The organism is Rhizobium sp. 05L419, assembly GCF_056397845.1.
The window spans coordinates 57,672-114,596 of record NZ_JBFTOF010000010.1; the positions used below are offsets into that span (position 1 = coordinate 57,672).

The 56,925-nt window shown below is 59.8% G+C and carries 51 protein-coding genes and 8 pseudogenes (2 of these 59 running past the window's edge); 24 read left to right on the plus strand and 35 right to left on the minus strand.

The features are described from left to right. The 4 genes in view from AC1DMK_RS14945 to AC1DMK_RS14960 are tightly spaced (at most 10 nt apart) and all read right to left on the minus strand, a layout consistent with a single transcriptional unit that may run on beyond the window. Positions 1–1,438 carry the 5' portion of a hypothetical protein gene (locus tag AC1DMK_RS14945; protein WP_477859979.1) on the minus strand. Its footprint begins 932 nt before the window's first position, so only the first 1,438 of its 2,370 coding nucleotides appear in the window; the start codon lies at positions 1,436–1,438; its stop codon lies off the left edge, out of view. A 10-nt stretch (positions 1,439–1,448) separates the two neighbouring features. Then, positions 1,449–2,213 (minus strand): ABC transporter permease, encoded by a 765-nt coding sequence (locus AC1DMK_RS14950; protein ID WP_037068430.1) that lies wholly within the window; start codon positions 2,211–2,213, stop codon positions 1,449–1,451. Position 2,214: 1 nt separating this feature from the next. Then, positions 2,215–3,213 (minus strand): ABC transporter substrate-binding protein, encoded by a 999-nt coding sequence (locus AC1DMK_RS14955; protein ID WP_477859981.1) that lies wholly within the window; start codon positions 3,211–3,213, stop codon positions 2,215–2,217. Between the two features lie 4 nt (positions 3,214–3,217). Then, positions 3,218–4,057, minus strand: coding sequence for an ABC transporter ATP-binding protein (locus AC1DMK_RS14960; RefSeq protein WP_477859983.1), 840 nt, complete (start codon positions 4,055–4,057; stop codon positions 3,218–3,220). A 96-nt stretch (positions 4,058–4,153) separates the two neighbouring features. Between AC1DMK_RS14960 and AC1DMK_RS14965 the strand changes: the two genes are divergently transcribed. From AC1DMK_RS14965 to AC1DMK_RS14975, 3 genes and pseudogenes are all read left to right on the plus strand, one after another. Beyond that, positions 4,154–4,918: a GntR family transcriptional regulator gene (locus tag AC1DMK_RS14965; RefSeq protein ID WP_477859985.1), complete on the plus strand. Its 765-nt coding sequence runs from the start codon at positions 4,154–4,156 to the stop codon at positions 4,916–4,918. Between the two features lie 8 nt (positions 4,919–4,926). Next, positions 4,927–5,127, plus strand: a pseudogene (locus tag AC1DMK_RS14970) (ketopantoate reductase family protein); the annotation flags it as partial. Between the two features lie 20 nt (positions 5,128–5,147). Then, positions 5,148–5,375, plus strand: a pseudogene (locus tag AC1DMK_RS14975) (LLM class flavin-dependent oxidoreductase); the annotation flags it as partial. Between the two features lie 601 nt (positions 5,376–5,976). On the opposite strand, the gene betI reads toward AC1DMK_RS14975, so the two are convergent. Then, positions 5,977–6,555, minus strand: coding sequence for a choline-binding transcriptional repressor BetI (gene betI, locus AC1DMK_RS14980; protein ID WP_477859986.1), 579 nt, complete (start codon positions 6,553–6,555; stop codon positions 5,977–5,979). 108 nt (positions 6,556–6,663) lie between these two features. Between betI and choX the strand changes: the two genes are divergently transcribed. From choX to AC1DMK_RS15030, 10 genes and pseudogenes are all read left to right on the plus strand, one after another. Next, complete coding sequence (gene choX / locus AC1DMK_RS14985; protein ID WP_477859988.1) at positions 6,664–7,602, plus strand: choline ABC transporter substrate-binding protein; 939 nt, start codon at positions 6,664–6,666, stop codon at positions 7,600–7,602. Then, positions 7,599–8,435 carry an alpha/beta fold hydrolase gene (locus AC1DMK_RS14990; RefSeq protein ID WP_477859989.1) on the plus strand — a complete coding sequence of 279 codons (837 nt, stop codon included), beginning with the start codon at positions 7,599–7,601 and terminating at the stop codon, positions 8,433–8,435. The genes choX and AC1DMK_RS14990 overlap by 4 nt, the downstream gene beginning before the upstream one ends. 44 nt (positions 8,436–8,479) lie before the next feature. Then, positions 8,480–8,707: pseudogene (locus AC1DMK_RS14995) on the plus strand (radical SAM protein); the annotation flags it as partial. Positions 8,708–8,922: 215 nt separating this feature from the next. Further along, entirely contained in the window at positions 8,923–9,300 is a 378-nt protein-coding gene (locus AC1DMK_RS15000; RefSeq protein ID WP_477859991.1) for a helix-turn-helix domain-containing protein, read from the plus strand. After that, on the plus strand, positions 9,300–9,446 hold the full coding sequence (locus AC1DMK_RS15005) for a hypothetical protein (RefSeq protein ID WP_477859993.1): 147 nt from the start codon (positions 9,300–9,302) through the stop codon (positions 9,444–9,446). Before AC1DMK_RS15000 ends, AC1DMK_RS15005 begins: the two co-directional genes overlap by 1 nt. A 250-nt stretch (positions 9,447–9,696) precedes the next feature. Then, on the plus strand, positions 9,697–10,533 hold the full coding sequence (locus tag AC1DMK_RS15010) for a type II toxin-antitoxin system HipA family toxin (RefSeq protein ID WP_477859995.1): 837 nt from the start codon (positions 9,697–9,699) through the stop codon (positions 10,531–10,533). 483 nt (positions 10,534–11,016) lie between these two features. Continuing rightward, positions 11,017–11,715, plus strand: coding sequence for a GntR family transcriptional regulator (locus tag AC1DMK_RS15015; RefSeq protein WP_477859997.1), 699 nt, complete (start codon positions 11,017–11,019; stop codon positions 11,713–11,715). A gap of 415 nt (positions 11,716–12,130) precedes the next feature. Beyond that, positions 12,131–13,327 (plus strand): amidohydrolase family protein, encoded by a 1,197-nt coding sequence (locus AC1DMK_RS15020; protein WP_477859999.1) that lies wholly within the window; start codon positions 12,131–12,133, stop codon positions 13,325–13,327. Further along, positions 13,327–14,901 (plus strand): gamma-glutamyltransferase family protein, encoded by a 1,575-nt coding sequence (locus AC1DMK_RS15025; RefSeq protein WP_477860000.1) that lies wholly within the window; start codon positions 13,327–13,329, stop codon positions 14,899–14,901. The genes AC1DMK_RS15020 and AC1DMK_RS15025 overlap by 1 nt, the downstream gene beginning before the upstream one ends. After that, positions 14,898–16,145 (plus strand): amidohydrolase family protein, encoded by a 1,248-nt coding sequence (locus AC1DMK_RS15030; RefSeq protein WP_477860002.1) that lies wholly within the window; start codon positions 14,898–14,900, stop codon positions 16,143–16,145. Before AC1DMK_RS15025 ends, AC1DMK_RS15030 begins: the two co-directional genes overlap by 4 nt. Before the next feature lie 14 nt (positions 16,146–16,159). Here AC1DMK_RS15030 and AC1DMK_RS15035 read toward each other — a convergent pair whose 3' ends face one another. The 4 genes and pseudogenes from AC1DMK_RS15035 to AC1DMK_RS15050 all read right to left on the minus strand — a co-directional run bounded on the left by AC1DMK_RS15035 (position 16,160) and on the right by AC1DMK_RS15050 (position 18,742). Continuing rightward, positions 16,160–16,993 carry an FkbM family methyltransferase gene (locus tag AC1DMK_RS15035; RefSeq protein ID WP_477860004.1) on the minus strand — a complete coding sequence of 278 codons (834 nt, stop codon included), beginning with the start codon at positions 16,991–16,993 and terminating at the stop codon, positions 16,160–16,162. Positions 16,994–17,143: 150 nt separating this feature from the next. Continuing rightward, the gene (locus AC1DMK_RS15040) at positions 17,144–17,539 is read right to left on the minus strand and encodes a hypothetical protein (RefSeq protein ID WP_477860006.1); all 396 of its coding nucleotides are present in this window, start codon (positions 17,537–17,539) and stop codon (positions 17,144–17,146) included. Positions 17,540–17,933: 394 nt separating this feature from the next. Continuing rightward, a complete protein-coding gene (locus AC1DMK_RS15045; protein ID WP_477860008.1) occupies positions 17,934–18,377 on the minus strand; it encodes a carboxymuconolactone decarboxylase family protein in 444 nt (147 codons plus the stop codon). Beyond that, positions 18,313–18,742, minus strand: a pseudogene (locus AC1DMK_RS15050) (MerR family transcriptional regulator). Before AC1DMK_RS15050 ends, AC1DMK_RS15045 begins: the two are co-directional and overlap by 65 nt. Positions 18,743–19,419: 677 nt before the next feature. Between AC1DMK_RS15050 and AC1DMK_RS15055 the strand changes: the two are divergent. Together AC1DMK_RS15055 and AC1DMK_RS15060 are read left to right on the plus strand one after the other, a co-directional pair. Continuing rightward, positions 19,420–20,943 (plus strand): sensor histidine kinase, encoded by a 1,524-nt coding sequence (locus AC1DMK_RS15055; protein WP_477860010.1) that lies wholly within the window; start codon positions 19,420–19,422, stop codon positions 20,941–20,943. A gap of 108 nt (positions 20,944–21,051) precedes the next feature. Then, positions 21,052–21,297 (plus strand): hypothetical protein, encoded by a 246-nt coding sequence (locus tag AC1DMK_RS15060; protein ID WP_477860012.1) that lies wholly within the window; start codon positions 21,052–21,054, stop codon positions 21,295–21,297. 219 nt (positions 21,298–21,516) lie between these two features. Here the strand turns inward: AC1DMK_RS15060 and AC1DMK_RS15065 are convergent, their stop codons facing one another. Then, the gene (locus AC1DMK_RS15065; RefSeq protein WP_477860014.1) at positions 21,517–21,753 is read right to left on the minus strand and encodes a hypothetical protein; all 237 of its coding nucleotides are present in this window, start codon (positions 21,751–21,753) and stop codon (positions 21,517–21,519) included. 519 nt (positions 21,754–22,272) lie between these two features. Here AC1DMK_RS15065 and AC1DMK_RS15070 point away from each other — a divergent pair. The 3 genes from AC1DMK_RS15070 (at position 22,273) to eglC (ending at position 26,891) form a co-directional block, all read left to right on the plus strand. Continuing rightward, positions 22,273–23,970, plus strand: a complete 1,698-nt coding sequence (locus tag AC1DMK_RS15070; RefSeq protein WP_477860015.1) for a type I secretion system permease/ATPase — start codon at positions 22,273–22,275, stop codon at positions 23,968–23,970. Next, a complete protein-coding gene (locus AC1DMK_RS15075; protein ID WP_477860017.1) occupies positions 23,967–25,274 on the plus strand; it encodes an HlyD family type I secretion periplasmic adaptor subunit in 1,308 nt (435 codons plus the stop codon). Before AC1DMK_RS15070 ends, AC1DMK_RS15075 begins: the two co-directional genes overlap by 4 nt. 183 nt (positions 25,275–25,457) lie before the next feature. Next, positions 25,458–26,891: an endo-1,3-1,4-beta-glycanase EglC gene (eglC, locus tag AC1DMK_RS15080; RefSeq protein WP_477860019.1), complete on the plus strand. Its 1,434-nt coding sequence runs from the start codon at positions 25,458–25,460 to the stop codon at positions 26,889–26,891. Positions 26,892–27,240: 349 nt separating this feature from the next. Here the strand turns inward: eglC and AC1DMK_RS15085 are convergent, their stop codons facing one another. The 10 genes from AC1DMK_RS15085 to AC1DMK_RS15130 form a co-directional block, all read right to left on the minus strand. Further along, the gene (locus tag AC1DMK_RS15085) at positions 27,241–27,624 is read right to left on the minus strand and encodes a type II toxin-antitoxin system VapC family toxin (protein WP_477860021.1); all 384 of its coding nucleotides are present in this window, start codon (positions 27,622–27,624) and stop codon (positions 27,241–27,243) included. Next, positions 27,621–27,821, minus strand: coding sequence for a type II toxin-antitoxin system VapB family antitoxin (locus AC1DMK_RS15090; RefSeq protein ID WP_477860023.1), 201 nt, complete (start codon positions 27,819–27,821; stop codon positions 27,621–27,623). Before AC1DMK_RS15090 ends, AC1DMK_RS15085 begins: the two co-directional genes overlap by 4 nt. 242 nt (positions 27,822–28,063) lie before the next feature. Then, positions 28,064–28,864: an ABC transporter permease gene (locus AC1DMK_RS15095; protein ID WP_477860024.1), complete on the minus strand. Its 801-nt coding sequence runs from the start codon at positions 28,862–28,864 to the stop codon at positions 28,064–28,066. Continuing rightward, a complete protein-coding gene (locus tag AC1DMK_RS15100) occupies positions 28,861–29,715 on the minus strand; it encodes an ABC transporter permease (protein WP_037065186.1) in 855 nt (284 codons plus the stop codon). Before AC1DMK_RS15100 ends, AC1DMK_RS15095 begins: the two co-directional genes overlap by 4 nt. Beyond that, positions 29,712–30,797: an ABC transporter ATP-binding protein gene (locus tag AC1DMK_RS15105; protein ID WP_477860026.1), complete on the minus strand. Its 1,086-nt coding sequence runs from the start codon at positions 30,795–30,797 to the stop codon at positions 29,712–29,714. The genes AC1DMK_RS15100 and AC1DMK_RS15105 overlap by 4 nt, the downstream gene beginning before the upstream one ends. A 78-nt stretch (positions 30,798–30,875) precedes the next feature. Continuing rightward, positions 30,876–31,901 carry an ABC transporter substrate-binding protein gene (locus tag AC1DMK_RS15110; protein ID WP_477860028.1) on the minus strand — a complete coding sequence of 342 codons (1,026 nt, stop codon included), beginning with the start codon at positions 31,899–31,901 and terminating at the stop codon, positions 30,876–30,878. A 53-nt stretch (positions 31,902–31,954) separates the two neighbouring features. Beyond that, complete coding sequence (araD1, locus tag AC1DMK_RS15115; protein ID WP_477860162.1) at positions 31,955–32,953, minus strand: AraD1 family protein; 999 nt, start codon at positions 32,951–32,953, stop codon at positions 31,955–31,957. A gap of 32 nt (positions 32,954–32,985) precedes the next feature. After that, the gene (locus AC1DMK_RS15120; RefSeq protein WP_477860030.1) at positions 32,986–33,765 is read right to left on the minus strand and encodes an SDR family NAD(P)-dependent oxidoreductase; all 780 of its coding nucleotides are present in this window, start codon (positions 33,763–33,765) and stop codon (positions 32,986–32,988) included. A gap of 12 nt (positions 33,766–33,777) precedes the next feature. Beyond that, positions 33,778–35,505 (minus strand): IlvD/Edd family dehydratase, encoded by a 1,728-nt coding sequence (locus AC1DMK_RS15125; RefSeq protein ID WP_477860032.1) that lies wholly within the window; start codon positions 35,503–35,505, stop codon positions 33,778–33,780. After that, the gene (locus AC1DMK_RS15130) at positions 35,502–36,389 is read right to left on the minus strand and encodes a FadR/GntR family transcriptional regulator (RefSeq protein WP_477860034.1); all 888 of its coding nucleotides are present in this window, start codon (positions 36,387–36,389) and stop codon (positions 35,502–35,504) included. Before AC1DMK_RS15130 ends, AC1DMK_RS15125 begins: the two co-directional genes overlap by 4 nt. Positions 36,390–36,491: 102 nt before the next feature. On the opposite strand from AC1DMK_RS15130, the pseudogene AC1DMK_RS15135 reads away from it, so the two are divergent. Then, positions 36,492–36,816 (plus strand): annotated as a pseudogene (locus AC1DMK_RS15135) (IS6 family transposase); the annotation flags it as partial. Here AC1DMK_RS15135 and AC1DMK_RS15140 read toward each other — a convergent pair. The 3 genes and pseudogenes from AC1DMK_RS15140 to AC1DMK_RS15150 form a co-directional block, all read right to left on the minus strand. After that, a pseudogene (locus AC1DMK_RS15140) lies at positions 36,803–37,086 on the minus strand (protein phosphatase); the annotation flags it as partial. The pseudogenes AC1DMK_RS15135 and AC1DMK_RS15140 sit on opposite strands and share 14 nt — an antisense overlap. 54 nt (positions 37,087–37,140) lie before the next feature. Then, complete coding sequence (locus AC1DMK_RS15145) at positions 37,141–38,127, minus strand: sugar-binding protein (protein WP_477860036.1); 987 nt, start codon at positions 38,125–38,127, stop codon at positions 37,141–37,143. A 45-nt stretch (positions 38,128–38,172) separates the two neighbouring features. After that, positions 38,173–39,153 (minus strand): NAD-dependent epimerase/dehydratase family protein, encoded by a 981-nt coding sequence (locus tag AC1DMK_RS15150; protein WP_477860038.1) that lies wholly within the window; start codon positions 39,151–39,153, stop codon positions 38,173–38,175. Between the two features lie 262 nt (positions 39,154–39,415). Between AC1DMK_RS15150 and AC1DMK_RS15155 the strand changes: the two genes are divergently transcribed. The 4 genes and pseudogenes from AC1DMK_RS15155 to AC1DMK_RS15170 form a co-directional block, all read left to right on the plus strand. Then, the gene (locus tag AC1DMK_RS15155; RefSeq protein ID WP_477860040.1) at positions 39,416–40,156 is read left to right on the plus strand and encodes an ATP-binding cassette domain-containing protein; all 741 of its coding nucleotides are present in this window, start codon (positions 39,416–39,418) and stop codon (positions 40,154–40,156) included. A gap of 42 nt (positions 40,157–40,198) precedes the next feature. After that, positions 40,199–41,197 carry an ABC transporter permease gene (locus AC1DMK_RS15160; protein ID WP_477860042.1) on the plus strand — a complete coding sequence of 333 codons (999 nt, stop codon included), beginning with the start codon at positions 40,199–40,201 and terminating at the stop codon, positions 41,195–41,197. A 168-nt stretch (positions 41,198–41,365) separates the two neighbouring features. Beyond that, positions 41,366–41,482: pseudogene (locus AC1DMK_RS15165) on the plus strand (Xaa-Pro dipeptidase); the annotation flags it as partial. Between the two features lie 58 nt (positions 41,483–41,540). Continuing rightward, positions 41,541–41,658 (plus strand): annotated as a pseudogene (locus tag AC1DMK_RS15170) (IS6 family transposase); the annotation flags it as partial. Here the strand turns inward: AC1DMK_RS15170 and AC1DMK_RS15175 are convergent. From AC1DMK_RS15175 to AC1DMK_RS15185, 3 genes are all read right to left on the minus strand, one after another. Then, entirely contained in the window at positions 41,657–42,262 is a 606-nt protein-coding gene (locus AC1DMK_RS15175) for a hypothetical protein (RefSeq protein WP_477860044.1), read from the minus strand. The pseudogene AC1DMK_RS15170 and the gene AC1DMK_RS15175 sit on opposite strands and share 2 nt — an antisense overlap. Positions 42,263–42,404: 142 nt before the next feature. Then, positions 42,405–42,836: a SyrB-like regulator gene (locus AC1DMK_RS15180; RefSeq protein ID WP_477860046.1), complete on the minus strand. Its 432-nt coding sequence runs from the start codon at positions 42,834–42,836 to the stop codon at positions 42,405–42,407. Positions 42,837–43,077: 241 nt separating this feature from the next. Next, on the minus strand, positions 43,078–43,959 hold the full coding sequence (locus tag AC1DMK_RS15185; RefSeq protein ID WP_477860048.1) for an aldo/keto reductase family oxidoreductase: 882 nt from the start codon (positions 43,957–43,959) through the stop codon (positions 43,078–43,080). Between the two features lie 119 nt (positions 43,960–44,078). Between AC1DMK_RS15185 and AC1DMK_RS15190 the strand changes: the two genes are divergently transcribed. Further along, complete coding sequence (locus tag AC1DMK_RS15190) at positions 44,079–45,041, plus strand: LysR family transcriptional regulator (RefSeq protein ID WP_477860050.1); 963 nt, start codon at positions 44,079–44,081, stop codon at positions 45,039–45,041. A 245-nt stretch (positions 45,042–45,286) separates the two neighbouring features. Here AC1DMK_RS15190 and AC1DMK_RS15195 read toward each other — a convergent pair whose 3' ends face one another. The 9 genes from AC1DMK_RS15195 to AC1DMK_RS15235 form a co-directional block, all read right to left on the minus strand. Then, a complete protein-coding gene (locus AC1DMK_RS15195) occupies positions 45,287–46,540 on the minus strand; it encodes an ATP-binding protein (RefSeq protein WP_477860164.1) in 1,254 nt (417 codons plus the stop codon). 432 nt (positions 46,541–46,972) lie between these two features. Then, positions 46,973–48,031 carry a dipeptidase gene (locus tag AC1DMK_RS15200; protein ID WP_477860052.1) on the minus strand — a complete coding sequence of 353 codons (1,059 nt, stop codon included), beginning with the start codon at positions 48,029–48,031 and terminating at the stop codon, positions 46,973–46,975. Further along, positions 48,028–48,972, minus strand: coding sequence for an isoaspartyl peptidase/L-asparaginase family protein (locus tag AC1DMK_RS15205; protein WP_477860054.1), 945 nt, complete (start codon positions 48,970–48,972; stop codon positions 48,028–48,030). Before AC1DMK_RS15205 ends, AC1DMK_RS15200 begins: the two co-directional genes overlap by 4 nt. 87 nt (positions 48,973–49,059) lie before the next feature. After that, positions 49,060–50,598: a hydantoinase/oxoprolinase N-terminal domain-containing protein gene (locus tag AC1DMK_RS15210; protein ID WP_477860056.1), complete on the minus strand. Its 1,539-nt coding sequence runs from the start codon at positions 50,596–50,598 to the stop codon at positions 49,060–49,062. After that, positions 50,595–51,671 (minus strand): DUF917 domain-containing protein, encoded by a 1,077-nt coding sequence (locus AC1DMK_RS15215; protein ID WP_477860058.1) that lies wholly within the window; start codon positions 51,669–51,671, stop codon positions 50,595–50,597. Before AC1DMK_RS15215 ends, AC1DMK_RS15210 begins: the two co-directional genes overlap by 4 nt. 171 nt (positions 51,672–51,842) lie before the next feature. Then, positions 51,843–53,438: an ABC transporter substrate-binding protein gene (locus AC1DMK_RS15220; protein ID WP_477860060.1), complete on the minus strand. Its 1,596-nt coding sequence runs from the start codon at positions 53,436–53,438 to the stop codon at positions 51,843–51,845. Between the two features lie 47 nt (positions 53,439–53,485). After that, positions 53,486–54,619: a DUF917 domain-containing protein gene (locus AC1DMK_RS15225; RefSeq protein WP_477860062.1), complete on the minus strand. Its 1,134-nt coding sequence runs from the start codon at positions 54,617–54,619 to the stop codon at positions 53,486–53,488. After that, positions 54,612–56,168 (minus strand): hydantoinase/oxoprolinase family protein, encoded by a 1,557-nt coding sequence (locus tag AC1DMK_RS15230; RefSeq protein ID WP_037065301.1) that lies wholly within the window; start codon positions 56,166–56,168, stop codon positions 54,612–54,614. Before AC1DMK_RS15230 ends, AC1DMK_RS15225 begins: the two co-directional genes overlap by 8 nt. Before the next feature lie 17 nt (positions 56,169–56,185). Next, a protein-coding gene (locus AC1DMK_RS15235; RefSeq protein WP_477860064.1) for an ATP-binding cassette domain-containing protein crosses the window boundary here: on the minus strand, positions 56,186–56,925 show its 3' end. The gene runs 907 nt beyond the window's last position; 740 of the gene's 1,647 nt are visible here — the last part of the coding sequence; its start codon lies beyond the right edge, outside the window; it ends in the stop codon at positions 56,186–56,188.

The window sequence follows — 56,925 nt, forward strand, 5'->3', positions numbered from 1 at the left end:
TTAGCGCGTCGACATAGTTCCAGTGGAATTGTCCCCAGGCCGATGAGATTTCGGTCAGGCGTTCGAGCTCTGGGTGATGCCAATCGAAAATGCAGCGTCGGCCGCCGACATGCGGGATCATCAAATGGCCCTCAGGATCGTCGGCATAGGCCGCCCAAAGCTCATCCACCGGCCAGACCCCCGGCCGGATCGTGCCAGCGGTGAATTCGTTCCACTCGAAGGAGCGTACGGAGCGGCCCTCGTCGTCGAAAGGGAAACGCGGCTTGCCGTCCCGAAGGAAGACGACGTTGCGGTCTCCGCCAGCGGCAGAATTGCCGCACCATTCGGTGCCGGGATAACAGACGAAACGTCCAGGCTCGTTCAATTCGCCGATCAGTCCGACCGCTTCATTCCATTTGGTTTCGGTGATGTTGAAGTCATTGACTGTATAGCCGACGATATCGAGACCGGCGATGTCGCGACCATAGCTTAGATTATAATAGGTATCGTTGGTTCCGACCGTGTCCTCGGAATGGACGTGGAGATCAGCATAGTAGAGCTGGTATTTGCTTTTCAGCGGTTCGACCTGGACATAGGCAATCGCCGGCTCAACCGGAATTCCGTCAGCTTCGGCTCGCAGCCGCCATTCGCCATTTTGCCCGAACGATAGCGCTATCTGCGTTGCTGCCCAGCCGTCTGATGCGAAAGCCAGCCTCTCTTCCCGCGTGCTGCCATCCGGGCAGCTCACAATCACGCGACCGTCGATCGTCTGGTCGCGGCAGGTATTTCCCCATTTGTCATCGACGCGGGCGAGAACTCGCACAGGCTGCCCTGGTTCGGCAAGGCGGGGCGCGATGAGGTTGATCGCATGAGGCATGCCAGGAACGATATCGATGGCGCAATCGCCGGGAACTTCGGCGAATTTCGAGCTGCCGAGCGGATCGATGAACATCCGGAAGCGGAAGTTTTTCTCAACGAAAGTTTGCGCCCGCGTGCCGGCACCGCCCTGCCGCCGATCGCCGAGACGAATGGTGATACGATCACCGGGATTGAGATAGCCGTCGACCACATCGATGATGATTGCCTTCTGGAAAGGACGCTCATGTCCCTTCTGATCGAAGCGGACCTTCAACCCCCTCACCGTCGCCGGACTCTGGCCGGCGAACGGAGCGGCCGCATGATATTCCGCCGAGACATAATTGGCGCCGGTTGGATCGGAGGTCTGGAAAAGCGCCCAGTCGGAATAGAATTTGAAGGCAAGCTTCAACCACGCGCCATCGGCAAGCCCGACCGCACCGATTTCGTACACCAGGCTCAACTCTGTCCATTCGCCGGCGATCAACGTCTTGCGATCACAGGCAAGCCGGCCAAGAAACGGCAAGGATTTGATATGATCGTAAAGACCGCTTGGGGCAACCGCGTCCAGTGCCGCCGGCTGCCGGTTCGAATTCGTTAACATAGCTCTGGCCTCATTGTTGTCCGCGCCAGTTTTCGTAGTGGCGCTCGATACGTCGGAACACCAGGCTCTCCATGAGCCAGGCGATAAGTCCGATCAGCGCGACGCCGAGCAGCACCTCGCTGGAATTTCCGGTTTGACCACCCATGGCCACCATCCATCCGATGCCTTGAGACGCACCGATCATCTCGGCGGCAACAAGGGCTCGCCAAGCTTGCGAAAAGCCGATGCGAAGCGCCGTGGTCACGAAGGGAAGCGACGCCGGCAGATAGACGTACCGTAAAAGCTGCAGCTTGCTGGCACCCAATGTTCTTGCGGCCCGCACTTCGCCGCCCTGGATCGTCAGCACACCTTCCTGGATCGCCGTCGCCATCGGGAAAACGGCAGCGATGAAGATTACCACCGCAATGGACAGATAGCCGATGCCAAAGAAGATCATCGAGAGCGGTGCCCAGGCAATTGGCGGTATCGCCATGAACAGCCCATTGAGCGGACTTATGAACTCACGAAACCCGGTCGAAAGCGCAGCGGTCGTGCCGAGCACCAGCGCCGCAAGCGTAGCGGCGAGGAAGCCGCCGCTTTCCCGCAACAGGCTAGCCGCTACCTGGTGCCAGAGATCTCCCGAACCGATCCAGCGCCCGGCCTCCGATGCCACGTCCCACGGCTGAGGCAATACATAGGACGGAACCTGGCTTGCAGCCAGGCACCACACGACCCCAAGAGCCGGAAGCGATGCCCAGCTCCAGGAGGGTTTTGGCCATGCGATCAATCCGGACATTTCAGTTCTGCGCGCCGGTTGCCCGCGCCCAAAGGGCAGTATCAATGACGTTGTCGGCCTTCAATGGTTGGGAAAGAATGCCAAGCGTCCGCGAATAATCCATCAGCCGCTGGATGAAGGCACGATCGACGCTTTCGATGGCATCGGACCAGCCGAGCCGCTTGCGCGCCTCCGACACGATCGCTTGCGCCGGCACGACCTTGCCATCTGCAGACTGCACGGCTTCCAGCTTGAATGCCTCGGCAATGATCTTGTCGGCTTCTTCCGGATGCTCGCTGAGGAAAGCGATTGCCTTATGATGGGCGCGCAAGAGTTTGATGATATCGTCCGGCCTCTCGCTGACGACTTTGCGCGTAGATGCGATCACATACCAAGGATAATGCGGCAGGGCCTCATTGACATCGAAGACAACCCGACCTGCGCCACGCAAGACCGACTGGCTGACGAAAGGTTCCCATTCGAAAGCCGCATCGACTACACCGGTGTCGAGTGCCGCATTCATATTGCCGGCTGGCATCTGCAAAAGCTGAAGATCGGTTTCGGGATCGAGCTTGGCGACGTCCTTGAGGATATAGCCCCGCAGCAGCACATCCATACCGCTACCGCGATTGACGCCGGCCAATCGCTGTCCCTTAAGATCGGCAAGTGTACGGATCGGGCCGGATGCCTTGGCAACGAGGGCTGCCTGACCGTAATTGACCTTGGCGAGGATGACGCTGTCGAGTCCGCGCGCAAACCATTGATAGACTGGCGGAGCACCGACATAGGCCACATCGACATCGCCGGAAGCCACGGCCTGCTGGATCACCGGACCATCGCCAAATGACTTGAGCTCGACCGCAAGCCCTTCTTCCTTGAAGAAGCCCTTCTTGTCGGCGATCAGGACGGGCGCGTTGGCCATCGCGGAAACCCAACCGATGCGTAGAGGCTGTGAATCACCCGCCAAAGCCGGCGCGACGGCGAGCAGCGCCATGGCGGCGGTAAGAATAGTTCTTTTCATCGTCTTAAAGGCCTGCATTCTGACGAGCTCCTGAATGATTGAGGGAGGCTGATTGTCTGAGTTGGGTGATCGCGCCGATCCGGCGCATGATCTGATCGGCATAATCGGCAAAACGCGCGGCGCTCTGGACTTTGTGACGGTCTCGCGGGCGTGGCAGATCGATGAGTATCTCGCTGTCGATACCATTGGGAGGAAGGCCCAAAACGACCACGCGGTCGGCAAGGAAGACAGCTTCATCGATATCGTGGGTGATGAAGATGATCGTCTGGCTGAGCTCTGACCAGAGCCGCAGCAATTCCTCATTCATCTGGATGCGGGTAATCGCGTCGAGAGCCGCGAAAGGTTCGTCCATAAGCAGAATGTCGGGCTCAAGGGCGAGCGTCCGGGCAAGCGCGACGCGCTGGCGCATGCCGCCCGACAATTGGTGCGGAAGGTCGAGCGCCGCCGCCTCCAGGCCGACAAGGGAAAGATAGTGGCGCGCTTTTTCTCGCTGCTCAGCGGCACTCGTCTTGCCGCCCATCTTTAGCCCGAAGCACACATTGTCTTCGACCGAGAGCCAGGGGAAGAGGTTCGGGGATTGGAAAACATAGCCGAGCGCCTGCATTTCCGGAAAGACCGGCTGACCGTTGACGCATACCCTCCCCGCGGTCGGCTTAAGGAAGCCTGAAAGCAGATTAAGCATGGTGGACTTGCCGCAACCCGAGGGGCCGAGCAGCGCCACGAATTCTCTTTTTTTCACCGTCAGCGAAAAATTGCGAAAGACCTCGCGGCCGTTCTTATAGGCGAAGCCAATGCCATCGACCGAGAGTACGGCCGGCGGGTGGAAAGGGGTGACAATTTCCATAGACGACTATTTCCATAGACAAAGGCGTTATGGAATAATACATTTTAATACATGTATGACAAGCCCCCTCAATCGACAGAACAAAGCATGCCCTGTATGACCGCTGAAACCGTTCAGACCGATTGTTATGAAATGCCAATTGTCAGGGATAATGCCACCACGCTCTACCGGCAGATCGCAGCCCGGCTACAGGATGAAATCCGAAGCGGTCGGTTCGAGCCGTCCGGCAGGCTGCCATCGGAGGCAGAGATCGGCACTCGCTTTGCCGTCAGCCGTGTCACCGTCAGGCTGGCGCTGGACGAGCTTGCCCGGAAGGGATTGATAGAGCGGCGCAAGGGCAAGGGCACCTACGTCGCCGGCAAGGAAGTCCGACATGAGCTCGATACGCTGCGAAGCTTTCACGAATCCCTTATTTTGCAGGGATTGAATGCCAGCATGCGTATCCTTTCCGTCGACACGACGCGGACGCCGGAAACGATCGCCGCTGCGCTTGGCAGGGGTTGGGAGACATGCCTTTCCCTTGAGCGCCTTCACCTCGTCGACAACGAACCGATCGCGCTCGGGCGTAGCTTTCTGCCGACGGCACTGGCGAAATTGTCTCGCGATGAGATGGAAAGCCGCCCGACCTATGCGATCGTCTCTGCGCTTGCCGGGCTCGATGTCGAGCGGGCTCATGTCGCTATCGGCGCTGAAACCGCGGATCCGCAGCTTGGCGCAATCCTCAAAGTTCCGGCAGGAACCGCGCTGCTCGTCATGGAGCGGACGTCGTGGTTCACGGACGATACACCGGCCGAGCGATCGACCTTTTATGTCCGTCCCGAACGCTATCGTTTCGTCATGAACAGCGTCTTCCAGCCTTGATGCGCCGCGGCCAGCAATCGACATGGCAGAGCTTTGCGCGCGGCACGTCGAGCCAGGTTGACTATCTGAACGGCGAGATCATTCGATCTCGGGCGTCTTTACGGTGTAGCCACACCCAAAATGCCGCCTTTCAACGCGCGGCGAGGCTTGCACGCGATGGCGGCAAGCCGGGCTCGCTGGACATTGCAGAGGTTAGATGGCCGGTCTGACCGGAAAGATGACTTCGAACATGCGCGATCCGTCCGAATTCCTCTGGTACATCCCCAACGACGTGAAGGCCGGTCATCGCGGAGATGTCGCGGCCGAAGGCCATAACAACCTCGACGCACTGACGACGCAGGCGAGCCATTGAAAGACATGGATGGAACGGCGCCTTGATCGGCACCGGCTGGGGCCGTCCCGACACATTCACGATCGCGACAGCGCTTGCGCGACAATGATGACGTTCGAGCCCCTGTGGCGTTTTGCATTTAATGGGGGTCTTCCTCACCTTGTGTGGAGATCGACCGTTTTGATCGGCACCATCCGGGCGAGTGGGGTGGGCATGTTCGACCTGGCCCGCTTTTGAATTCCAGGCACGACCCGTGATTCCCGTCGAGGACGCTGTCCGGGTTGAACAAGGTTAGGACGGCCGTAGTGCAGTTCAAAGGATGTAATCCCTGGATTTGGCACGGGCAGCGATGTCTTGCCGACTATTGCAGCGCATCCACCGCCTTCACGGTTGGATAGGCGGCGTGGACTTTGTCGAGCATAGTCCCGAGGTCGTTTGTCGTGGTCCATTTGATGCCAAAGCTGCTGACCCAGACGGTAATGTTCAGTGCCGGAATCTGGACGGTTTTTGATTGGCACGGTGGCCGGCTTCAAATCGGAATTGCCGGCTCTCTGAACAATGGTCCCGTTGAGATCCCCTGCAACAGTTTGAAATTGATAGGAAAATCGGAACATCACTGGGGTCATGGGCGACGCCGGTATGATCGCTTTCTCCACAAAACAGAGTATATTTTAACGACATAGGCCCCATCTCCACGGGGTCATCCTTGGATGCATTTTCACAATCTTCAGCCTGGGATGCGGTATTTCAAGTATTCGCGCATCTGGCTGAGGGCTATAGCTCGGGTCAGGCCTTCCGATTGCAGGCCGGCCCGCAGCCAGAGCCCATCGATCAGGGACGTGATCGCCAGCGCCACGGCCTCGCATTCGGCACGTGGCAGCAGATGCACCAGCGCCGACATCAGATTGGAACGCATGCGGGCATGGATCACCTTCTGGATGCGGGCGAGTTGCGGCTCTCGCGGCACCTCGGCACAGAGCGAAAGCCAGGCGTAGCAGATAGAAGGCCGGAAGAAGCGCTCTTCGAAATTGCCCTCGATGATCGCCTCCAGCCGCTCGTAAGGCGTCGTCGCCTGTTTCAGCCGGGCGCTCACCGCCTCGCTGAGTGAAAGGTTCGCCTCGCGCATCGCATGCTCGAACAGCTCCTGCTTGCTGCGGAAATAGTGCAGCACGATGCCTTTGGAGGCGCCAGCATGGGTGGCCACCTTTTCCAGCGTCGCGCCTGCCATGCCTTCCCGCTGCAGCACTTCGAAGGCCGCCTGTCGCAGCTCCTTGCGCCGGATCGCGCTGATTTTAGTCAGTTTCATGCTCGTGCCCGTTCATCTTGTCTCCACCATTGACAATTCTTCCGCAAAGATCAATTATTGTCCCATCGGACAATAAAATAACCCAGCGGGCAACATAGGGGAAATGCAATGATTCAGCATCTGAAGACAGGCGTGCTTTCCATACTCCTCGGTGCCGTAGCCATGCCGGCATTCGCCGCCGATCCGGAAAGCTGCAAGATGATCCGCATGGCCGAGCCCGGCTGGAACGATCTCGCCTTCACCACTGGCGTCAGCCTCACACTGTTGAAGGCCCTGGGATACGAGCCGCAAAGCTCGCTGCTCGGCATCGACGTCATCTATCTCAGCTTGAAGAACAAGAACCTCGACGTCTTTCTTGGCTATTGGGATCCTGCCATGGTCGCCTACTACAAGCCCTACAAGGAAGACGGCTCAGTTGAGAATGTCGTAACCAACCTGAGGGGCGCTAAATATACATTTGCCGTCCCGACCTATGTCTGGGACGCCGGCGTCAAGGATTTCGGCGACCTCCAGAAATTCCCCGATCAGTTCGAAAAGAAGCTCTACGGCATAGAGCCAGGCTCGAACCAGCTGATGCTGGACGCGGTCAAGGACCCGGCGCTCGGCCTCGCCGGCTGGGATGTGGTAGAATCCAGCGAACAGGGCATGCTTGCGCAGGTGCAGCGCCGCGCAAAGGACAAGGCCTTCATCGTGTTCCAGGGCTGGGCGCCGCATCCGATGAATACCGCGATTGATATCAAGTACCTGACCGGCGGCGACAAGTTCTACGGGCCGGATTTCGGCGCTGCGACGGTCTCGACGCAGGCCCGCAAGGGCTATCTTCAAGAGTGCCCCAACGTCGCGAAATTGCTGCAAAACCTGACCTTCGACATCGATTTCGAAAACAAGGGCATGGGCTATCTGATGACGGACGGCCTGGCTCCGGAAGAGGCCGGCCTGAAAGCCATCGCCAGCGAGCCGCAACGTCTCAACGTCTGGCTGGATGGCGTGACAACCCTCGACGGCAAACCCGGGCTTGAGGCCGTGAAGGCCAAGCTCGCGCTGTGAATCCTTTGCTAGCGGGCATCGTCGATCAAGACGGCTGGGCCGCCCGCAAGCGCATGGTGCGCCTGATCGAGGGGCGGTCGCTGGCGTATATCGATACCGGTGGATCGGGACCGACGCTTCTGTTGCTGCACGGCTACTCGGATTCGAGCCGCAGCTTTTCGCTATTGGAGCCCTGGCTTTGCGGCTTTCGCCTTGTCATCCCGGATCTGCCGGGTCATGGAGGCTCGGTGATCGGGGTGGGCATGACCGTCGCGGATTTCACAGATGACATCGTTGCGCTGATGACGGCTCTCACCGTCGGGCGCTTCGCCGTCGTCGGCCATTCGATGGGAGCCATGATCGGTATTGACCTTGCTGCCCGGCTTCCCGACGTCGTTGCCACACTGGTCACGATTTCCGGCACGGTGCGCCCGGCCTTTCCGCAGCGCGATCCTGTCACGGACGGAATCCTTGCGCTTTGCGATCCGATCGATGCCGGCGATCCATTCTTCGATCTCTGGCACGCTTGTCCGCATCCGGTCGATCCATGCTTCCTCGCCCCCGTCAGGCGTGAGGCCGCAGCTGTCCCAGCTAAGATCTGGCATGGCATTCTTGCATGCTTTTCCACACTTGATCTGACGGAAGCCGCGGCAAAGGTCAAAATACCCGTGCTCTGCATCGGCGGCAGCGAGGATGCGTTGTTCGATGCCGGTCACCGGCTGGCGCTCGAGGGTGCACTCTCAATGGTACAATCGGTCCTCATGGACGGATTTGGGCATAACCCGCACTGGGAGGACCCCGAAAGGGTTTCAGTGGTTCTCCGCGGCTTCTTTCGCGGCCATTTTTGCCTTTAAAGCTCCGCCGCCTGGAATGCCCGGCTTGAGCAATGAGATTGGACGGCGAACTCAAAGAGCTGACGCTGACCACTAACGGCCCTCAACTTGCCTGCTTTGCGCAGGATCTGGCGGATTGCGGCGTGCGTCGCATCAACGGCTTGCTCGATACCCTCGACGCCATCAAATTCCAGAAGATCACCCGCCGGGGCGACTTGGCCAGAGTGATGCAGGGCATCAATGCGGCACTGGAAGCCGGATTGAAGATCAAGCTCAACGCAGTTGCCGTCAGGCCACCCACATCCATCGGATCCGCGCCATGGCGCAGTGGGGAGGCGCAAGCGCCTGATTTCCGCCGACACACGGCATTGGCCATGCAACGTGACAACGCCCCGAAGACATGCCAGCCTCAGCGAAATCATAGTTGTGCAGCGCCCCTTGTTGAATCCAGCAACTGGTCATATATGACATGATATCGGTCTTTAATCGTCGTATCTGGATCATTGGTATGGGATCACCAAAATCAAAGTCCGCCCTTGAAAGGCTTGGGCACGACGTCCGCGGCGCTCGTTTGCGGCGCGGGATCGCCGTGGCCGATATGGCGGTGCGCGCGGGCACGTCGCCGAGCACCATCGCGCGCTTGGAAAAGGGAGACCCCGGTGTCGGGATCGGCACGCTCGCAGATATCCTGGTCGTGCTTGGTCTTGTCGACCGGCTGGCCGACCTGATCGACATCCGCAAGGATGATTTGGGTCTAGCGCTGACCGCCGAACGCCAGCCGCGTCGCGGACGGTCTTTTGCAACCACACTGCGCAGACAGAAGGCCAGGGGTAAGACGGCACAGGATGATCTGGATGTCCTCGATCCGGACGGCGCGTCATTCTGATGCCTGACTTCAACGCCCATGTCGTTCTCGGAGAGAGCCTGACACCCGTTGGCCAGCTTCGTTTCACGCAGGCCGGGCCGCGGCAGTTCTCGGCCTTCGCCTATGATTCTGCCTGGATCGAGACTCCTCGCGCGTTTGCCGTGTAGCCGACCTTTCCCCTTGAAGCTGGGCCATTTCACACATCCGGCCAGTCCGGAAACGTGCGCGATGCACTGGCGGGCGTCTTCGCCGACGCCGCGCCGGATAGTTGGGGCCGCAGGCTTCTCGAGCGCGCCTATGGCAACGGCCTTTTCCGAATTCGAATAGCTGACCCTGTCCGATGATACCTGCCGGCAGGGGGCTCTGCGGTTTCTCGACGATGCAGGGCAAATCATCCGGGGTGGGGCGGCCGATGCTGTGCCACGCCTAGTCGATCTGCAAGCGATCACCGCCATCGCGCGCGCCTATGAGCAGGGCAGGGAGATTTCCGCAGAGGAGATGCAGGCGCTCGCCGGCGCCGGCGGTTCCGGCGGCGCGCGTCCCAAGGCTAATGTCTGGGACGGCGAGACGCTCTGGCTTGCCAAGTTCACGTCGGTCCACGACCAGCAGCCGATCGAACGCGTCGAGGTTGCCACACTCCGCCTCGCCCGGGCGTGCGGCATCCGCACGCCGGAAGTCAGGCTGGAACTGGCCGACACACCATTCCCGGTCGCTCTAATCCAGCGGTTCGACCGGCGCAGGACCGCGCGCATTCCTTACATCTCGGCCCGCACTGCTCTTGGCAAGACCGGGACAGAGCTGGGGTCCTATACGGAGATCGTCGATTTCATGAGGGCAAATGCCGCTGATCCGCGGACCGATTTCCGCGAACTCTTTCTGCGCTTGATCTTCACCATCCTCGTATCGAACAAGGATGACCATCTGAAGAATCACGGTTTCCTCTATGTGGGGGCCGGCCGTTGGCGATTGTCTCCGGTTTTCGATGTGAACCCCGCCCCTGACCGCAATCCGCATCTCGAAACGGCGATACTGGAAGGTGGCGTGCACGACTGGTCGATCCGTCTGGCACTGGAAGCCTGCGAGTTCTTTGAGATCGACGAAGCAGACGCTCGTCGAGTGATCCGCGACGCGGCGCAGCGCATTTCCGATGAATGGCGTGAGGCGCTTCGACAGTCGGGCGTCTCCGGGTCCTTGGCGCGCCAATATGAGCCCGCCTTCATAAACGAGCAGACTGAGATAGCGCTCGCTATGTGAATTTCAGATATGCACGATAATGTCCAATAAGGCATCATATATGACAACTTAATAAGTGCGATCGAGAACATGATCTGAGTTAGTCCTGATTATCGCGCATCTCACATACGCAATATTTTCCCCTTACGCCGCCTGATCTTTCTCAACCAACCCTAGGCGCTTGCCATTCCAGCGCCGAGCACGAGGTGGCTCCTTTTCGGTGTCGATAGACCAGTGTGGCTTAGTTGGGATCTTGCTGAATTTGTGTGCTGTTCGCCATTGTTGCGCGGCAGCATGCGTACTTGTCATCGTGAACTGGTCCGTCCTATTGCCTCACTTCGGTCGGTTGCTCGTGGCGTTGGTCGCACCAGCAGTTTCGCGAGAGAACAATCCCCACAATAAATTTACTCTCCAAATTTACCCTCCGCACTCGCGCTTCGCGCGGCTTGCTGTACCCTTGGGATCACGATAGCGTATACTGGATCTCAACAAAGTCGCAGCCACATGTCGTCCAATTCCGATCGGGTAGAAGTCGCCCTCCGCTCTCTGCGCCAGGCTATCATCGAACAGGCTCTAAAGGCTGGAACCAAACTTCCCGAAGACGAGATTGGGAGGCATTTCGCCATGAGTCGTACCCTGGTACGCGCCGTGCTTGGAAGGCTTCAGACTCAGGGTCTTGTCGATACCTATCACAAGCGGACTGCCACCGTGGCCCAGCCCAGCCTCGACGAGGCGCGCGATGCCTTCGCTGTTCGGCGGGCATTGGAGCGGGAGGTAATGAAGGCGGTCATGAAGCGCTGGAGCCCTGCGGTCGAGAGAGTTTTGGCAGACCATGTGCAGGAGGAGGAAGCGGCCCACGCAAAGGGCGACGTGCGTCTCTCGACACGCCTCGCCGGCGAATTCCACCTCAAGCTCGCCGAACTCTCTGGCAACGCGCTGCTCGAACGCTATCTCTCCGAACTCGTCTCGCGCTGCTCCCTGATCCTGGCTATGTACAGCCGGCCGCATTCCAGCGAATGCGCGATCAGCGAGCATTCCGGTCTGATCAATGCGCTGAGGACGGGCGATCTTGCCACCGCAGAGCACCTCATGGACGCGCATCTTTCGTCGGTGGAAAGTCGGGCCCTGCTTGACGACGAGCAGCCAGCGGAGCCCGACTTAGGCTCGATCCTTTCGCGCTTCTCCGGCAGGGCAACGAATTAGCCTGCCGTTTTTTCAATCAGGTATACAAGAGTGTGCATATTTCGTGGACGTGAACGAGTCCTCGACACTGACACGCGCATCCGTGCATCGGATGCATACGCGTGCCACCTTGTTTTTCCCTCAATGAATCCATGGCCATAACAGCCGAACTGCGCCCCAGCAGCAGCTTGTACGATTTGGCATCCTTATTGCATACCTGATTTGCAGTGTCACGTAGCCAAGATTTCGCCAATGACGTATGCAACATTGACCAGTACAGCAGAACACCGCCTGGAACTTCGCGGCATCCGCAAGGCATACTCCGCCGCGCGCTCTCCACTTTCAACGGGGAAAAGGGCTAGGGTGAGGGGCAAAGACGGGCCCGCATGCTGCTGGCAAAGACACTCATGACAAGTCCAAACGAAGGGAGACCCCGGTGAGCACCGATATACTTTTCACCAACGCGAAGCTGGCCGATGGCACACTCAACGACATCACCGTTTCCGGTGGCCGCATCACCGCAATCTGCCGCCCGGGCCCCGACACGCGTGCCGCCGACACGGTCGATCTATCCGGTGCCCTCCTCGTGCCGAGCTTCGTAGAAGGCCACATCCACCTCGACACAAGTTTTTACGGCGACAAGTGGATCCCGCACAAAGCCTGCACAAACGGCTTCGACGTACACGAACGCGTCGCCTTCCAGGCCCAGAACATGGCCACAGCCGCTCCGATGGACGAGCGTGCCCGCAACCAGCTCGACCTTTGCATCTCCAACGGCACGGTACAGATGCGCAGCCACGTCATGGTGGACGGCTCGGTCGGCCTGAAATCGCTCGAAACCATTCTGGCGGTTCGTGAGGACTACAAGGATATCATTGACATCCAGCTCGTCGCCTTCCCGCAGAACGGCATTCTCAAGAGCCCGGGCACGCCCGAGCTGATGGACGAGGCGATTGCCATGGGTGCCGATCTGGTCGGCGGGCTCGATCCGCTCTCCTTCGACCGCGATATCACGGGCCACCTCGACATCGTCTTCGGCATTGCCGAGAAGCGCGGTGTCGATGTCGACATCCATCTCCACGATGCCGGCACGATGGGCGCCATGACCATCGAGGAAATCTGCGTCCGCACGACGGCGCTCGGCATGCAGGGCCATGTTGCCGTCAGCCACGCCTATGGGCTGGGGGACCTCGGCCCGGATGGGGCCAAGAAAATTGCCGCGTTGATCGCAAGAAGCGGCGTCTCGATCATGACCAATGCGCCCGGCAATCACAATTTTCCGCCGGTTGCGCTGCTGCGCGCAGCTGGTGTCACCGTCTTCAGCGGCAGCGACAATATCCGCGATTCCTGGTGGCCCTTTGGCGATGGCGACATGCTGCGGCGTGCCGAAATCATCGCCTACCGTTCCGGCTTTTACACAGATCCGGAACTGGCGGCCGCTTTCGATGTGGTAACGGCGGGCGGAGCGAAGGCCTTGCGCCTGGAAGGCTATGGCATCGAAGTCGGCGCCAAGGCGGATTTCGTGACGCTGGCTGCCGAACACATAGCCGAAGCGGTGGTGGCTATCCCCAAGCCGCGCCGCGTCTTCAAGCAAGGCAAGCTGGTGGCCGCAAACGGCTCTGTGATCCGCTGATGTCATCTGAAACCCGGCAGGACGCGTGGGCAAACGCGCGCTCCCGCAGTTGCATGGTGACCGCGCCGCATTGGCTCGCCAGCGAGGCGGGAGCCAAGGTACTGCGGCGTGGCGGCAATGCGATCGAGGCGCTGGTCGCGGCTGGCGCAGTCCTGTCCGTCGTCTATCCGCATTTCTGTGGACTTGGCGGCGATGCGGTCTGGATGGTATCGGATGCGGACGGCAACGCGCAGACCTTCCTCGGCATCGGTCAGGCGGCAACCGGTGGCCCGAGAGGCGAAATCCCTTTGCGCGGCAGCCATTCGACGCTGACAACCGCCTGTCTCGTCGACAGTTGGGACGGCGTATTGAACCATTCGGCGAGCGCGTGGGGCGGAACCGAGCATCTGCCTGCCCTTCTCGACGACGCGATCGCCATCGCGGAAGCCGGGTTTCCCGTCAGCCCTTCGCAGAGCTTCTGGCATGATTTCCGCAAGGACGAACTGGCGACATGGCCGGGCTTCACGGACATTTTTCGCGGGCACGGCATCCAGTGCCAGCCGGACCTTGCTCGCTCGCTTCAGGCCATCGCCCGCCATGGCGCCCGCGAATTCTACGAGGGGGCTCTCGCACGCAGCATAGCCGAAGGCCTGGCCGAAGTGGGCTCACCGCTCACTGCGGCCGATCTCGCGGCGACGAAAACCGAAAGCGTTGCCCCCCTGCGCCAGACCTATCGCGATATAACGCTGCTCGCCCCTCCCCCGCCGACACAAGGGGTGACCACACTCGGCATTATGGGGGTGCTCGACCATCTGCCGATGCAAGAGCTCGCGGTCGGCAGCCCGAACCATTACCATGCGCTCGTCGAAGCGGTAAAACAGGCCTTCCTCGACCGGCACCATATCGCCGACCCCCGTTTTGACACCGACATATCGTCCGCGCTTCTCAATCCCGCCCGTCTGAGAGCCAAGGCTGAGGCAATCGATCCGGGCCGCGCTCTTGCCTGGCCGCAGGCCTACCAGCACGGCGACACCGCGCTTCTCGCCGCCGTCGACCCTAAAGGACGCTGCGCCTCGCTGCTGCAGAGCCTCTATTTCGACTGGGGCAGCGGCGTCGTCGCGGGCGAAACAGGCATCCTCTGGCAGAACCGGGGTGCGGCCTTCAGCGCAGATCCCGCGAGCCCCAATTTCTACCAGCCCGGCAAGCGGCCATTTTACACCCTCAACCCCGGCCTGGCGCTCAAGAACCGCCGCCCGCATCTCGTCTATGGCACGCAAGGCGCAGACGGCCAGCCGCAGACCCTGTCCTTGCTCCTGAGCCTCCTTATCGATCATGGCCTTAATCCGCTGTCCGCCCTCTCGCGACCGAGGTTCCTGCTCGGCCGGACGTTTTCCGACAGCCGCGACAGCCTCAAGGTTGAGGAAAACGTCGGAACCTTGACGGTCACCGCACTTGCGGCCATGGGCCACGAGATTTCAACGATTGGTGCCTTCAGCCCGCTTGGCGGTCAAGCGGGGATCATCCGCATCAACGGCGATGGCTTGATCGAAGGCGCACATGACCCACGCAGCGATGGCGGCGCGATAGGCCTATGACCATGTCGAAAAGCTCGTTGTTCGATCTCGTGGTTCGCGATGTCAGGATCGAAGAGGATGGCGCGCTCGTCGACATCGCAGTTCGCGCGGGTCGCATCGAGGCGATCGAAACCGGATTCGTGTGCGAGGCCATCGAGGATGTAGACGGCGGTGGTGCCTTTGCCTTCGGCGGCTTCGTCGATACGCATATCCATCTCGACAAGGCCTGCATCCTTGACCGCTGCACGGTCTGCGAGGGAACGCTGGCCGAAGCGGTGCAGGAGACGGCACGGGCCAAGTCCGGCTTCACGGCAGACGACGTCTATAACCGGGCTGCACGTGTGGTGGAGAAGGCGATCGTCCATGGCACGACCCGGATGCGGACCTTCGTTGAGATAGATCCCCGCGCCGGCTTCCGGTCATTCGAGGCCATAAGGCGGATCAGGACAGATTACGCTTTTGCGATCGACATCGATATCTGCGCATTCGCGCAAGATGGCCTGACCAACGAAGCCGAGACGGAGGGAATGCTCGACGCCGCGCTCACCGATGGTGCCGACCTCGTCGGCGGCTGCCCCTATATGGATCCGGACCCCGAGGGTCATATCGACAGAGTGTTCAAGCTCGCGGTGAAACATGACGTTTCCGTCGATTTCCATCTCGATTTCAGCCTCGATCCGGCCAATACGGACCTGCCGGCGGTGATTGCCGCGACCGAGCGCCATGGCTGGCAGGGCCGCGTGTCGATCGGCCATGTCACCAATCTCTCAGCCATGGCCGAGGCGGACGTTCTTGCGCTCGCCGATCGTCTTGCCAAAGCCGGCATCGCGCTTACCGTGCTTCCCGCAACCGATCTCTTTCTCACCGGCCGCGGCCATGACCTGCTGGTCCCCCGCGGCGTCGCGCCCGCTCATCTGCTTGCCGCACGCGGTGTGGTCACGTCCATCGCCACCAACAACGTCCTCAATCCGTTCACGCCTTACGGCGACGCCTCGTTGATCCGCATGGCCAATCTCTACGCCAATGTCGCGCAGGTATCGCTTGACGCGGATCTGTCGTCGACCTTCGCCATGGTCACCAGCAACGCGGCTCGGCAGATCGGCGCTGTCGTTGACCTGAGATCAGGCGCCGAGGCAACGATTGTGCTGATGGATTGCACCGGCCCCCGCGCTGCCGTGCGTGAGATCTCCCGCGTCGTCGCCGGCTGGAAAAACGGCCGCAAGAGTTTCGACAATGGACGTCCACGAATTCTCCGGCCGACCTAAGAAGCATGTGGTGGTCATGACGCTGGCGCGACGATTTCCGTTTTCCGCCTCCTCCGCAGGTCCTCGGAGACATACCACCCATCCCATTGCGAGAATTGATCGTACACTCTCCGATACCCTTTGCCCTGAAGCAGTTCTTGTATCGCCAGCTCTGTCTTTGGGTTGTTCTCGACTGAGATGAGGTCGAAGCGCCGATCAAATCCGTAGGCGGAAAGAATGTCGAGTTCGCTGCCTTCGGTATCGATAGAAAGGTAGTTTATGACTTCAGGCGCGTCGTGGAAGTTCAGCAAATCGTTCAATGATATTGCTTCAACTTCAATCGTTCTTCCGTGACTGCGTATTTCAGAGAAGTGGTCGTCCCGGGAGAAATCAACAATCGAGCTCAATTCTGGATCGGAGGAATCGGTAACAAGGAATTTCACAGTGGTATGCGATTTGGACGAAACACACCGGTGGTCGATACGGGCAGTTCTGTTTACCGCAAGTTCAGAATGCCAGAGCGGATTGGGCTCGGCCAATATCCCGGACCATCCAAACTTCTTCTCAAGCAACCACGTGTTGCTGTTCTTAAGGCCGTTGGTGGACCCGAACTCAACAAAATAGCCAGCTCTCATCTCGTCCAGTTCGAAACAGACCCACAAATCCTGCATGATCTGTGCTCTTGACCAGGCTCGCCTCGCCAAACAATAACTCATGAAGCTGACGTCGTCGTTCACGATGAGGTCTGCAATCTCTGGCCGGTTCAGCCGAACGGCATTGAACAAACTTGTCTGAAGAGACCGGCTGTCGTGCAGCTTCCTGAAAATCGCGGCAATTCCGGATAGTGCCAGCCTTCTCTTGTCAAACATGCGCCAGCGTCTCCTCAGCAAATCTTTGATTAGAGTTGTCGATGCTTGATATCTATATGGACCAGGACGCACTGTCGTTCGCAAATGCGGGCAATGGCCCTGGCAGACGATCTGCCGAGATCGACGGCGCGACCCCGAGCCTGCCCTTAATCATCCAACAGTCGAGACCGCATGCACTTTCATGTCATCTCTGACTTCGTAGAACTTGTTTCCATCGATATAGATGAAATGGCAGGTTGGCTTCTCACCTTTGCCGTTCGCGCAGGCCTTGTCACCCTTAAACGTGAGTTTGACTTTCACGTCCATCATCTTGCCATCGACGTTGGCCTTTCCGGTGATGGTGCCCTTCTTCCAACTCCACGTTAGATCGGCCTGTACAGGTTTTTCCAGATCAAAAATTTCCACCTTCACATGCTTGCCGTCAGCAAAAGCTTTGAACTCTTCCATGGTTGCCTTCTTGGCCTCTGCTGGAAGGTCTACGGAATAGGCGTTGACGCCCGATAGTAGAAAGACCACCACAGCGATACCTGACGGAATCTTTCTCATGATGAATTTCCCCTCCATCGATCGGCGCCCACTAAATTACAACCCAACGCCCGTCGCTGCAATCATACACAGCCTTGTTATTTATGATGAAGATGCGAGTGATCCCGCCCCGGTCGATGCGAGGTGACCGTAGCCTTGGGGAGGCCGTAGGCCGCGCCTTAACAGACGTTGCAGCCGAGAGGCCGGAGGCAACATGCTTTTCAGCAAGATCGACCCCAGCTGCTCGAAATTCACCGTCAAGGCGCGGCCGCCGTCGAATTGGGTTGTTGCGCGACTTAGAAGATCAACAACAGGTGTTCTCTCAATCATCAATCGATAGATTGTCCCATCGTCCCACGCGGCAGTTAGCAAGGATGCCCCTCCGGTGACCACCGGGCTAACTGGGTTCGCTGTGTCAAAAAGCGAGCGAACCGTGTTTGTCATACATTTGTTCCTCCTGCGCGGGGAACCGAGCCGCAAACACCTCCTTTGCAGCAAACAACCCGTTTAGCGCCGCAGGAAAGCCGGCATAGACGGCCATCTGCATAATTGTCTCGGTTATTTCCTCCCGACTGACCCCGACATTCAGACCCGCCTCGATGTGGACCTTCAGTTGCGGGGCCGCGTTTCCCATCGCCGTCAGCGCCGCAATGGTGGCGATTTCGCGGGCGCGTAGATCGAGACCGGGGCGGCTGTAGATATCGCCAAATGGAAACTCGAAAATGTAGCGCGCGAAATCCGGGGCAATATCCGCCAAGGCCGCAATGACATTGTTGCCCGCCTCGCCGTCGATTTCAGCGAGTGCCCGCTTGCCGCGTTCCAACCGGCTTTCGTCCACGTTCTGGTAGTACTGCGTCATGATCCTTCATCCTCTGTTTTTGTGCCGGAATATCCGACAATCTTTGTGTCGAGGACGAGAAGGCAGGCTTGCAGGTCAGCCACTTGGGCCCGGACGCGTTCCCTATGACGTTGGAGCAACGCGCAACGCTCCGCTTCCGTGCCGACGCCACGTTCCCGTAGGGCTGCGTAACTCAGCATTTCCCGGATTGGCATCCCGGCCGTTTTTAGACGGTCGAGAAACTGAATCCAGATTAGGATTGATGCGTCATAGTCACGTTGGCCCGATTGGTCCCTGTCCGCATAGGGAAGCAGCCCAATCCGCTCATAATAGCGGATGGTGTGAGCCGACAGACCCGAACGCTTGGCTAGTTCACCAATCTTCATGCTCAACCTTCCTTGCCACGACGCCCCCGAGGCTACGGGTTAGAGTGCGCTCTAAGTCAACCCCGGATTTAGAAATTTCCGATTTTCACGACGCCTTTACCTGCTTCTCGCAAAAGTCGCAGAGCTAGGCTGATGTGGGAGATCAGTGACCCGCGCAAATCCGCTGTCACCTCCCGAGTGTTCCACGAAGTGCCGGTTATAAACCCAGACAGTTGTCAGGCTTTCAGGCGCGCCGATGGCTTTGGATCGCGCATTGGCATGGTGGGGAGGGCCGCCGCTGGAACTTAGGCCCGCTTGGCAAATGCGGGGGAACTTGCGAGGTAGCCGCCTATGAGCCACAGGCGCCTGGCGAGCTTACCGAACGGGCGCGGGTTAGCATGGAGCCAGATCTTGCGGCTCGCCAGTAGGTCTATCATGTCGTTGGTCATCTCCGGACAAATGCACAGCATTTGCCGTGTGATCTTTCCGTCGGGTTGCGCTTGAACAACCCAACCCCGGAAAATGCCGAGCTGAACCGTCTTCGACATTTCGATAACGAAGGTCGCTCTGAACTTGGGTCAATTCAAGATAAAGTTGGTGCGCGTCCTCGTCGCTCACCAATGCCCATGGTCTTTTGACAATTTCTGGTGATGAATGGACCCAAAGTTCGGTTGGCTGAGGCCGGAAGAGGTTGACGATTGCGTACCCCGATTTCCGTAGGAAAAGCATCTGTCGCTGTCATCGCGCTGATATTGGCTTCGTTCTTGGCGTTGCTCTCCCTTTGGCTGGTGTCCAGCTATCAGTTGACCGTTCGGAGAGGGAATGAACGCGTTGTTGCGGCTTCGAAGATTGTGGCGGCAAATGCCAACTGGCTTAACTCGCTCGCTCGCGAGACCTTGCATCGTATCGATGACACTCTCGGGCCAAACATTCCAGTTTCTGATCCGGGGCGCATACACGATCTGAATAGTGCCGTGGCAGACCTCCCATCCCAGGTAACGGCCTATGTCGTGAGCGCGGATGGGAAAACCCTTTTCTCGAACGACCGTGACATAAAAGCTATAAATGTTACCGATCGCGACTATTTTATCCGCCTACGGAATGGTGCAGATGAGTATACGTCCTCATTGATTGTCAGCCGCTTGACCCAGCGACAGATTTTCGTGTTTAGCCGGAGGTTGGAACGGAACGGTGCCTTCGCAGGCATTGCGGCTATCGCATTCGACGCCAGCATCATGCGACCGATCAGTGACGCAGTAGACTTGGGCGAAAACTCAACGATCGGATTGATCAGGCGCGATGGCCAGCTAGTAGCTCGACATCCAGAACCGGATGGCCCGGTGAACATGCGCGACTATGTTCTATTCACCGACTACATGCGCAAAGCAACATCTGGGGTGTATCGCTCATCGTCGCCTATCGACAATGAGGATAGGATTGTTGCCTATCGAATACTCGAACGCACTCCCTTCGTAGCGATCGCCTCCGCAGATATCAACGTGATCATGGAGCCATTTTGGGAGGATGCGAAAATCGCCGCTTTGCTGGCTGCTTTTGCGATCGGGGGCGCACTCGCAGCTGGATGGTGGATTCAAAGTTTGATTCGGGTAGACACCCTGCACACACGCCAACTTTCGAGCGCGTTGCAAGCCAACGAAATTCTGATGCGCGAAATCCATCACCGCGTTAAGAACAATCTCCAGACGGTGATGGCATTGATCCGCATACAGGGATTTAGTGGCGACGCGGTCGACCGGCTGAACGAGCGTATCTCCGCGATGTCGGCCGTGCATGAGCAGATGTACGGTTTTGACCAGTTCAGCGGGATTTCCGCACGACAGTTCATTCCCTCGTTTGTGAACAAGCTCGTTGACACGCACGGCCGGAGCGTCACGACCCAACTCGACATCGACGATATCGTCATCGCTGCCGAAAAAGCCACTCCTCTTGCGCTGCTGCTGAACGAACTCATCGCCAACAGTATGAAATATGCTTTCGCCGGCCGTTCGTCCGGCGAAATAGATGTCAGTCTAAAGCAAGGTGTCGACGGCTATTCGGAGCTTGTCGTAGCTGATGATGGCTTGGGTTTTGATGGTCAACCGAGCGATCCCGGGATGGGCACTCGTCTGGTCAAAGCGTTCGTCGGCCAATTGAGCGGCTCATCAGAATACATAGTGTCAGGTGGCACGACGTTCCGTGCTCGGCTGAAGCTAACTGACTGATTTATATAGTTTTATTCTTAGCAAGAGCGTCAAACTGGCAGACATTTTCTGGCGATCCCCGCATGTGAGCGCCCCAATTCGGGAGACGCTCACACGCGGGAAATCCTCGTGTATCAAGCCGCCTCGTCGACGATTGTTTTTTTGGGAATGCCCGGTTTGTCAACTTCGACCTCCACGACATCACCAGGTTTCGTCCAAAGCGGTGGATTGCGCTTGGCACCACACCGCCTGGAGCCTGCTGGCGATAATGTCGCCAGCTTCCCGGCACGGGAAGCTGGAGCATTATTCAATCTGTCGCGCGATATCGAAGGCCATCTGATCGAAAGTGGCGTCCTGGACGACCTCGCCATTTAGGCGGGTCTGCGCAGATGCCCAGCGGTCCAACTTCATCCGGTGTCGTCACCCACCAACCAAACGCACCCGTGTCTTGGAAGTTCTTGTCGTATGACCTTGGAAGTGACGGATGCTGCCATCGTTGTAGCAGGCAAACCCGGCGACGTGAGCTGGTATGAAGTCAATTGCCAGCCCTCCGAACTAGACGGTATCACGGACCGGTTTGCACGAGATCGAACACTAAGCCAGTTCGCCTACGTCAGAAGCACGGTCCTCCGCGGAAGCGGCGGATGCGATCATTGAGACTGGAACCGCACTCACAAACAACGAGGAATGGGAGTTGATGATCCGCCCGGAAGCCAACTTCAGCAAAGGCCCCTCAACTTCTATGACGGTGTCGATGAAGGTTTGTTCCCCCCAACCCTCTGACATCCCCTCAATCAAAACGAACTGATAAGTCGCTCCGTTTTCAAACATTTCGCGCCCCCTTCGCGGTTGTCAGCCTGCCACCAAAGAATGTCATGTCAAGGCCCAGCCGCGAAATGTTGTTTCACCGGCACTTGCGAATGTCTTGTTCAGCCGTCCTTCCCTTGCACCAGCGGTTCCACCTCGTCCCTTTTTTCCGGTCAGGGATCGAACCATGAGGAACACCTCACGATAACGGTCTTGTCCTAAGCGAAACCGATGACCAACGCGAACGGATGGCACTCAATTTGCGATCGCTGGATGCTCTAATGGACCCACTCCAGCTGCGCTCTATCACCGCTTGCGGCGCCGTCGTGCTCCACGGTGGTACGGATTGACTGAGCGGCGGCTAACGTTTGTTAACGCTGAAAGGCATAATGCCGGCACAACTTCCAGGAATCCGTGGAACCGGTTGGTCGACCCAATGATCTGGTCCATTGTCCCTACACCCGACACGACCTAACCGAGAGGCACGTTGTCCCCATCGCAGCCAAATCGCTCCCCCCCTTCCTGCTTGCAGCCGTTGCACCTTTGCGTAGCGCGCTTTTGGGCGTCGCAATAACGAGTGGCTTCGTCAACGTGCTGGCGCTTACCGGCTCGTTTTTCATGCTGCAGGTCTATGATCGGGTCATTCCCGGCCGCAGCTTGCCGACACTTGTCGGATTGATCGTCATCACAGCGACGCTTTTCGCGTTTCAAGGCATGCTTGAGCTCATCCGTGCCCTGGTTCTTGCGCGCATTGGCGAATCCGTTGACGAGCGTTTCAGTCAAATGGTTTTTCGATCCCTCGCCGCGGCACCGTCGCGAAAGCAGACACGAGAGATCGGGCTGCAGCCGCTGCGCGATATCGATACGGCGCGAGCCTTCCTCTCCGGGCCAGGCCCAACGGCACTCTTTGACCTACCCTGGATGCCTTTCTACCTCGGCCTTTGCTTCTTCTTCCATGTGTGGATAGGGATCACCGCGCTCACGGGCGCGTTGATCCTTGTTGGTCTGACGGTGATTGCAGACATCAAATCAAAAGAGCCTGCTCGTGAAGCTGCCGAAATTGGCCTCGAGCGAATGGCATTGGCAGAGGCGACGAAGCGCAATGCCGAGGCGATCACCTCGATGGGATTCGCTCAACGACTGGGAGATCGGTGGGCTGAGATCAATGCGCGGTATCGGCGAAATCACCTGCGCGCAACAAACATCACTGCCGCGCTTACGACCTTGTCTCGCATCGTTCGGCTTATGCTGCAATCAGGCGTATTGGCGGTGGGCGCCGTGCTCGTCATCCGCCAGGAGGCGACGGGCGGCATCATGATCGCGAGTTCTATTCTGGTCAGCCGCGCACTCGCCCCGGTGGAGCTTGCGATCGGGCAGTGGCGAGGATTTTCTGCGGCGCGCCAGAGCTGGTCACGTCTCATCCGACTTGGCGAGACGACCAATGATGACAAGCCGGAAATTCGCCTTCCGAGGCCGAATGTGGACCTCAGGGTAGAGAACCTACATCTTGCCGCGCCTGGATCAGCGACCCCGATCATCCGTGGTGTATCGTTCGATATCAAAGCTGGAGAAGCGATTGGCGTGATTGGTCCAAGCGCTTCCGGAAAGTCCTCGCTCGCACGAGGACTTGTCGGGCTTTGGACGCCCGTTGCAGGAGCCGTCCGCCTCGATTGTGCGAGCCTCTCGCAATGGGATCGGGAGGAACTCGGCAGACATATCGGCTATCTTCCGCAGGAGATCGGCCTGTTCGACGGTTCGATTGCCGAGAATATTGCGCGGTTTGACCGCTCTGCTTCGCCGGATATGGTCATCGCCGCGGCTCGCGCAGCGGGCATCTACGACATGGTCGTGCGGTTTCCCGATGGTTTTGATACGCGGATCGGCGACCAAGGGGCGGCTTTGTCTGCCGGCCAGAGACAACGTGTTGCACTAGCACGAGCACTCTACGGCGAGCCCTTTTTGGTTGTCCTGGACGAGCCAAACGCCAATCTCGACGCCGAAGGAGACGCAGCACTCGCACACGCGATCCACAGCGTCAGCCTGCGCGGGGGCATTGCAATCGTAGTTGCTCACAGACCAAGTGCCTTGGTGAGCGTCAGCAAGGTGTTGGTGCTCGCAAACGGCCAGATAAAGGCCTTCGGCCCCAAGGAGGATTTGTTCAACCCGGCCGTCCCCGCGCCCACATCGGTGTCCTTCTCCTCCCGCATTCGTTCTCGCAGTGAGGGAGCGGCGGCGCAATGATTGAAAGAGATGTCCTACCCTCAGAACGCGCGATCCGGCGCCTGACATTGCTTGCCCTGTCCGTCATCGTGGTTCTGGTTGGCGTTCTGGGCAGTCTTGCAGCGACGATCCGTCTGAATGGCGCGGTGATCGCCGCAGGCACACTCGTTGTCGACAGTTACGTAAAGCCGGTTCAACATCAACGAGGCGGCACCGTGGATCAGGTCTTCGTCCTCAATGGCGACCGCGTCTCGCCTGGACGGCTTTTGGTCCGTCTCGACGACACCCAGACCCGGGCAACGCTTGCAATCGTCTCACGGAGATTGAGACAGCTTGCGGCACGAACTGCACGACTGTCGGCTGAACGCGATGGCCGCGAGACAGTCGAATTTCCCGAAATGGTAAGCGGAGCAGACGCCGATGAGCGCGCCGCGCTTGTGGACGGGGAACGCAGGCTCTTTGACGACCGCAGATCTTCACAAATGGGCCGTGAAGCACAGCTCAAGGAGCGGGTGCGGCAGCTCGGTCAGGAAGCTGAAGGCTTACTGTCGCAACAGAAAGGCAAGAGCCAGGCGATTGATATCATCGACCGGGAGCTTCAATCTCTTCAGCCGCTTTTGAGACAAGGCATCATTCCCGCTACCCGCGTTTACGCCCTCGAGCGCGACGCGGCTGACCTGAGGGGAGAGCTCGGCAGGTTGGTCGCGTCAGCGGCTGAAGTGAGAGGAAAGATTGCCGAGACTGAATTGCAGATCATTCAGCTGGGCGATGATCGGCGCAGCGAAGTGTCCGAACAGCTGCGACAGGCACAAGGCGACATAGGAGAATATTCGGAGCGCCTTGTTGCTGCGAAGGACGAATTGAAGCACGTCGATATTCGCGCACCGCAGTCGGGAGTGGTCCATCAGCTGGCGGTTCATGCCTCGGGCGCTGTGATCGCGCCCGGCGAAGCGATCATGCAGATTGTGCCCGACGGCGATGCGTTGATCCCGGAGGTCAGACTGTCGCCGCAAGATATCGACCAGGTGACCGTGGGGCAAAACGTGACGCTGCGGTTCTCCGCTTTCAACCAGCGTACCACGCCGGAACTGACCGGCCGCGTCGCCAGTGTGACGGCAGATCTTACCGCCGACCAACGCACCGGCCAAAGCTACTACGGTGTCCGAATTCATGTGCCCGGGTCAGAATGGCAACGGCTTGGAAAGTTGGCGCCCCTTGCTGGCATGCCTGTGGAAGCATTTATCGAAACGGGTGAGCGAACCGCGCTCGGCTACCTCGCAAAGCCGTTCATGGATCAGGCCGCCCGGGCTTTCAGGGAGGAGTAGTTGTGTCGACGTCGGCATGCCTCGCACTGGTACACGCCAGCGCAAACGAGGTTGTTTGTTAATGATGGAATTGATTTTGACGGGAGAACCAGTGGTCTGACCCCAGGCATTTGATCCCCGGGGGTGCCGCCACCCAATGCACGATGGTAGCCTTCAGGTGGGAGGCAAACATAGGAGCTGACCATGCCGCAGTCTATACAAAACGCCGTTGGTAAAAGCCTTTTCTACAGTGGCGGATCAAGTGCCTGGTTCTCGGCAACTGGTTCGGGGCCGGTGCTAAATGGTACCGCTGGCAATGATTCCATCTGGGGTGACAGCTCAGTCAACGTCACGATGCGCGGCGGCACGGGCGACGATATCTACTACCTCTACTCCAGCATCAACCGCGCCGTGGAGGCACCGGGCGCCGGCACTGACACCATCAACACGTGGATGAGCTATACCCTGCCCGAGAACTTCGAGAACCTCACCGTTACCGGCAGCGGTCGCTACGCGTTCGGCAATCATGGCGACAACATCATCTCGGGTGCATCCGGCAGCCAGACCATCGATGGCGGAGCAGGAAATGATGTCCTCATTGGCGGTGGCGGCGCCGATACGTTCATCTTCACCCATGGCAATGGCAGCGACCTGATCGTCGATCTCGGCAGTGACGACACGATCCGTCTGAACGGCTATGGCCTGACCACTTTCGATCAGGTCCTTAGTCACTCAGTGCAGGAAGGTAACAATCTGCGTCTGGATCTCGGCGGTGGCGAAAGCCTTGTCTTTGCAAATAGCACAGCCGCCGATCTCCACGCCGACCAGTTTCAGCTGACACTCGACCGGTCCAAACTGACGCTCACATTTGCAGACGAATTCAATAGTCTCTCTGTTCGCAATGGTGATCAAGGAACGTGGGACACCAAATTCTGGTGGGCGCCCGACAAGGGCAGTACGCTTCCTGGGAACGGTGAGCAGCAATGGTATATCAACCCTTCCTACGCCGCGACTTCGGCAGTCAACCCATTTTCGGTTGAAGACGGCGTCCTGACCATCACGGCGAGCCGGACGCCCGCAGCGCTCGAACCAAAGATCGACGGCTACGACTACACGTCAGGCATACTGACGACCCATTCCTCGTTTGCCCAGACCTACGGCTATTTCGAAATTCGCGCCGACATGCCGACACAGCAAGGCGCCTGGCCCGCTTTTTGGCTGCTGCCCGAAGACGGATCCTGGCCGCCCGAACTCGACATCGTGGAGATGCGGGGCCAGGACCCGAACACCGTAAACGTCACTGTCCACAGTCAGGCAGCCGGGACGCATCAGATCGATTCGACTGCGGTCAAGGTCGCCAGCACCGAGGGGTTTCACAAGTATGGTGTACTCTGGAACGAAGATCAGATCGTTTGGTATTTCGATGACGTGGCCGTGGCACATGCAGACACGCCAGCCGATATGCATGACCCAATGTATATGCTGGTGAATCTTGCCATCGGCGGCGCCGCAGGATCACCAGCCGATGGCTTGCCGAACGGGGCCGATTTTCAGATAGACTACATCCATGCCTATTCGCTTGCCGATAGCCCCATCACGCAGAGTGCACATGTGACAGGTGATGACTGGCAGACCTGAGCCATAACGCGTGACGTTTTGGAGACCGAACCACGATCCCGCCGCATCGCGAGCTGTGTTCATGGCACCTGAAGGTCGCGACCTCCTTGCGCAAGGCTTGCTTTCGCGTTTGCAATACGACCAGCGATCCGGAGGGTGACGTCAGGTTTAAGAGGCCTTCCTTAATTTGTGGCAATGCGAGATTGGTCGAAAGCCGGCCTACGTTGACCTGCACGAAGCGGCTAAAGCGCCGTGGCCTGATCTGCGGTCCATGTCTGATTGTCAAAGCGGCTCTGAGCGCTCGCGATGTTTCTGCGAAGCTCTGGTGTACCGGGAACGGGCGCATAGTAGGAGACGCATTCCCGCTAGCTTAGTTAGGCAGGTTGACCGCTATGTGCAGTGAAGCGCCCGCCTTTTCGGCGGCTGCCCGCAGGCGCTTGTCTCTAGTCCACAAGGCCGCTCGCTGGTCAAGGAGGACAGATGCCAGCAAGTGAGCATCCGTGTAACCAACACCCATGCTGAAAATGCCGTGACGATCGATCATTGTCATGACTTCGTCGTGCGTGGCGACGACCGCTCCGCGCTGCGCCGCCAGAAAAGTCATTACACTGCTGCGATCCCGAAGGCTACCAAGCGCCAGCTCGCCGATCACGGCCGGGTGGCAAAGTAGGCGGCCGTCTTCAATAACCCGGCGCAACTCGGCATCGCCACGGCGAAAATGATCAATCCAGATCGAGGTGTCCGCTAGTATCACTTGGCCGCTGCACTCCGGCGGCGCGGCGCTGCCTCGGCATCCGGCATGGTTCCTCCGAGCGCAATGAGGCGCTTTCCGGACTCCACACGGACAAGCGTCTCCAACGCTTGGCGTACGAGCGCCGCGGTTTCTTTGGTGCCGGTTAAGGCCCTGGCCTTTTCCATAAGCGTGTCGTCGAGGTTAATGGTCGATCGCATGATCTGGTTCCCTTCTCAAGGCATGCAAACTAGCACCATTTGGTGAGCATATCTACGCCTTGGTTGCCGTTGCTATCGGGCGCTGTCCAGCATGACACATTGATTTCTTGACGGCCTGGAAACCGCGCGAAGCTGAAGCGCGCGCTCCTTGGCCGGCCATATGCGTATGCGTCTAGCAAATTGACCCGCAAAGAAGTGGGGCAGCGGGTCGCATCTGTTCAAGGCGGTTAGCCAAAGCCTCCTCACGCAGGAAATCTTGCGACTTGCTTCGGTATCAAAAGCCGCGCCGCCAACATGCAGATAACAACTGTCAACAGCAGGATGAGAGCGACAAGAGCGTTGATATCAGGAGAGAACCCCAACCGCATCATCGCCCAAAGACGGACCGGCAACGTGCTCTGGGTGCCGGTAACGAGGATGGTGATCATGGTTTCGTCGAAAGATAGGGCGAAGGCGAGAATGGCGCCGCCGGCCATGGCGCTCGAAAGGTTTGGCAAGATGACGCGCCAGAAGGTCTGCCATTCGTTCGCGCCGAGATCGTAGGAGGCTTCGACCAGCGTCCGGCTCATCGACTGCAGCCGGGTCAGGATCGTCCGGTAGACGATCGCCAGCACGAAGACCGTGTGGCCGATGATGATGGTGATCAGCGAGCGGTCAAAGTTGATCTCGCGGAAGAAGATCAGCAGCGCTAGGCCGCTGATGACCGGCGGCATCAGGAAGGGCAGGAAGATGATGAACTGCAGCGCCCCGCGCGCTGCACCCCGGCTGTGGTAATAGAGCGCCAGCAGCGTGCCGGAAACGACCGACAGGACCATGGTACAGAAACCGACGATCAGTGTCGCCCGCAGAGCGTCGAGTACATCGGAATTTTCCATCAGCGCCGCATAGGCCGAAAACGTCGGCGTCGACCAGTCGACCTGGCCGTGGTTGATCGTGAAGAAGGACGAGACGATCGGCACGAACAGCGGGCTGTAGAGCAGGATCGCCACCAGCGCGGTGACGAGCGCAAGCAGGATCGTGGACAGGCGAATGCGGCCGCTCATCTCGCCAACCCCCTCTGCCGGCCGAAATGTTCGCCGAGCAGGATTGCCGCGATCACGACGACGGCAAGCGCCACGGAGAGTGCCGCACCGAAGGGCCAGTTGAAGGCGGTGCCGAACTGGCTGTAGAGGACGCGGCCGAAGGTGAAACCGTTGACGCCGCCAACCATCTGCGGGGTCAGAAAATCGCCGATCGCAAGCACGAAGACGAAGCTGGCGGCTGAGGCGATGCCCGGAACGCTCAGGGGAAGCGTGATGCGCAGGAAGGTCTGCACGCCGCTCGCCCCGAGATCGTCGGAAGCGCGCAGCAGGACCTGCGGAATGCGCTCAAGCGTCAAGAAGATCGGCAAGATCGCGAAGGGAATGAGCAGCAGCGTCAAGGTCAGCAAGATCGCGTTCATGTTGAAGACGAAGAGCGTCGATGGCTGGTCGAGGATGCCGAGACCCACGAGCATCGTGTTCAGGAAGCCATTCTGGCCGAGAATGCTGCGGATGGCATAGATCTTGATCACATAGCTCATCAGCAACGGTACCATCAGCAGCATCAGCACGATGTAGCGCCAGCGCCCGTGCAGCATCGTCAGGAAGTAAGCAGCCGGATAGCCGAGAGCGACGCATATGACGGCGACCGACAGGCAGAGCAGGCAGGTATTCCAGAACACCGGCAGGAAGACCGGATCGGTGAAGAAGCGAACGTAGTTGGCGATGGTCAATGTGTGGTTGATTTCGCCGTGATCGACGCTGAAGAAGCTGTAGCCGAGGAAGATCGTCAACGGCACGAGGATGAAGAAGACCGGCATCGCAAAAGCGAACAGCGTGGCGACAACGGTATACAAAGGGCCCCGTCCGCTCATGAAAGCACCAGATGCGATTCACGCGGCGCAAAAGAAAGGTCGAACGTATCGCCCTGCCGCAGAGGACTTCCGTCGGCGCAGCTCGGCAGACGCAGTCGCAGGCGTTCCTGGCCGACCGTGATATGAGCGACGGTCGAGGAACCCGCAAAGGCAAGCTCGCTCACGGTTCCCGAGAAGCGGTTGCTGTTTCCAGTCGCGGCATGAAGTGCTTCGGGGCGGAATACGGCGAAGGCCGCCGTGCCCTCGGCCGCTGACCGCAGGTCGGGCTGGCCCTCGATGGAACAGACGAGCCGGCCGAGTGCGGTGTCGATCGAACGCAAATCGCCATCAACGACGCCCAGCGCCCCGGCAACGAGGTTATTCTCGCCGAAGAAGCGGGCGACGAATTCGCAGTTCGGCCGATAGTAGAGTTCATGCGGTGTACCCAGCTGGCGGATGCGGCCGGATTCCATGACGCAAATGCGGTCGGCCATGCCGATCGCCTCTTCCTGGTCATGCGTGACGAAAAGGAAGGTCGTCTTTACCTCCCGCTGGATCGACTTCAGGAATTCCTGCATCTGGCGGCGCAGTTCGAGATCCAGGGCGGCGAGTGGTTCATCCAGAAGGATGAGCCGCGGTTCGCAGATGAGGGCGCGGGCAAGCGCTACGCGCTGGCGCTGCCCGCCGGAAAGTTGCGAAGGATACCGATCGGCAAACCTGCCGAGTTGAACCAGATCCAGCGCCTCGCCGACGCGGCGTTTGATATCGGCGCGTGGCTTGCGGCGGATGGAAAGGCCGTAGCCAACATTGGCGGCAACCGTCATGTGCGGGAAAAGCGCATAGTCCTGAAAGACGGTATTGAAGGGCCGCTTGTTGATCGGCATGCGGCTGATATCCTGGCCGTCCAGCCTGATGGAACCCGACGTTGCGGCCTCAAGCCCACCGATGAGGCGAAGTACCGTCGTCTTGCCGGAGCCGGACGGACCGAGCACGGTCAGAAACTCGCCGTCTCGGATCGAAAGATCGATCCCGTGGAGTACAGGCACGGGCCCGTAGGATTTCGAAACGGACTGCAGGCTGAGCAGTTCCTGGGGTTGGGTCATAGGCTATACTCGGCATGTGATGGGAAAGCGGTCCGGGGCGTCCGGACCGCTGTGTTCAAGGATGCACGCGACCGATGATCAAGGCGTCGCCTTGACCTCGTTCCAGAGATCGGAGCGCTTGAGCGGATCTTCGACATTGTCGAGCCAGATCAGCTTGTCGTTGCCGCCGGCGCTGGCCGTCTCGGTCACGGTATTGCCGAAGCCGGTGCGTTCCGAGAGCTGCGAGCTCACCTTCTTGGAGATCATGAAGTTGATCCACTTCTCGGCCGCAGCCTTGTCGTGCACACCCTTCGAGATCACCCAGTTGTCGAGCCAGGCAAGTGCGCCTTCGCCGGGATTGATATAGGCGACATGGGCGCCGACGGCCTGCAGGGCTTTCAGCTGCTGCTGGCCGTAATTGGCCCAGATGAGGGCAACGTCGTTGCTCTTGTAGATCTGCTGGGCTTCGTCGGCGGTCGTATAGAAGCTGAGGACATTGTGCTTCAGGTCGACCAGCTTGGCCTTGACCGCGGCGATCTGGTCGTCGGTGAGGTGGAACGGATCCTTGTAGCCGAGCGTCAGCGCGGTGAAGGAGACGTTGTGTTCGCCGTTGTCATAGGCGAGCACCTTGCCCTGATAGGCCGGATCCCAGAGAACCGACATGGAGGTGGGCGCCGGTTTTACCTTGTCGGTATCGTAGATGAGGCCGATCGAATCGAAACAGAACGGGATGCCGTAGACCTTGCCGTCCTTGGTGACGCCGCGAACGGTCGTCAGATCCCGGAAGCGCGACAGCACCTCCTTCTGGTTGGGCATGTCCGCCGTGTCGATCGCCGTGACGAGGTCGGCCGCGATATAGCGCTGCAGCTGGGCGGTGTTGACGGCAAAGACGTCGAAATCCTTGCCTTCGCTGCCCTTCATCTTGGCCCAGGCTTCATCGTCGCTGCCAATGAAGACCACATCGACGCCGATGCCGGTCTCGGCAGTGAATTCCTTCACCCAGTTCTTGTCCGCATAGCCGTCCCAGGCGAGAACGCGGAGGTTTTCGGCAAAGGCTGCCGAGGCCATCATCGACACGGCAAAGCCGGCGGTCGCTATTCCTGTCAGAAGTTTTCTCAATCCCATTTTCGTTCCCTTTATTGTTGGTGTTGCAAATGCGATCGCTGCGAATGCCTGGCCTACAGTTGCGTGATGGTCACCAGGCCTTCGTCGGGTGCCAGTTCCACCCGATTGCGCAACGGCTTGCCGAAGACTTCCGCTTCGATTTCGTACTCATCCCCCGGACCGGTCTGGACGCCGAAGGCATAGCTCATCACCGCGGCTCCGAAGAAATAGGCATGCAGGTCTCCCGACCGGCGATGCATCGGATAGCGGAAATGATAGTGCTCGAGATTGGCGATGGAGTGCGACATGTGTGCCTCACCGGAGAGAAACTCCTCTTCCCAGATGACGACGCCGTCGCGCCGGATCCGCGAGTGGCCGCGCACCTCGTCCGGAAGCTCGCCGACCAGCAGCTCGGGCCCGATCGAGCAGGAGCGCAGCTTGGAGTGGGCGAGGTAGAGATAGTTCTCGGCCTCTGTGACGTGGTCGGAGTATTCGTTTCCGAGCGCATAGCCGATGCGGTAGGGGCTCCCGTCCGGCCCGACGATGTAGAGGCCGACGATTTCCGCCTCCTCGGCGCCGGCGCGGGCAAAGGCCGGCATCGGCAGGGCAGCACCCGGGGCGACGACGCAGGTGCCGACGCCCTTGAAAAACCATTCCGGCTGCACGCCGGGCGGGCCGCCCGCCGGCTTGCCGCCTTCGAGGCCCATGCGGAAGATCTTCAGCGAGTCGGACTCCTGGGCGTCTTCGCCGTGGGTCAGGATGTGCATCTTGTCGCGCGCATTGGCGCTGCCGGTATGGGTGAGGCCGGTACCGGTCACAAGGAAGCGGGCCGGCTCGTCATGGTCGAGCGGCGCCAGCACCAGGTTCTCCCGAAGCAAGTGGTCGTAGTCCACCAGCTCGGCTGTCGCGCGTTCATCGGCGACCACTGCAAGCGGGATGCCGCGGGTGATTGCCGCTTCGGCGAGTTCCCGGACGGAATACGTATCCTTGAGCGGATGCAAATGGTTGCCATCGGCCGAGACGCGGCCGACCTTGCGCTCGCCCTTCGGCGTTTTGAACTGAACGAGACGCATGACTGCACCTTTCTGTGTGGCGGACGGATTGTTCATACCCAGCCACCGTCGACGATGAATTGCTGGCTTGTGCACATGGCGCTGTCATCGGCTGCGAGGAAAAGCGCCATGCGGGCAACGTCGGAGGGCTGGAGCCGGTCCGGCAGACATTGGCGTTCCTCGATCTGGCGTTCGCCGGCCGGCGTCAGCCACAGGCGCATCTGGCGCTCGGTCATCACCCAGCCGGGCACCATGCAGTTGACGCGGATGCGCTCGGGGCCGAGCTCACGGGCGAGCGCGCGCGTCATACCGTAGATCGCCGCCTTGGCGGTGACATAGGCCGGACAATCCGGATCGCCGACCATCCAGGTGATGGAGCCGAAATTGATGATCGAGCCGCCGCCCAGTTCCTTCATGTAAGGTCTTGCAGCTTGGGCGGCGAAGAACTGATGGCGAAGATTGACGGCCATGCGGTCGTCCCAATAGGCGACCGTGACGTCTTCCGTCTGGTGGCGGTCGTCGCTGCCGGCATTGTTGCAGAGCACCTGGATCTGACCGTTCTGCGCCACGGCCTGGGCGATTGCCAGGCGCAGGGCTTCGACGTCGCGAAGATCGCATGGGATGAAGAGCGGTGGCACGTCACCCTCCGCGGCAATGGAAGCGACGAGCTGACGGGACGGTTCTTCTGCGACATCGACGAAGGCGACGCGACTGCCCTGGGCGCAGAAGTGCCGGACGAGGCTTTCACCGATGCCGCTGCCGCCGCCGGTGATGAATATGCTCTTGCCCTTGAGGCTCGGATAGATCGCGAAATTGTTCGGCTGGCTGCTCATTATCAGAACCGTCTAGTGGGAGTGCCGCGGGATGCCGGCATCGCGCCGGCCCACGAGAAAATCGAAGTCGCAGCCGGTATCGGCCTGCATGACCCGCTCGACGTAGAGGCTCGGATAGCCACCCTGTGGCGGGGTCGGCGGCAGCCATTCGGCGCGTCGAAATGCCAGCTCCTCGTCGGAGACCATCAACTCAAGCCTGCGGCCGGCCACATCGAGCTCGATGAAGTCGCCGTCGCGCACCAGGGCGAGGACACCGCCGGCCGCCGCTTCCGGCGCGACATGCAGGACGACGGTACCATAGGCGGTGCCGCTCATGCGGGCGTCGGAAATGCGCACCATGTCGGAGACGCCCTGCTTCAAGAGCTTGGCCGGCAGGGGCATGTTGCCGACTTCAGCCATGCCCGGATAGCCGCGCGGGCCGCAATTCTTCAGCACCATCACCGAGCTCGCGTCAATGTCGAGATCCGGATCGTCGATGCGCTCGTAATAATGTTCGATATTTTCGAAGACGACGGCCTTGCCGCGATGTTGCATCAGCTCCGGCGTCGCCGCCGAAGGCTTGATGACGGCACCGCTCGGGGCAAGATTGCCGCGCAGGACGGCAATGCCGCCTTCCTTCGTCAGCGGATTGTCGAAGGGCCGGATGACCTCCTCGTTGTAATTGGTCGCATTTTCGATGATTTCGGCCACGGTCTTGCCGCTGACGGTGATCGCGTCGCGATGCAGGAGCCCCGCGTCGTCAAGGGCCGCCATGACGGTCGAAAGACCGCCGGCATAGTAGAAATCCTCCATCAGGAAGCGGCCGGAGGGCATCAGGTCGACGATGGTCGGCACGGCGCGGCCGAGCCTGTCCCAGTCCTCCAGGTTCAGTTCGACGCCGATCCGCCGGGCGATGGCGATCAGATGCAGCACGGCATTGGTCGAGCCGCCGATCGCGCCGTTGACGCGAATGGCATTCTCGAACGCTTCCTTTGTCAGGATCTGGGAAATCTTGACGTCGTCATTGACCAGTTCGACGATGCGCCGGCCCGCCATATGGGCGAGCACGCCGCGCCGCGCGTCGACGGCGGGAATTGCCGCATTGTCCGGCATGCCGATGCCGAGCGCCTCGACCATGCTCGCCATCGTCGATGCGGTGCCCATCGTCATGCAGCTGCCGGCCGACCGGCTCTGGCCCTGCTCCGCTGCCAGGAAGTCGCTGACCGCCATGCGGCCGGCCTTGACGTCTTCGGCGAATTTCCAGACATGCGTTCCCGAGCCGATATCCTGGCCGCGGAACTTGCCGTTCAGCATCGGGCCGCCGGAGACAGCGATGGTCGGAAGATTGGCGGAGGCCGCGCCCATCAAAAGCGCCGGTGTGGTCTTGTCGCAGCCGACGAGCAGGATGACACCGTCCATCGGGTTGCTGCGGATCGATTCTTCGACGTCCATGCTGGCGAGATTGCGGAACAGCATGGCGGTCGGGCGCATGTTGCTTTCGCCGAGCGACATGACCGGGAACTCGAAAGGAACGCCGCCGGCCTCGTAGACGCCGCGCTTCACGTGCTCGGCAACGCCGCGCAGATGGGCATTGCAGGGCGTGAGCTCCGACCAGGTGTTACAGATGCCGATAACGGGGCGGCCGTCGAAGACGTGGTCGGGCAGCCCCTGGTTCTTCATCCAGCTGCGGTGCATGAAGGCGTTCTTGCCGTCTCCTCCGAACCATTCGGACGAACGCAGCTTGCGTTTGGGCTGGGTCATTTATTCTGTTCCTGTACCTTGCGACGCAGATTGCGGCTTTCGATGCCGCGCCTCACATCTTCCTCGGCGTGATCAAGCAGGACGAGCAGCGCCTGCTGAGCTCCCGGTCCATCCTTCGCCGCGATTCTCTCGGCTACGGCGCGGTGCAGCGGGAGGGATGGGCGCTGACCGTCCGGATTGTCGTTGGAAAGGCGAAAGCTCATCAGAAGTGCCGTCTCGATGAGAGCGGCGAGCGAGCCCATCAGCTCGTTTCCGGTCATGCGTAGGATCGTTTGATGAAAGACGAGATCGGGTTCGGCGAAGCGGTCGCCGTCGTCACCATAGGTTTCCATTTCGGCAAGAGCCGAATTGAGTTCTTTTAGTTGCTCGGGCGTGGCGCGCTGCGCGGCAAGGGCTGCCGACATCGGCTCGATGGCCCGACGCAGCTCGAACAGTCCCTTGACGTCATCGTGGTTGATTGAACCGGAGTAGCGCCAAGACAGCACGTCGGGATCAAGGAAGTTCCAATCGGAGCGGGGACGAACGCGCGTGCCAGTTTTCGGACGAGATTCGACCAGACCCTTACCTGCCAGCACCTTGATTGCCTCGCGAAGCACCGAACGACTGACGCCGATCATCTCCTTGGAGTCGTCCGCGTTCGGCAGCGCTTCGCCGGGAAGAAACCGGCCCTGCACAATCCAGGTGCCGATCTGCTCGACAGCAGCGGCATGCATGGTGTTGCTGGAACTCTGAAAACCAGCTGCAGTGGTGGAGGAAGGGAACCGGACAGGAGCAGGCAATGTGTAAATCTTCCTATTATTCATAATATATGTATTATTGCGGATGGGTTTTCTGTCAAGGACTGTTTTTGCACGGTGGCAACAAGACCCTGGCGAACGCAGCACTCTGGAACCAATCACGTCAGAGTAGCGTCGCCTCAACATTTGCGGCGGTATTTACCGGCATGAGCCCGCACCCGCCGACCGACGTGACGAGGCCCCAGGGAAAGCTTTGCCGACAAGTGGCATCTCGATGAAATGGGCATTGCTATCAAAGGCAGAAAATGGTCTCGATGCTGGTCCAGGGCCGTCGGTGCAAGACGGCGGTCCTTCGACTGATGCGAGAGCTACTGTAGGGCCAGTGCGTCACGCCACGTGTCATGATCACCGACAAGCTCAGATTCTAAGATGCAGCCAGAAGAGAAATCATGCCCCGTGTCGAGCATCGCTCGCATAAAGGCCAGTTCGGCGACGTCAAAGACGCATGATCCGGTTCAGGTCGGCAGGGCAATGCCAGTGCTTCATCTCCATCCACGGCCCGATCGCCAGGGTCCGCCACGACAATTGATGCGCACACGGCCTCTTTCACGACGCCGGTAGGACGGTAATCTGGACGTATTTGTCAAGCGCGGCGCGGAGGATATAGCGGGCGGCAATCATCTGCGTCTCAGGGTTTCCAGCGCCAACTATCAAGCCCACCATGTCGTCGCAAATTTCGCCGGGACCATAGAGGCTGCCCTCATGGTCAGAAGCGACTTGAGGAGGCCGGACAAAGTCGAAATCGAAATTGACGGGCGCAATTGACGACCGTTGTGAAGCCTTCTTGACATAGGATCCGTTCGGAGCGCCCGTGGAGCGGACACCCCGAACAGTTAGGCTACTTCTGGATACAGGTATCAACAGTGTCCTTGGTGCACTCGTCGAGACCCGTGAAAACCGGATCGTCGACAGGTTTTCCGGCGATCAGGTCCATCATTACCGAAGGCGCCTTGTAGCCCATCTCGAATGGCCGCTGACCGACGAGAGCCGTTACCAGGCCTTCACGTGCAATCGCCACTTCATCGCCGATCGTGTCGGCGGCGCCAATGACGAACTGGTTGCTGGCTATCTTGTCAGCCATCGGCTTGAACAGGTCGCGGTAGGGCTGCGGCGCGCCGAACAACGGCCAGCCGCCCATGATGCCGAATGCGGCGAGGTCGGGATTGGCGGCGAGGATGTCGGTCATCGCCTGCACACCCTTTGCGCCGTCATCATTGGTGAAGACAGGGCAACCGGCGGCTTCCGTCCAGCCGCCCTCACCCTTCAGCTCAGCCAAGCCCTTCTGGCCAGTGAGCGTGTCGCGCATGCCCTGTGCGCGGCGCAGAATGTTGTCGGCGCCGGGATTGCCTTCGATCGTGCAGATCTTACCGCCCTTCGGCATGGCCTTTTTGATGTATTCGCCGATACGCGCGCCCATCAGATAGTTGTCCGTGCCCAGATAGGTCTTGCGCAACGCCGAATCTTCGGCGGCAAGATCCGCATCCAGTGTCATGACCGGAATTGTCGGATTGGCGGTTTTCAGCGTCTGGGCAATAAGCTTGGCGTTGGATGGCGAGATGGCAATCGCAACGGTGTCGGCCTTGCCCAGCATATCCTGGACGATCTGCGCTTCACCGGCCTCGTCAGAGGTCGATGCCGGGCCTGTATAAAAGCACTCATACTCGGAACTGGCGTTTTCCTTGTTCCATTTCTGGCAGCCCTGGTTGATCGCTTCGAAGAACGGGTTGTCGAGCCCTTTCACGACGATCACCAGCTGCTTTTTGGCCAACGCCTGTCCGGCACTGAGTGCCAGAACGGCAACGCCAAGCAATAGTAACTTCCTCATGGCTTCCTCCCTTGAAACAGACGGACACGGCGTGTCCGCCATACGTCAACCCGGATACCAGACAATGCGAGGATCATTGTGTGAGCGCTCGTACGTCCAAGCCGAGTCGATAAGCAATTCCAGATCGTAGACGGGTTGCCAGTCCAGCAGGTACTTGGCCTTGCTGTTGTCCATCCAGTTCGAATGAAACTGGCTCGGTATGTCGACGGAATCGAGGCCGCGGGTGCGGGCGAGGTAGCCGGCTACTTCGCCATAATCGACCGGACGATCCATGCAGATGTTGAAGAGTTGCCGCTTCGCGCGTGGATTGTCGATCGCGGCCGATATGGCGCTGACCAGATCATCTACATGCACAAAGTTGCGCTTCAGCGGGCGCCCGTCGGCGTCGCGCAGCAACGGCACGGTACCCCTGGCTGCATAGCGCTTTGCGTCGGCCTCCGGAACGAGCGCTTTCCAGTCGGGCCCGCCGAACACGTCGTCGCCGAAGGAAAGCGTATATTTGAAGTCATCCTTTTCCATAATCCACGGCGCGCGCAGACAGCAGCCGTTGACGTCGTACTGGATGCCGAACTGTTCCAACATCACCTCTTCCAGAACCTTCGATAGAGCGTAGCTTCCCGGATACGCACTGTGCGGCGTCTGTTCGGTGATCGGCTGTACGTGGCGATGGTAGAAATGCCCGATCCCCGCATCGCCGCCGATCAGGATGAACTGGCGCGCAGTGGGACTGCCTCGGTACGCCTCAAGCAACCAGAACAAGCCCTTGATCGCCACGTCCATGACATCGACAGGTGTTTCCTTGCAGGTGGCAAGGTGGACGACATGTGTGACGCCGACAAGAGCAGCAGTCACGACATCCCGATCGGCGATCGAGCCCCGCACGACCTCGATCCGGTCCGTTTCTTTACACACACGGTTATGGCACAGCGCGCGAAGGCGCGCCTTGGCAAATCGCGGATCGTCAAGCAGCCCAGCCATGAAGTGCCGCCCGACCTTGCCCGTAGCACCGGTAACAAGGATAAGCATGCTCTCCTCCCAGCAACAGCTAATATCCACGCGCTCCATTCGTCAACGGGTGCTTCTATCAGAAATGGAATTTTATGAGGTGTCGTTCGATTCACCGTACAATTGATTGACGGTATCGCGCGGTTTTGCATAAATGCAAGTATCGCTTCTTTCGGGAGGAAATCGGGAAAGCGATGCGCGAGGGCTCCACGCGAAAACGACGAGCCCGGTTCGGCGTGGCCATGCGCCTTGGGGCTTGGGGCTTGGGGAGGCTAGAAGGGTGGTGGCAGTTCTCGAACTCACCAACATCTCCAAACATTTCGGCGCCATCCAGGCGGTCAACGATGTTTCGCTTGGCCTTGAGGCAGGGCAAGTGGTCGGTCTCATGGGCGACAACGGCGCCGGTAAATCCACATTGGTCAAGATGATCGCCGGCAACTTTCGGCCAAGCCACGGGACCATGCAGATGGACGGCAGGGAACTCGTCCTTCACCGCCCGGTGGAGGCACGCCAGCATGGCATCGAGATCGTTCACCAGGATCTTGCACTCTGCAACAACCTGACGGCGGCGGCGAACGTATTTCTCGGACGCGAGCTGCGCTTCGGCGTCGGCCCGTTGAAGGTGCTGGACTATAAGGCGATGTACCGACGTGCTGGAGCGATTTTTAAGGAGCTGAAGTCGGAGACGCGCCCGCGTGACCTCGTAAAGCAGATGTCGGGCGGCCAGCGGCAGGCGGTGGCGATCGCCCGCACGATGCTATCGGAGGCGAAGATCGTGCTCATGGATGAGCCAACGGCGGCCATTTCGGTCCGCCAGGTGGCGGAAGTCCTCAATCTGATCCGCCAATTGCGTGACCGAGGCATCGCCGTCGTATTGATCAGCCATCGCATGCCGGACGTCTTTGCGGTTGCCGACCGGGTCATCGTGATGCGGCGCGGCAGAAAGGTCGCTGACAAGTCAATCGAGGCGAGTTCGCCCGAGGAAGTGACGGGGCTCATTACCGGCGCGATCGAGCAGGTGTGATTAAATCAGATCAACCGGATCGGATGGAAACGAAGGTCAGCGATGACAATTACCCTTGATCAGACGATCAGTCAGAAGCAGCAAGGCTGGCTTGCGGCGGTCCTCGGAAGTCAGACCTTCTGGGTCCTGCTCTCCGTCATCCTCGCCTGCGTTTTCCTCTCTTTTGCTACTGACTCCTTCGCGACAACGAAGAACCTTTACAACATCACTCGCAATGTCACTTTTGTTGCAATCATAGCGCTCGGCATGACGATCGTTATCATTACCGGCGGAATCGACTTGTCGGTGGGGTCCGTGCTTTGCCTGTGCAGCATGGTGCTCGCGGTTGTCATGAATGCCGGCTACAGCATCGAGGTGGGAATCGCCGCCTCGGTCGGCACCGCGCTCGTAATCGGGGCGTTCAACGGGGCGCTGATCGCTTACCTGGGTTTTCCTCCGTTCGTCGTCACGCTCGGCATGCTCTCGATCGCCCGGAGCCTCGCGATGGTTGCGTCCAACAATACCGTCGTCTTTCAGTTCGGGCCGGATCACGACAAGCTACTGGCACTTGGCGGAGGCGCCTGGTTTTTCGGCATTGCGAACCCTGTGCTCTACATGATCGTACTGGCGCTTCTCACCGGCTTTGTGTTGCGATGGACCAGGTTCGGCCGTTATCTGTTTGCCATCGGCGGCAATGAACACGCCGCAACGCTCACTGGCGTTCCGGTGCGGATGATCAAGGTTGCTGTCTATATGATTTCTGCCCTGTCGGCGGGGATCGCCGGTATCATCCAAACTGGCTGGCTCGGCGCCGTTACGACCAACATCGGCGCGGGAATGGAACTCCAGGTCATCGCCGCTGCCGTCATTGGCGGCGCCAATCTTGCCGGTGGCAGCGGCACCGCTTTTGGCGCCTTGATCGGGGCAGCTCTGATCGAGGTGATCCGCAACAGTCTTGGCTTGCTGGGCATCAATGCTTTCTGGCAAGGCACCTTCATCGGCGGCGCCATCGTGCTTGCGGTCCTGTTCGATCGGATTCGCAACTTCCGGCAAAGTGAATAGCGAAATATTTGCCAGACAAGGGCGATGTCATGTCTGGAACGCGCCCGTTCGGCACTGTGATCTTGGCGATGATTGCCCTTTTGCGGGTCGGATACAGTCATGTCTCCGGCCTGCAAGCGCGCTTTGATATGATCGCTGGCCCTGATGTTTTGCGCTCGAACGCATCGGCTGCTCGTCATAGACGGCAATCCGCTGGAGAACGTCGACCTGATCGCAAATCCCGACACGAGCCTCGTACTCATCATGAAGGATGGAAAGGCCTATAAGGATACGCTCGGGGCGTAGCTCAGCCGGAACCACAGCCCGACTTTCAACGCGAAAGTGGCACTTGCAGCGATGAGGGGTGAACCCACAACAGATTATCGCGCGGTCCGCCGCCATACTTCCGATTCCCTTTGAGCCTGCGTCTGGTCGAGGAAATGCTGTTGGAGCGTGGCATCGTTGTGTCTTATGAAACGATCATGAGCAGTCGAAGCGCTCTAGCATCTTCCTGAGCTGAACGTTCTGCAAGCTCAGCTTCTGAGCCAATTGGCGTCTCAGTTGCTTGATTTCATTGTCGAGGCTTGCGGTCACTTCGAAAAATGGATCCGTGGCAAAGGAAGACTGCGCACTCTGATCCAATTCAGTGACGATCATGCTGCGCGCAACCAGCTGGACGCGGTCTTTCTTTGCTGGCGCTGAACGTTTTGTACGTGGCGCTACGGAAGACTTTGTGTTCGTTCTGCTTCCGGGCACTATCGCATTCGTGTCAGCGCCAGATTGAGGGATCTCATCGCGCGCCGGTGCCTGATCCTCATCAACAGCGACGGGAAGCGGAACTGCCTGCGCGCCGTCGACATCGCTTTCGCGTTTATTTGATGTGGTCGTCGGACGTTCAGGCGGCGTAATTCTCTTGTGGCCGGATCCGGAGAACCCTTGCGGTAGGCTTGGAGGAAGAGCGGGCGTCTGTTGCGCTTCGCTTTCGATCGCATGGCGATCGCTCTCATTTCCAGTCGAACGCTGCTGTGGATCTTCTTCACGCCGCCGGGACGTCAGTTGAACAAGGAGTTTCCATGGTGATTTCATGATGCGTGACCTTCAAGCAACCCGCATTGCAAAGTCGCGTCAGTTTTCAACCCGGCGCACGACATGCGCCGGGGAAATTCATGACTGCCGCGGGTATAGTGGCCGAGGTCGATCGCGCAACCGACCATCTTCCCCCTCACAATCAATCGAACCCGAGGCGCTTGCGCAGGTCGGAATTTTCCACACGTAGCTTGTCTGCCAGAGCTTTACGGAGGCGCTTGTTCTCTTCTTCAAGCTTGACCAGATCAGCCATCTCCTCGAGAGGAGCAGCGGGCGCTTTGGCTGTTTGCTTGGCTTGCTTTGCGGTATTTTTTGCCGTGTTCTTGGCGCCCTTTGTCTTGCTCTTACCGACCACAGGCTGCTCAACGACCGCCGCCTTCGCGTCTCCGGTCGGTTCGCTGACCCTCTTCCGATAGGCCCTGGGTGATTTTACAGTCTCGGCAGCGGGCACTGTTGCTTCGGCAACGGCCTTCTGACGGCGTGGCGCGCGCTGCTTTTTAGGCGCCAGCGCTATTGCCGTGGCGTCTGTCTCCACAGACTCGGTCGTAGAACTCGGATTAATTTCATCAACCATCAGCAATCTCCCTCTGTCGCTGCGCATGTTTTCGACTGAGCGAACGTGGGAGTCAACACGATCCATGAGGGATCGCGAACTGTTTTGGTGCGCAGTCCAGCCACGCCGAGATATTGCCGAAGTCGCAAAACGCGTTTCGCCACATGTGCGGAGAGAGGTGACCCCGGTTCTGTCCCGATCTTCAGGATGCGTCTGCCAGCATGGAAACGCGGCGAACTCGCCGCGCTCCAATCTCCATTCGTCATGGGGCGTCTGAGTCCGCGGCAATACCGTCGAGGTCTGCCATCGCCTCCGCCGGCAAGGTCATGTCGGCGGCAGCAAGATTTTCCCTGAGGTGGGCGCGCGATGACGTGCCTGGGATCAACAGAATATTCGGAGCACGTTCGAGGAGCCATACGAGCGCCACCTGCAGCGGTGTCATGCCAAGCCGAGCCGCGACATCCGACAGTGTCGAGGACTGCAGTGGTGAAAAACCGCCGAGCGGGAAGAAGGGCACATAGGCCGTTCCTTGCGCAGCAAGCCGGGTGATCATGGCATCGTCACCTCGGTTGGCGAGATTGTATTGGTTCTGGACGCAAACGATATCGGTGATCTTGCGGCCGTCCTCTATCTGCTTTGGCGTCACATTCGACAGGCCGATATGCCTGATCAGACCCTGCCGCTGCAGGTCGGCCAAAACAGTGAGCGGTTCATCAAGTGATCCCTCGGCAGGGCCGTGAACGTCGAACATGGCCCGCAGGTTGACCACCTCGAGGACGTCCAGCCCAAGGTTCGTGAGATTGTGGTGAATAGCCTTAGTCAACGCTTCCTTCGAGAAGGCGGGATTCCATGAAGCGTCCGTGCCGCGCGTCGCGCCAACCTTGGTGACAATCACGAGATCGTCCCGGTATGGGTGCAATGCTTCCATGATAATCTGGTTGGTGACATGAGGGCCGTAGAAGTCGCTCGTGTCGATGTGATTGACGCCGTCTTCCACCGCTTCGCGCAGGACCGCAATTGCTTCGGCGCGATCTTTTGGCGGCCCGAAAACGCCCCTGCCAGCGAGCTGCATCGCGCCATAGCCAAGCCGTTTGACCATACGGTCACCAAGTCTAAACGTTCCGGATTTTTCTACTTTAGACATGCGTTCATCTCCGATTGAGGACAAAGCGCGTAAGTAGGCCTGTAGCATTGTCACGACAATCGGATACAATCCGGACGGGCTGTCCGCTGTTCCGGACAATTACAGAGAAGCCGGAGAGCATGAAGCAGGGAAAGCCGGAAATGGGGGATGTCAGCGCGTTCCTGGCCGTGGCGAGAGCTGGAGGTTTTCGCGAGGCGGCACGGGCAACCGACACGAGTTCATCAGCGCTGAGTGACGCGGTTCGGCGTCTCGAAGCGGAACTTGGCGTTCGGCTATTGAACCGCACCACGCGCAGTGTCGTGCCGACGGAAGCGGGCCGCGGCCTGATGGAACGCCTCGGCCCTGCATTCGGTGAGATCAACTCCGCGCTCGAACATGTGAAGGGCTTTCGCGATCGGCCCGCCGGAACGCTGAAGCTGAATGTTCCCGTCAGTGCTGCGCGACTGGTCCTGCCGTGCATCGTGCCGCCCTTTCTCGCAACCTATCCCGACATCAGGCTCGAAATCGTCACTGACGAGAGTTTCGTCGATATCGTCGCGGCCGGCTGCGATGCAGGTATCCGTTATGATGAACGCTTGGAACAGGACATGATTGCGGTTCCCATTGGTCCCCGCATCCAGCGGTTTGCCAGCGGCGCGTCGCCTCACTATCTTGCGGCCCGTGGCAAGCCGGAACATCCGCGAGACTTGCTCTCGCATGCATGTATCCGAACCCGTTTTGCGGGCCGGGCGATTTCCGCCTGGGAGTTCGAGCGCGAAGGCGCTGTTGTCAAAGTCGATCCACCAGGCCAGTTCGTGGTGCAGGCTGGGGGCGGCACGGACCTTGGAGTTGCGGCGGCAATTGCTGGCACAGGCATCGTGTCGCTCTTCGAGGATTGGCTTCGGCCCCATTTCGAAAGCGGTGCGCTCGAACCTGTACTGGAGCCCTGGTGGCAGAGCTTTCCCGGCCCGTTTCTCTACTATCCCGGGCGGAGGCTCGTGCCGGCACCGCTTCGGGTCTTCATCGATTTCGTCAGGGCGATGCCGTGTGATGAGTGGACTTCCGAGGCATGCCGCGCGGGAATTGCGTTGGGGACGCCATAGACGGACGTCGCTTGCCTGGCGGCCGCCTACCAGATGCTATCTGCGTGCGGTTCAGGGGGCGTCGGAGCCACTTGGGCTAACGCCCAGACGCTTCCAGTCTGGCGAGAAAGACAATCCCGGCGGTATGTCGCATGGTGCAAGTGAACGAGCACTCCGTCGCCCGCATGTTCTCGGGCTTCGCGTGCCTCTGCCGAACCGGATTTATAGTGCTCTCGCGGCATGGCGCTCGACGATTTCCGTTCGTGTCACATTGACCAGAGAATCGAAAGTGGAGCTGCGTGTAACTTCTCTCCGAACGGGGTCACGCGATCATGATCGTGAAGTACCAGGCCACGGATAAAGCGATCCCCGACGGCGTCCTGTAGTTGCCTCAACCCTTTGAAGTCGTCCGTTTTGACCGTGGCTGACGCCTTCACTTCAACGCCGATGATCCGGCCACGACGGTCTTCGATCACCACATCCACCTCGTCCTGATCCTTGGTCCGATAGTGCGAGAAGGACAGGCGTCGATCCGACCAGGACGCAAGTTTCAGAAGCTCGGAAACCACGAAACTTTCCAGAAGTGCGCCAAATCTCGTTCGGTCGCGTCGCAGAGTTTCCAGATCGTCTTCCCGTAGGTTTGCGAGAAGGCCGGTATCGACGAAGTGGAGCTTTGGAGTTTTCACGAGCCGGCTGAGGCGGTTGTTCGACCACGGCGCGATAGTCCGCAGCAGAAAGAGCCGCTCAAGGATTGCCACATACTTCTGGGCCGTAACGCTCGACAATCCAAGCGCCGATCCGAAGCTGCTGTGGTTCACCAGTTGCCCGGCATGCTCGGCAAGCACGTCAAGCAATCTCGGCAGTCGGTCGAGCTGGTCGATGTTGGCGATATCCCTCACATCGCGATCTAGAATGAGAGACACATAGTCCTCAAGCCATGCCGCCCGGCGCGCCGGTGTCGGCCGGCGTAGAACTTCAGGATAACCACCATTCAGGACGACATTGATTAAATCGTCACCGAACACGGCCCCTTCACGGATCGTCGGCTCATCGCCAGCAAACAGGCGGTTGAGCAACTGCCCGGGAGTCGAGTGGATTTCCGATTGTGCAAATGGAAGCAGCGAAACGACTGCCATTCGTCCGGCGAGGGAATCGGCGATAGCTGGCACCGTTGCAAGGTTAGCAGAACCAGTCAGCAGGAACCGGCCGGGCTCTTCGTCACGATCCACGCTCTCCTTGATGGCTAGCATCAGATCAGGAGCACGTTGGATCTCGTCAATCACAGCGCGGTCGATACCGCGAATGAACCCCGTTGGATCGGACTTCGCGGCATTCAGCGTACCAGCGTCGTCCAACGTTATATACCGACGATTGCCATCGGCGAATTGACGTGCGAGCGTCGTCTTACCCGCTTGACGCGGGCCTGATATGAGGACGACGCGGGTGTCGGCCAGCGCGGTTTCCACAATGGGTCGTGCTTTTCGATCAACATAGGACTTTGCCGCGGGATCAGCCTTCATCCGACCATTCTTAATTGAAGTGCCGACTAATTTAAAGTTAAAAATCGTCCAGTTTAAATTTTCAAGTATCTGCGGACCAGGCGAGCGCAGCAATTGCCGCTGGTCGTCTTTGCAAAGACGACCTCCTCAATGCCGAATTTACTGCCAATGCAGATGGTAAGCTCTTGAGACTCCATCAGGGGTAGGACAAGGCCCACATTGGTTCGCCTCGATGGGAATTGAACCGCCAGGTAGCCGTTTCGGAACCGTGAAATCAATGCTCAAAGCAATTCTCGCGATTCCACGGGAGAGAACGAGGATGTGCCCGCTTTGACTGTCGTGACGGCGCGATCGCACTTCTAGCCTTGTTTGTCACACCTTAGATCCTTTCCGGGTAGTTGGCGTGCAGCAATCTTCCTCCAAATTATGGTAGAGTCCGTCAAAGCACGACCATCATGCGCCCCAAGTGCGCTCCAGCACCGAGAGCCAGTTTCCGTGCGCGATCTTTGCCAGCGCCTCGTCGTCGTAGCCAGCCGCGCGCAGGGCACCGAGCAAACGCGGCAGGCCGGTGACGTCACCGATCGTCTTGGAGATCAGGGTGCCGTCGAAATCCGAACCCAGCCCAACGTGATCGATACCCACCCGCTCGACCAGATAATCGACATGGCGCACCATCACGGACAGATCGAGCTCCGTGTCGGCCTTGCCCTCCGGGTGGAGGAATTTAACGCCGAAGTTGAGCCCGATCAGACCGCCAGTATCGCGGATCGCATCGAGCTGCCTGTCGGTTGCGTTGCGGCTGTGCGCGCAGATCGCAAAGGCATTCGAGTGCGAGGCAACCAGCGGCGCATCCGAGATTTTGGCAATGTCCCAAAAGCCGGCATCGTTCATGTGGGAGAGATCCACCATGATCTTCAGCTGGTTGCACAGCCGGATCAGGTCTCGGCCGGCCCTGGTCAGTCCCGGCCCGATATCGGGGCTATCGCCGAACCGGAAGGGAACGCCATGGGCGAAGATGTTGGGGCGGCTCCAGACTGGACCAAGTGTGCGCAGGCCCGCCGCATGAAAGATATGGACGAGGTCGAGATCCGGGCCGGCAGCCTCGATACCTTCGATGTGAAAGACGGCGGCAAAACTGCCCCTTGCGATAGCTGTGCGAATGTCGGCAACCGATGTACAGATGATGAAGGCGCCATTCGACTGCGCTTCGATCCGCCGCAGCAATGCGGCCTGCGCCATCGTCTGATCGACCGCGGAATTCCGCTCGACGCGCGGAAGATCACCATTGGCGTCCAACTCCCTGCCGGGTGCGGAGACATAGACGGCACAAAGCCCGCCGACGAGGCCGCCCTTGCGCGCACGCGCAAGATCGATATCCATCGAAGTGTTGCCGTCCAGAAAGCGCGTTTCCGCGCCCTCTCGCCCTTCATGCATCAACCGCGAGAGGATGTCATTGTGGCCATCGAAAACCGGAACTTCGGACGGGACGTCGCTGATATCTGCCGCAGTCACAATGTCACCTCGTAGATCTTGTCGTGGGTCGCGACGAATGCGTCGCCTGCTGATGTTACCCAGCCTCGAAACATGCCCGGCGTGTTGTAGGGTGCCGTGATCTGCCCCTTTGCGTCGATCACCACCAACCCTGCCCCGATCTGATGAGGTGCAAGATCGTGGTTGACGACGACATCGGCCGCAGTCGCCACGTCCTCCTTGAGATAGGCGATGCGGGAGGCGATTTCATGCCCGACGACGTAGCGGATGAAGAACTCCCCCTTGCCGGTTCCCGAGACGGCGCAGACGCCGTCACGGGCGTAGGTGCCGGCACCAATCACCGGGCTGTCGCCGACCCGACCATCGGGCTTGCTCGTGTAGCCTCCCGTCGAGGTTGCCGCGGCAAGGTGCCCGACGGCATCGAGCGCCACGGCGCCGACCGTGCCATGCTTCTCGTTCTCCGTCGCTTCCGTTCCCGCTGCCGCGTGAACCTTCATCGCGGCCAGCGCATCGAGACGCTTCTGCGTGGTGAAATATGCCTGCGGCTCGACCGCCAGACCTTTTTCTTCGGCGAACCGGTCGGCGGCGGCGCCGGCCAGGAAGACCGCCCGGCCGTCCCGCATGAGGACCCGAGCAGCCTTGATCGGATTGCGGATTGCCTGCGATCCGCTGATCGCGCCCGCGTCCAGCGTTGCCCCATCCATGATCGAAGCATCGAGTTCGTGCACGCCGTTTTCGTTGAGCGCTGCACCATGCCCGGCGTTGAAATGGGGACTGTCCTCCATCGCGACGACGGCCGCTTCGACCGCTTCGACCGCTGATCCGCCTGCCTTGAGCACGGCGTAGCCGGCACGCAACGCGTCCGCCAGATCTTCCCGCGCTGCCAGCCACTCCCCGGCACTCATGCTGTCTTCCGGCATCACGCCGCAGCCACCGTGGATGGCCAGTGCGAATTTCGTCATCGTCTACTCCAAACCGGCGTCACCAAAAAAAGCATACCGACCGCCGCTATCTCGACCATCGCCCGGCTGCAGAACCGGCGATCCATTTCAACTGAAGGCGATATCGCCGATGACCCGTACCCGTACACGCCGCGCGCCGCCGGGCAGATAGGCGATCGGGATATCCTCGACCTCCAATGTCTTGAGGCGCTCACGGCTGGCGCCGGATGAAACGGCAGCGTCCTGCGCCACGGCTTCGGCCTTGGCAAGTGCCTCGTCGCGGCTCAGACCTGAAAACACCTGGTCGATTTCGCCAGAGACCTGCGCCATCGCAGCACCCAATGCATTGGCAACGCCGGCATTTTCGACACGCAGCACGTCCGACGCGCCGGCAATCTTCTCTGGGATCAGGAATGCCCCGCCACCCACGGCAACCAGCGGCACATCCTCGGCAGACGTCTTCATCTGGTCGAAGCTGTCGGTGACTATGTCGCGGATGCGCTCGAGGCTCGCCTTGACGAGCGCCGGATCGAGGCCCTTGACACGATCCTTGTCGCCCATCTCGATGAGGCCGGCCGCGACCGCGATGTCCGACGTCGTCAAGGTGTTGCCGCCGAAGACAAGGGCATCGCTCAGAATCCGATACCCGACCGAGCGGGGGCCGATCTTGCCGGTTAGCGGATCGATGATCGTGCCGCCACCGAGCGCAATGGGCAACAGATCTGGCATGCGAAACAGCGTGCGTACGCCACCGATGTGCACAATGTTGTTTGCTTCGCGCGGGAAGCCGCCCACCAGGCAGCCGATATCCGACGTTGTGCCGCCGACATCAACGACCATCGCGTCCGTCAACCCCGTCAGGAAAGCGGCGCCACGCATGGAGTTGGTCGGCCCGGACGCGAAGCTGTGCACCGGATTGGCGGCCGCGACATCGGCAAGCGCGACCGTGCCGTCGTTCTGCGTGAGATAGAAGGGTGCGACAACGCCTGCTTCGCGCAGTGCGTCCGAGAGGGCCTTTACGGTCGTCTTGCCGAGCGACTGCAGAGCCGCGTTCAGAAGCGCGACGTTCTCGCGTTCGAGAAGGCCGATACGGCCAAGCGTGTGCGACAGTGTGATCTTGGCTTCGGGGATGACCGAACGCACGATCTCCGCGGCCTTCACCTCGCATTCGATCGTCAGCGGCGAGAACACCGCGGAAATCGCAATCGAGGCAATGCCCGCATCACGGATCTTCATCGCCGCTTCCCGCACCTCGTCGGGAATCATCGGGACAAGCGGGCTGCCGTCATATTCGTGACCGCCGTGCACCATGAAGATCAGCGGATCAACCGCCGCACTGAGATCGTCAGGCCAATCGCACATGGGCGGCAGCGACGACCCCGTGGGAAGGGCGATCCGGATCGCCGCGACGCGCTCCAGGCGCGCACGCTCGACGACGGCATTGGTGAAATGCGTCGTGCCGATCATCACCGCGTCGATCGGGCGATCCATCGGCCGAACGAAGCCCGAGACATGCGCCAGAGCCGATCTCACACCCGACATCACGTCCTGCGTGGTCGCAACCTTGATCGAGGCGATGATTGTTTCGCCGTCGATCAGAACGGCATCCGTATTGGTGCCACCAACGTCAATGCCGATGCGTTTCATGGGAATACCGATTTGAAGTCAATGTCATAACCGAAAGCCCTGGGGCCGACGGCAGCGATGCCCGCAGGCGACGTCAGGAGCTTGGGAGCAGGCAAGGCGACGACGGTCACGCGCTGCCCGTATCGGACCGATTCTGTGCCGATCGCGCTTCCCGAAATGGTGTCGAGGAGGCAGAGAAGGTCCGGCGTCATGGCGACTGGCTGACCGTCACGGAATGCGACCGCCCATTCGTTCTGGAAGCCGAGCTCCATGCGCGATCCCTTGTCGGCATCGATCCCTTCGATCAGGATGGTCCCGCGAAGAAAGCCGCCCGTCGTCTCGCGCGCGACGTCGATGACCTTGCCGCGGAACAACTGCTTGCCGCCTTCATGGTCGAGCACCGCCTTGACGGGATCGTCATGCCGGGCGCGGGCTTCGATCACAGCACGGCCGAGTTCGGTCGCCTTGGTCACCGTATAGAGGATGCCCCACTCCTTGACCTCGCGTCCGGTGCGCGGCGCCTTGCAGGTGGCGGCGGTAGAACCGACCTCGGTGCAGACCTTGCGCGAAATGCGCTCCATCCACTTCCAGGATGCCGCCCGGGTGACAATCACCTCATTGTCGCGCACGTCGACAAGCGACAGCGGAAACATCGGCAGGTTGCCGATCGCAAAGGATGTCATCTGCGCTTCGGGATAGGCGCGTCCCATGGCATCCGCATTGACAACCGGACGACCGAGCATGGCGCCAGCAAGGAAGGACGACAGCGCGTTGGAGCCGCCGATCTCCACGCTCATAATGGCGCGGAAGGGCTTGCCGAGATAGTCTTCCATTACCTCGACAGCGCGCGCGAGATGGGCGGGATCCCCGAGACGTTCCTGGCCGACCAGCGGCGCGCCCATCTTCGACACGACGGCGACCATATCATCGTCTTCAAGCGCCATCGGATCCAGCACCTGGACGCGGCGGCCCTCCGCATAGAGACGCCGGAGATTGAGGGTGGAAATATAGGGATTACCCCCTCCTCCCGTCCCCAGGATCCACGCGCCGGTGGCGAGCGGCTCGATGTTTTCTTCGGCGAATTCCTGAAGCATACGTCACCTTCGACATGCGCCACCACTCATGATCAATGGATCACCAGGGCACGCAAACTCTTGTTCTTCGGCTTGGGTTTTCTCGCCGCGGGCTTTCAACGCCGGCGGGGAAACAAAGGTTGGCCCGACCCCGCTGATGCGGGACCGGCTTTTTCCTGTCGACTGTGGCGATCAGTTCGCGTTGCAGTCCCAGTGGAAATTCGAGAAGTTCAGGTCCCAGCTCTGCATCGGAACGAACACGTAGCCCTGTAGGCACTTGTTGGCGCTGTAGCGGCGGTTGGGAGCGACGGCCCAGACATCCGGCTGAAGATCGGCGATCTTCGCCTGGAGGTCCTTGTAAGTCGCATTCTGGTCATTCACATCCGTCGTGGCGCGTACCTTGTCGATCAGGGCGTCGATCTCGGGATTCTGCAGCCACTCCATCGCCATCCAGGTTCCGGATGCCTTGGAGTGATACTGATTGTAGAAGATCGCGTCAGGCGACGGATAGGTCGGCGACATGTTGACCTGGGTGGAGGCCGGCGTCGTTTCCGGCTTTGAGGACAGTTCGACGATGCGGTTCCACGGCTCGGGCTTGATGTCGAGCTTGATACCGATCTGTTCCAGATTTGCCTGCATCAGCAGCGCGACTTCCGCCTCGAAAGCCAGCGAGGCGACATAGCTGTTTGCCAGGGTGATCGGCTGGCCGGCATATTTGGACTTTGCCAGCTCTTCCTTGGCCTTTTCGAGGTCGAACACACCAGGCTCGATTCCATCGTTATGGGCATCCTTGAATGCGGTCGAGAGCGGGCCGGTCATGTCGAAGCCCGGATAGATCACTTCCTGGATCGTCTTGTAGTCGGTCGCATAGGCAATGGCGCGGCGCACATGCACGTCGTCGGTCGGATAAACCTTGGTATTGAGCTTGATGACGAAGCCGCCGGCCGTGCGGGTCTGGATCAGCTTGTAGCCGTCCATCTTTCCGATCGCTTCATAAGTGTCGTTGCCGAGCCCGTGAGAGGAAAGACCGAGTTCGCCCTTTTCGGCCAGCGCCTTGACGGTCGCATCGTCGCTCGTCTGCACGAAGCGCACTTCGTCGATCGGCCGGCCCTTGGTCCAGCCCAGGAAATACTCCGGATTGCGACCGATGATCATGTCGGCGGAACGGTTGTAGCTCACCAGCTTGTAAGGACCGGAGCCGGCCGAATGTTCGCCGACATAGGCCTCGCCCCATTTGTCTTCGGGCTTGGTGTTGGCCTCGATCAGCTTCTGGTTCAGCGCCATGAACAGTGGGGTGATCGACATGAACGGCGAGAACTGCCGCTCGAGCTTGACCACGACCGTCTTGTCGTCCGGCGCCGTCACGTTCTCGGGCTTGATCAGTCCGACGATCAGGTTCGACGGGCCCTTGTTGATGCCGAGAAGGCGCTGGACGGACCAGACAAGATCGGAAGCCTTGACCGCCGTGCCGTCCTGGAACTTCGCGTCGTCACGCAGATGGAAGCTGTAGGTCAGGCCGTCGGACGAAATGTCCCAGGATTTCGCCAGATGCGGCACGATCTCGCCCGAAGGGCTGACGGTCGTCAGGCCGTCATACATGTTCACGATCGCCATGTAGCCTGTGTAGTCGGTGACCTTGGCCGGATCGAGCGACGAAAAGATCTGCATCGTGTTGACGGCGATCGACACCTTGTCGTCGGACAGGGCCGCCGAAGAGCTCAGCGGCAGCGCCATTGCCGTGCCGAGCGCCAGTGCCGCCAGACGCGAATGGATGGAATGCACTTTCATTCAAGTTCTCCTCTTTCGCGGGGTTTTTCCCGCTTGTGTAAAGGGCGTCAGGCGGCTTTCTGTGCGGACACAGGCAGCGGCGAGTAGGCAATCTCGGGGTAGCCGAAGGCGGACGGGCCAACGACGTCAAGAGCGCGCGCAGTGCGCAGCAGATCGTGGCAGGGGATTGCAACGACAGCGACGCGCTGGCCGTAGCGCAGCATTTCGGTGGTGATCGGATAGCCGGTGTCGACATCCAGAAGCACGATCAGGTCGGGCACGGTGACCTCGACCTCGCCATTTCGACGGAAGATCAGGAATTCGTTCTGGATCGCCACGCCGGCGCTCTGGCCGGCGCAATCGTTGAAGCCGGCAAGCTCGATGTCGCCGACCGCAAAACCGCCACGCAGATGGCGCTTCAGGTCGCTGATCTTGCCGTTGAAGATGCGCCGGCCGCCCTCGAGCGCGCACACAGCGGCAATCGGATCTTCCTGAGCTTTGCGGGCGCGGATCACCGCCTCGCCGAGCGCGATTGCCTTCGTATAGCTTTTCGGAATACCGTACTGGTGGACATAGTGGGCCTGCATCGGCGCGGTCGCAAGCATCGCTCCACCACCTTGGGCGACGACGCAGGCGCGTGCCATGCGCTCATGCCAGACCTCGGACACGGCATGGCTGAAGATGACCGCATTTCCGTGCAGATCGCACATGACAGATGGCGTCGAGCTGTGGCCGTAGATCGAGAACGTCGTCATCTGCATTTCCGGGAAAGCGCGCCCCATCCCGTCGCAGTCGAGCATCGGCAATCCGCCAAGCGCAGCCGTAACCAACGGATTGATGGCGTTTGCGCCGCCGATTTCCTCGCATACCATCGCGTCGATCGGCGCACGAATGAGATCTTCCATCGCCCTGAGGCATCGCAGGCCTTCCCGACCTTCACGCAGACGCTCGACGCCGACGACTGGCGCACCGATGCCGCCGATCGACATGCACAGGGCATCGCCCTCGATCCGGTCGGTTGCGAGGATCTTCATCTCGTAACCTTCCTTCATTGCCTGGAGGGCGAGAAGCTTGCCCTGATACGGATTGCCGCCGCCGCCAGTCCCGAGGATGCCGGCACCGATTTCCAGCGCATCGAGATCGTCGGCCGTCAGCACGCGCAGATCAGCTTCGTCGTATTTCAGCTTGCGCGGCTCAGCCATGATAATCTCCCATTTCCCCGACGACTTTGACGTGAATGCGGGTGGCGTTACCCGGCAGGTAGGCAAGAGGCATGTCCTCGCGCTCGATCACTTCGAGCGTCTCGACCAGCGCGCCGGCAGCAATCGCCTTTTCGCGCGCCTCCGCTTCTGCTTCTGCCAGCGCGCTTTCGCGGGTGCGGCCGTCGATAAGGGAAAAGACGCGGTCAGTCTCGCCGCTGATCTGCGCGATCGCCGCGCCGACGGCATTGGCCACCGCGAAATTCTCCGGCCTGATCACCTCCAGATCGCCAATGCGATCCGGCATCAGGATCGAGCCGCCACCAACGGCAATGACCGGCACCGGCGTCGAGGAAATCCGGCTGCGCTCGACGCAGGCTTCGAGCATCGCTTCGATCTTCGCCATCGCCCTGTCGACAAGCGCCCTGTCCAGATTCGCGACGAGCGCGGCATCGCCGACATCGGCCTTGCCCGAGGCGACCGCGATGTCGGTTGTGGTCAGTGTCGAGCCTCCGAAGCAAAGCGCTTCGGTGCGAACGCGGTAGCCAACAGACTTCGGCCCGACGGTCACGTGATTGCCACCTGCAACGACGAGCGAACCGCCGCCCAGACCGATCGAGAACACGTCGGGCATGCGGAAGTTGGTGCGTACGCCGCCAATATCGACCGTCGTCGATGCCTGGCGCGGAAACCCGTGCGACAGCGAGCCGACATCGGAGGTGGTGCCGCCGACGTCGACGACGACGGCATCCTTGATGCCGGTGAGGAACGCCGCCCCGCGCATCGAGTTCGTCGGTCCGGAAGCGAAGGTGAGAACCGGGAAGGAGCGGACGACATCGGCCGCCATCAATGTCCCGTCATTCTGCGTGATGTAGAAAGGGCAGGTGATCCCCGCTGCTGCGAGCGCCTTGGCAAAGGCTGCGACCGTACGGTCGGCGAGCGACAGCAGGCTGGCATTCATGATCGCAGCGCTTTCGCGCGCCAGGAGACCATGACGACCGATATCCTTCGACATGACGACCGGAAGCCCTGGGCAATGCTGCTGCAGGATATCCCGTGTGAGAACCTCCATAGCGCCGTTGATACCACTGAACACGCAGGTGACGGCCGCAGCCTTCAGTCCCTTGGTGCGGATGTCGGTGGCGATGCGGACGATCGCATCCTCGTCCAGCGGGGAAAGCTCGCGGCCATCGAATTCGTAGCCGCCCTTGACCTGGTAGCCATGATTGCCAACGATGTCGCGCAGGTCGTCCGGCCAGTCGACCATCGGCGGCAGGCCGGCGCCCGATGGCAACCCGAGGCGAATAGCCGCAACTTCATCCATGTGACGACGCTCGATGACGGCATTGGTGAAATGCGTGGTACCGATCATCACCGCAGTGATCCGGGCCCGGTCGATCCCTGACGCCTCGATCACCTTGTCGAGCGCTTCGATCACGCCCGACGTCACATCCTCGGTCGTCGAGGCCTTGACCCCGGCCAGAACAGTCTTTCCATCCAGAACGACGGCATCCGTATTGGTGCCGCCCACATCGATCCCCACGCGATACACGTCAGGTGCCTCCTCATTCATGCTGTTGTTTTCACGAGGAAGCGCGTTCGCTCTTCCTCGGTTACGGCGGGCTTCAGTCGCTCTTCCGCATCGGTGACGACGGGGATCGCGGCGATCAGCGCGCGTGTGTAAGGGTGTTTCGGGTCGGCGAAGACCTCGGACGTCACGCCCTCCTCGACGATCTCGCCGCGCAGCATCACCGCAATGCGCGAACAGAAGTTTCGCATCAGCGACAGATCATGCGAGATCATCAGATATGTCAGACCGAGATCCTGGCGCAGTTGCACCAGCAACTCGATCACCGTTTTCTGCACCGACACGTCGAGTGCCGCGGTCGGCTCATCGAGGATCAGTATCTTCGGTTCGGCGGCAAGCGCGCGGGCGATCGCGACGCGCTGTTTCTGACCGCCCGACAGTTCGTGCGGATACCTCGCCAGATAGGACTGCGGCAGGCGCACGAGTTCCAACAATTCATGCATGCGCATCTCACTGGCACCGGAATCCATGCCGATCGATTTCAGCGGCAGACCGAGTGTCTGTCTGACGGTGCGTTTCGGATTTAGCGAGGTGCCCGGGTTCTGATAGACGATCTGGGTCACACGACGATCACGTCCCGGCGCAGGTACATCGATCTCGACCGTGCCCGATGTGGCACGCGAAAGCTCCATGATGATGCGGGCGACCGAGGTCTTTCCCGAGCCGGATTCGCCAGCGAGACCGAAGATCTCCCCTTCGCGCAGCGTCAGGTCGACGTCGC

Coding starts and splice junctions, on each gene's coding strand:
- AC1DMK_RS15065 (WP_477860014.1), bottom strand. CDS start 21,753: ATGTTTGAAAACGGAGCGACTTATCAGTTCGTTTTGATTGAGGGGATG.
- AC1DMK_RS15035 (WP_477860004.1), bottom strand. CDS start 16,993: ATGTTTGACAAGAGAAGGCTGGCACTATCCGGAATTGCCGCGATTTTC.
- AC1DMK_RS15110 (WP_477860028.1), bottom strand. CDS start 31,901: ATGGGATTGAGAAAACTTCTGACAGGAATAGCGACCGCCGGCTTTGCC.
- AC1DMK_RS15160 (WP_477860042.1), top strand. CDS start 40,199: ATGACAATTACCCTTGATCAGACGATCAGTCAGAAGCAGCAAGGCTGG.
- AC1DMK_RS14950 (WP_037068430.1), bottom strand. CDS start 2,213: ATGTCCGGATTGATCGCATGGCCAAAACCCTCCTGGAGCTGGGCATCG.
- AC1DMK_RS15100 (WP_037065186.1), bottom strand. CDS start 29,715: ATGAGCGGACGGGGCCCTTTGTATACCGTTGTCGCCACGCTGTTCGCT.
- AC1DMK_RS15075 (WP_477860017.1), top strand. CDS start 23,967: ATGATTGAAAGAGATGTCCTACCCTCAGAACGCGCGATCCGGCGCCTG.
- AC1DMK_RS15180 (WP_477860046.1), bottom strand. CDS start 42,836: ATGGTTGATGAAATTAATCCGAGTTCTACGACCGAGTCTGTGGAGACA.
- AC1DMK_RS15225 (WP_477860062.1), bottom strand. CDS start 54,619: ATGGCTGAGCCGCGCAAGCTGAAATACGACGAAGCTGATCTGCGCGTG.
- AC1DMK_RS15040 (WP_477860006.1), bottom strand. CDS start 17,539: ATGAGAAAGATTCCGTCAGGTATCGCTGTGGTGGTCTTTCTACTATCG.
- eglC (WP_477860019.1), top strand. CDS start 25,458: ATGCCGCAGTCTATACAAAACGCCGTTGGTAAAAGCCTTTTCTACAGT.
- AC1DMK_RS15190 (WP_477860050.1), top strand. CDS start 44,079: ATGAAGCAGGGAAAGCCGGAAATGGGGGATGTCAGCGCGTTCCTGGCC.
- AC1DMK_RS15125 (WP_477860032.1), bottom strand. CDS start 35,505: ATGACCCAGCCCAAACGCAAGCTGCGTTCGTCCGAATGGTTCGGAGGA.
- AC1DMK_RS15000 (WP_477859991.1), top strand. CDS start 8,923: ATGGGATCACCAAAATCAAAGTCCGCCCTTGAAAGGCTTGGGCACGAC.
- choX (WP_477859988.1), top strand. CDS start 6,664: ATGATTCAGCATCTGAAGACAGGCGTGCTTTCCATACTCCTCGGTGCC.
- AC1DMK_RS14960 (WP_477859983.1), bottom strand. CDS start 4,057: ATGGAAATTGTCACCCCTTTCCACCCGCCGGCCGTACTCTCGGTCGAT.
- AC1DMK_RS14955 (WP_477859981.1), bottom strand. CDS start 3,213: ATGAAAAGAACTATTCTTACCGCCGCCATGGCGCTGCTCGCCGTCGCG.
- AC1DMK_RS14965 (WP_477859985.1), top strand. CDS start 4,154: ATGACCGCTGAAACCGTTCAGACCGATTGTTATGAAATGCCAATTGTC.
- AC1DMK_RS15005 (WP_477859993.1), top strand. CDS start 9,300: ATGCCTGACTTCAACGCCCATGTCGTTCTCGGAGAGAGCCTGACACCC.
- AC1DMK_RS15045 (WP_477860008.1), bottom strand. CDS start 18,377: ATGACGCAGTACTACCAGAACGTGGACGAAAGCCGGTTGGAACGCGGC.
- AC1DMK_RS15090 (WP_477860023.1), bottom strand. CDS start 27,821: ATGCGATCGACCATTAACCTCGACGACACGCTTATGGAAAAGGCCAGG.
- araD1 (WP_477860162.1), bottom strand. CDS start 32,953: ATGCGTCTCGTTCAGTTCAAAACGCCGAAGGGCGAGCGCAAGGTCGGC.
- AC1DMK_RS15095 (WP_477860024.1), bottom strand. CDS start 28,864: ATGAGCGGCCGCATTCGCCTGTCCACGATCCTGCTTGCGCTCGTCACC.
- AC1DMK_RS15025 (WP_477860000.1), top strand. CDS start 13,327: ATGTCATCTGAAACCCGGCAGGACGCGTGGGCAAACGCGCGCTCCCGC.
- AC1DMK_RS15030 (WP_477860002.1), top strand. CDS start 14,898: ATGACCATGTCGAAAAGCTCGTTGTTCGATCTCGTGGTTCGCGATGTC.
- AC1DMK_RS15120 (WP_477860030.1), bottom strand. CDS start 33,765: ATGAGCAGCCAGCCGAACAATTTCGCGATCTATCCGAGCCTCAAGGGC.
- AC1DMK_RS15215 (WP_477860058.1), bottom strand. CDS start 51,671: ATGCTTCAGGAATTCGCCGAAGAAAACATCGAGCCGCTCGCCACCGGC.
- AC1DMK_RS15105 (WP_477860026.1), bottom strand. CDS start 30,797: ATGACCCAACCCCAGGAACTGCTCAGCCTGCAGTCCGTTTCGAAATCC.
- AC1DMK_RS15175 (WP_477860044.1), bottom strand. CDS start 42,262: ATGAAATCACCATGGAAACTCCTTGTTCAACTGACGTCCCGGCGGCGT.
- AC1DMK_RS15185 (WP_477860048.1), bottom strand. CDS start 43,959: ATGTCTAAAGTAGAAAAATCCGGAACGTTTAGACTTGGTGACCGTATG.
- AC1DMK_RS15145 (WP_477860036.1), bottom strand. CDS start 38,127: ATGAGGAAGTTACTATTGCTTGGCGTTGCCGTTCTGGCACTCAGTGCC.
- AC1DMK_RS15015 (WP_477859997.1), top strand. CDS start 11,017: ATGTCGTCCAATTCCGATCGGGTAGAAGTCGCCCTCCGCTCTCTGCGC.
- AC1DMK_RS15220 (WP_477860060.1), bottom strand. CDS start 53,438: ATGAAAGTGCATTCCATCCATTCGCGTCTGGCGGCACTGGCGCTCGGC.
- AC1DMK_RS15195 (WP_477860164.1), bottom strand. CDS start 46,540: ATGAAGGCTGATCCCGCGGCAAAGTCCTATGTTGATCGAAAAGCACGA.
- AC1DMK_RS15150 (WP_477860038.1), bottom strand. CDS start 39,153: ATGCTTATCCTTGTTACCGGTGCTACGGGCAAGGTCGGGCGGCACTTC.
- AC1DMK_RS15205 (WP_477860054.1), bottom strand. CDS start 48,972: ATGACGAAATTCGCACTGGCCATCCACGGTGGCTGCGGCGTGATGCCG.
- betI (WP_477859986.1), bottom strand. CDS start 6,555: ATGAAACTGACTAAAATCAGCGCGATCCGGCGCAAGGAGCTGCGACAG.
- AC1DMK_RS15210 (WP_477860056.1), bottom strand. CDS start 50,598: ATGAAACGCATCGGCATTGACGTTGGTGGCACCAATACGGATGCCGTT.